The 57,459-nt window shown below is 73.8% G+C and carries 50 protein-coding genes, 1 tRNA gene and 1 riboswitch (2 of these 52 only partly in view); of the genes, 38 read left to right on the top strand and 13 right to left on the bottom strand.

Annotation, left to right across the window (positions count from 1 at the left end):
- On the top strand, positions 1-1,918 hold the 3' portion of the coding sequence (gene recJ, locus AC1UE4_RS06245) for a single-stranded-DNA-specific exonuclease RecJ (protein WP_482916356.1). 521 nt of this gene lie to the left of the window's left edge; only the last 1,918 of its 2,439 coding nucleotides appear in the window; its start codon lies beyond the left edge, outside the window; its stop codon occupies positions 1,916-1,918.
- The gene (locus tag AC1UE4_RS06240; RefSeq protein ID WP_482918211.1) at positions 1,852-4,212 is read left to right on the top strand and encodes a RelA/SpoT family protein; all 2,361 of its coding nucleotides are present in this window, start codon (positions 1,852-1,854) and stop codon (positions 4,210-4,212) included. Before recJ ends, AC1UE4_RS06240 begins: the two co-directional genes overlap by 67 nt.
- On the opposite strand, the gene AC1UE4_RS06235 is transcribed toward AC1UE4_RS06240, so the two are convergent.
- Together AC1UE4_RS06235 and AC1UE4_RS06230 are read right to left on the bottom strand one after the other, a co-directional pair.
- Complete coding sequence (locus AC1UE4_RS06235) at positions 4,196-6,796, bottom strand: MFS transporter (RefSeq protein WP_482916355.1); 2,601 nt, start codon at positions 6,794-6,796, stop codon at positions 4,196-4,198. The two genes, AC1UE4_RS06240 and AC1UE4_RS06235, sit on opposite strands and share 17 nt — an antisense overlap.
- On the bottom strand, positions 6,793-7,689 hold the full coding sequence (locus AC1UE4_RS06230; RefSeq protein ID WP_482916354.1) for a diacylglycerol/lipid kinase family protein: 897 nt from the start codon (positions 7,687-7,689) through the stop codon (positions 6,793-6,795). The genes AC1UE4_RS06235 and AC1UE4_RS06230 overlap by 4 nt, the downstream gene beginning before the upstream one ends.
- Positions 7,690-7,854: 165 nt before the next feature.
- Between AC1UE4_RS06230 and AC1UE4_RS06225 the strand changes: the two genes are divergently transcribed.
- The 3 genes from AC1UE4_RS06225 (at position 7,855) to AC1UE4_RS06215 (ending at position 10,715) form a co-directional block, all read left to right on the top strand.
- Positions 7,855-8,427, top strand: a complete 573-nt coding sequence (locus AC1UE4_RS06225; RefSeq protein ID WP_482916353.1) for a phosphatase PAP2 family protein — start codon at positions 7,855-7,857, stop codon at positions 8,425-8,427.
- A gap of 70 nt (positions 8,428-8,497) precedes the next feature.
- Positions 8,498-10,258 (top strand): glycoside hydrolase family 5 protein, encoded by a 1,761-nt coding sequence (locus tag AC1UE4_RS06220; protein ID WP_482916352.1) that lies wholly within the window; start codon positions 8,498-8,500, stop codon positions 10,256-10,258.
- A gap of 85 nt (positions 10,259-10,343) precedes the next feature.
- Positions 10,344-10,715 (top strand): group I truncated hemoglobin, encoded by a 372-nt coding sequence (locus tag AC1UE4_RS06215; RefSeq protein WP_482916351.1) that lies wholly within the window; start codon positions 10,344-10,346, stop codon positions 10,713-10,715.
- Here the strand turns inward: AC1UE4_RS06215 and AC1UE4_RS06210 are convergent.
- A complete protein-coding gene (locus AC1UE4_RS06210; RefSeq protein WP_482916350.1) occupies positions 10,708-11,709 on the bottom strand; it encodes a diacylglycerol/lipid kinase family protein in 1,002 nt (333 codons plus the stop codon). The two genes, AC1UE4_RS06215 and AC1UE4_RS06210, sit on opposite strands and share 8 nt — an antisense overlap.
- A 45-nt stretch (positions 11,710-11,754) precedes the next feature.
- On the opposite strand from AC1UE4_RS06210, the gene AC1UE4_RS06205 reads away from it, so the two are divergent.
- Positions 11,755-12,465 (top strand): class I SAM-dependent methyltransferase, encoded by a 711-nt coding sequence (locus AC1UE4_RS06205; RefSeq protein ID WP_482916349.1) that lies wholly within the window; start codon positions 11,755-11,757, stop codon positions 12,463-12,465.
- Here the strand turns inward: AC1UE4_RS06205 and AC1UE4_RS06200 are convergent.
- Complete coding sequence (locus AC1UE4_RS06200) at positions 12,462-13,454, bottom strand: magnesium transporter CorA family protein (RefSeq protein WP_482916348.1); 993 nt, start codon at positions 13,452-13,454, stop codon at positions 12,462-12,464. The genes AC1UE4_RS06205 and AC1UE4_RS06200 overlap by 4 nt on opposite strands.
- Before the next feature lie 81 nt (positions 13,455-13,535).
- Positions 13,536-13,640: riboswitch (SAM riboswitch) on the top strand.
- A 41-nt stretch (positions 13,641-13,681) separates the two neighbouring features.
- Between AC1UE4_RS06200 and thrC the strand changes: the two genes are divergently transcribed.
- The 5 genes from thrC (at position 13,682) to AC1UE4_RS06175 (ending at position 20,240) form a co-directional block, all read left to right on the top strand.
- Positions 13,682-14,935 (top strand): threonine synthase, encoded by a 1,254-nt coding sequence (thrC, locus tag AC1UE4_RS06195; protein ID WP_482916347.1) that lies wholly within the window; start codon positions 13,682-13,684, stop codon positions 14,933-14,935.
- Between the two features lie 3 nt (positions 14,936-14,938).
- Entirely contained in the window at positions 14,939-15,214 is a 276-nt protein-coding gene (locus AC1UE4_RS06190) for a ubiquitin-like small modifier protein 1 (RefSeq protein WP_482916346.1), read from the top strand.
- Between the two features lie 10 nt (positions 15,215-15,224).
- On the top strand, positions 15,225-15,563 hold the full coding sequence (locus tag AC1UE4_RS06185) for a response regulator (protein ID WP_482916345.1): 339 nt from the start codon (positions 15,225-15,227) through the stop codon (positions 15,561-15,563).
- The gene (gene ligD, locus AC1UE4_RS06180; RefSeq protein ID WP_482916344.1) at positions 15,556-17,883 is read left to right on the top strand and encodes a DNA ligase D; all 2,328 of its coding nucleotides are present in this window, start codon (positions 15,556-15,558) and stop codon (positions 17,881-17,883) included. The genes AC1UE4_RS06185 and ligD overlap by 8 nt, the downstream gene beginning before the upstream one ends.
- 1,310 nt (positions 17,884-19,193) lie before the next feature.
- Positions 19,194-20,240, top strand: a complete 1,047-nt coding sequence (locus AC1UE4_RS06175; RefSeq protein ID WP_482916343.1) for a glycosyl hydrolase — start codon at positions 19,194-19,196, stop codon at positions 20,238-20,240.
- A 37-nt stretch (positions 20,241-20,277) separates the two neighbouring features.
- Here AC1UE4_RS06175 and AC1UE4_RS06170 read toward each other — a convergent pair whose 3' ends face one another.
- Both AC1UE4_RS06170 and AC1UE4_RS06165 read right to left on the bottom strand, forming a co-directional pair.
- Positions 20,278-21,132: a coiled-coil domain-containing protein gene (locus AC1UE4_RS06170; protein ID WP_482916342.1), complete on the bottom strand. Its 855-nt coding sequence runs from the start codon at positions 21,130-21,132 to the stop codon at positions 20,278-20,280.
- Between the two features lie 35 nt (positions 21,133-21,167).
- Complete coding sequence (locus AC1UE4_RS06165; RefSeq protein WP_482916341.1) at positions 21,168-21,515, bottom strand: thioredoxin family protein; 348 nt, start codon at positions 21,513-21,515, stop codon at positions 21,168-21,170.
- A gap of 80 nt (positions 21,516-21,595) precedes the next feature.
- On the opposite strand from AC1UE4_RS06165, the gene AC1UE4_RS06160 reads away from it, so the two are divergent.
- Positions 21,596-22,483, top strand: a complete 888-nt coding sequence (locus tag AC1UE4_RS06160) for a LysR family transcriptional regulator (RefSeq protein ID WP_482916340.1) — start codon at positions 21,596-21,598, stop codon at positions 22,481-22,483.
- Here AC1UE4_RS06160 and AC1UE4_RS06155 read toward each other — a convergent pair.
- Positions 22,467-22,886, bottom strand: coding sequence for a group I intron-associated PD-(D/E)XK endonuclease (locus tag AC1UE4_RS06155; RefSeq protein WP_482916339.1), 420 nt, complete (start codon positions 22,884-22,886; stop codon positions 22,467-22,469). The two genes, AC1UE4_RS06160 and AC1UE4_RS06155, sit on opposite strands and share 17 nt — an antisense overlap.
- A 37-nt stretch (positions 22,887-22,923) precedes the next feature.
- A tRNA-Arg gene (locus AC1UE4_RS06150) sits at positions 22,924-22,996 on the bottom strand.
- A 64-nt stretch (positions 22,997-23,060) separates the two neighbouring features.
- Here AC1UE4_RS06150 and rnz point away from each other — a divergent pair.
- The 17 genes from rnz (at position 23,061) to AC1UE4_RS06065 (ending at position 40,932) form a co-directional block, all read left to right on the top strand.
- Positions 23,061-23,999, top strand: coding sequence for a ribonuclease Z (rnz, locus tag AC1UE4_RS06145; RefSeq protein ID WP_482916338.1), 939 nt, complete (start codon positions 23,061-23,063; stop codon positions 23,997-23,999).
- A gap of 94 nt (positions 24,000-24,093) precedes the next feature.
- Positions 24,094-24,648 carry a bifunctional pyr operon transcriptional regulator/uracil phosphoribosyltransferase PyrR gene (gene pyrR / locus AC1UE4_RS06140; protein ID WP_482916337.1) on the top strand — a complete coding sequence of 185 codons (555 nt, stop codon included), beginning with the start codon at positions 24,094-24,096 and terminating at the stop codon, positions 24,646-24,648.
- Positions 24,645-25,595 carry an aspartate carbamoyltransferase catalytic subunit gene (locus AC1UE4_RS06135; protein WP_482916336.1) on the top strand — a complete coding sequence of 317 codons (951 nt, stop codon included), beginning with the start codon at positions 24,645-24,647 and terminating at the stop codon, positions 25,593-25,595. The genes pyrR and AC1UE4_RS06135 overlap by 4 nt, the downstream gene beginning before the upstream one ends.
- Positions 25,592-26,938, top strand: coding sequence for a dihydroorotase (locus AC1UE4_RS06130; protein WP_482916335.1), 1,347 nt, complete (start codon positions 25,592-25,594; stop codon positions 26,936-26,938). The genes AC1UE4_RS06135 and AC1UE4_RS06130 overlap by 4 nt, the downstream gene beginning before the upstream one ends.
- Positions 26,935-27,522, top strand: coding sequence for an isochorismatase family protein (locus tag AC1UE4_RS06125; RefSeq protein ID WP_482916334.1), 588 nt, complete (start codon positions 26,935-26,937; stop codon positions 27,520-27,522). Before AC1UE4_RS06130 ends, AC1UE4_RS06125 begins: the two co-directional genes overlap by 4 nt.
- Positions 27,519-28,643, top strand: coding sequence for a glutamine-hydrolyzing carbamoyl-phosphate synthase small subunit (carA, locus tag AC1UE4_RS06120; RefSeq protein ID WP_482916333.1), 1,125 nt, complete (start codon positions 27,519-27,521; stop codon positions 28,641-28,643). Before AC1UE4_RS06125 ends, carA begins: the two co-directional genes overlap by 4 nt.
- On the top strand, positions 28,633-31,752 hold the full coding sequence (carB, locus tag AC1UE4_RS06115) for a carbamoyl-phosphate synthase large subunit (RefSeq protein ID WP_482916332.1): 3,120 nt from the start codon (positions 28,633-28,635) through the stop codon (positions 31,750-31,752). The genes carA and carB overlap by 11 nt, the downstream gene beginning before the upstream one ends.
- The gene (locus AC1UE4_RS06110; RefSeq protein ID WP_482916331.1) at positions 31,749-32,834 is read left to right on the top strand and encodes a quinone-dependent dihydroorotate dehydrogenase; all 1,086 of its coding nucleotides are present in this window, start codon (positions 31,749-31,751) and stop codon (positions 32,832-32,834) included. The genes carB and AC1UE4_RS06110 overlap by 4 nt, the downstream gene beginning before the upstream one ends.
- A 370-nt stretch (positions 32,835-33,204) precedes the next feature.
- Positions 33,205-33,480 (top strand): integration host factor, actinobacterial type, encoded by a 276-nt coding sequence (gene mihF / locus AC1UE4_RS06105; RefSeq protein ID WP_482916330.1) that lies wholly within the window; start codon positions 33,205-33,207, stop codon positions 33,478-33,480.
- Between the two features lie 39 nt (positions 33,481-33,519).
- Positions 33,520-34,071, top strand: a complete 552-nt coding sequence (gene gmk / locus AC1UE4_RS06100; protein WP_482916329.1) for a guanylate kinase — start codon at positions 33,520-33,522, stop codon at positions 34,069-34,071.
- A 38-nt stretch (positions 34,072-34,109) separates the two neighbouring features.
- The gene (gene rpoZ, locus AC1UE4_RS06095) at positions 34,110-34,337 is read left to right on the top strand and encodes a DNA-directed RNA polymerase subunit omega (RefSeq protein ID WP_482916328.1); all 228 of its coding nucleotides are present in this window, start codon (positions 34,110-34,112) and stop codon (positions 34,335-34,337) included.
- A gap of 21 nt (positions 34,338-34,358) precedes the next feature.
- The gene (gene coaBC, locus AC1UE4_RS06090; protein ID WP_482916327.1) at positions 34,359-35,618 is read left to right on the top strand and encodes a bifunctional phosphopantothenoylcysteine decarboxylase/phosphopantothenate--cysteine ligase CoaBC; all 1,260 of its coding nucleotides are present in this window, start codon (positions 34,359-34,361) and stop codon (positions 35,616-35,618) included.
- Positions 35,615-36,580 (top strand): AAA family ATPase, encoded by a 966-nt coding sequence (locus AC1UE4_RS06085; RefSeq protein WP_482916326.1) that lies wholly within the window; start codon positions 35,615-35,617, stop codon positions 36,578-36,580. Before coaBC ends, AC1UE4_RS06085 begins: the two co-directional genes overlap by 4 nt.
- Positions 36,581-36,585: 5 nt before the next feature.
- Positions 36,586-37,671, top strand: coding sequence for a DUF58 domain-containing protein (locus tag AC1UE4_RS06080; RefSeq protein WP_482916325.1), 1,086 nt, complete (start codon positions 36,586-36,588; stop codon positions 37,669-37,671).
- Entirely contained in the window at positions 37,672-40,029 is a 2,358-nt protein-coding gene (locus AC1UE4_RS06075; protein ID WP_482916324.1) for a transglutaminase TgpA family protein, read from the top strand.
- A gap of 43 nt (positions 40,030-40,072) precedes the next feature.
- Positions 40,073-40,438 carry a tetratricopeptide repeat protein gene (locus tag AC1UE4_RS06070; protein ID WP_482916323.1) on the top strand — a complete coding sequence of 122 codons (366 nt, stop codon included), beginning with the start codon at positions 40,073-40,075 and terminating at the stop codon, positions 40,436-40,438.
- Between the two features lie 116 nt (positions 40,439-40,554).
- Positions 40,555-40,932, top strand: a complete 378-nt coding sequence (locus tag AC1UE4_RS06065; RefSeq protein WP_482916322.1) for a hypothetical protein — start codon at positions 40,555-40,557, stop codon at positions 40,930-40,932.
- Here the strand turns inward: AC1UE4_RS06065 and AC1UE4_RS06060 are convergent.
- Together AC1UE4_RS06060 and AC1UE4_RS06055 are read right to left on the bottom strand one after the other, a co-directional pair.
- Entirely contained in the window at positions 40,910-42,049 is a 1,140-nt protein-coding gene (locus AC1UE4_RS06060; RefSeq protein ID WP_482916321.1) for a serine protease, read from the bottom strand. The genes AC1UE4_RS06065 and AC1UE4_RS06060 overlap by 23 nt on opposite strands.
- A 4-nt stretch (positions 42,050-42,053) precedes the next feature.
- On the bottom strand, positions 42,054-42,746 hold the full coding sequence (locus AC1UE4_RS06055; protein ID WP_482916320.1) for an FHA domain-containing protein: 693 nt from the start codon (positions 42,744-42,746) through the stop codon (positions 42,054-42,056).
- An 82-nt stretch (positions 42,747-42,828) separates the two neighbouring features.
- Between AC1UE4_RS06055 and AC1UE4_RS06050 the strand changes: the two genes are divergently transcribed.
- The gene (locus AC1UE4_RS06050; RefSeq protein WP_482916319.1) at positions 42,829-43,092 is read left to right on the top strand and encodes a hypothetical protein; all 264 of its coding nucleotides are present in this window, start codon (positions 42,829-42,831) and stop codon (positions 43,090-43,092) included.
- 6 nt (positions 43,093-43,098) lie between these two features.
- Here the strand turns inward: AC1UE4_RS06050 and AC1UE4_RS06045 are convergent, their stop codons facing one another.
- Positions 43,099-47,271, bottom strand: coding sequence for an FtsK/SpoIIIE domain-containing protein (locus AC1UE4_RS06045; protein ID WP_482916318.1), 4,173 nt, complete (start codon positions 47,269-47,271; stop codon positions 43,099-43,101).
- A 2-nt stretch (positions 47,272-47,273) separates the two neighbouring features.
- The gene (locus AC1UE4_RS06040; protein WP_482916317.1) at positions 47,274-49,484 is read right to left on the bottom strand and encodes a serine/threonine-protein kinase; all 2,211 of its coding nucleotides are present in this window, start codon (positions 49,482-49,484) and stop codon (positions 47,274-47,276) included.
- A gap of 128 nt (positions 49,485-49,612) precedes the next feature.
- Between AC1UE4_RS06040 and AC1UE4_RS06035 the strand changes: the two genes are divergently transcribed.
- The 6 genes from AC1UE4_RS06035 (at position 49,613) to AC1UE4_RS06010 (ending at position 56,231) form a co-directional block, all read left to right on the top strand.
- Positions 49,613-51,142: a MopE-related protein gene (locus AC1UE4_RS06035; protein ID WP_482916316.1), complete on the top strand. Its 1,530-nt coding sequence runs from the start codon at positions 49,613-49,615 to the stop codon at positions 51,140-51,142.
- A complete protein-coding gene (locus AC1UE4_RS06030) occupies positions 51,133-51,582 on the top strand; it encodes a hypothetical protein (protein WP_482916315.1) in 450 nt (149 codons plus the stop codon). The genes AC1UE4_RS06035 and AC1UE4_RS06030 overlap by 10 nt, the downstream gene beginning before the upstream one ends.
- Positions 51,583-51,686: 104 nt before the next feature.
- Positions 51,687-52,865: a S1 family serine peptidase gene (locus tag AC1UE4_RS06025; RefSeq protein ID WP_482916314.1), complete on the top strand. Its 1,179-nt coding sequence runs from the start codon at positions 51,687-51,689 to the stop codon at positions 52,863-52,865.
- A 26-nt stretch (positions 52,866-52,891) separates the two neighbouring features.
- Positions 52,892-53,137 carry a hypothetical protein gene (locus tag AC1UE4_RS06020; protein WP_482916313.1) on the top strand — a complete coding sequence of 82 codons (246 nt, stop codon included), beginning with the start codon at positions 52,892-52,894 and terminating at the stop codon, positions 53,135-53,137.
- Between the two features lie 1,384 nt (positions 53,138-54,521).
- Positions 54,522-55,100, top strand: a complete 579-nt coding sequence (locus AC1UE4_RS06015) for a hypothetical protein (protein ID WP_482916312.1) — start codon at positions 54,522-54,524, stop codon at positions 55,098-55,100.
- Between the two features lie 156 nt (positions 55,101-55,256).
- Entirely contained in the window at positions 55,257-56,231 is a 975-nt protein-coding gene (locus tag AC1UE4_RS06010) for a hypothetical protein (protein ID WP_482916311.1), read from the top strand.
- Between the two features lie 65 nt (positions 56,232-56,296).
- Here AC1UE4_RS06010 and AC1UE4_RS06005 read toward each other — a convergent pair whose 3' ends face one another.
- On the bottom strand, positions 56,297-56,680 hold the full coding sequence (locus AC1UE4_RS06005; protein WP_482916310.1) for a hypothetical protein: 384 nt from the start codon (positions 56,678-56,680) through the stop codon (positions 56,297-56,299).
- Between the two features lie 158 nt (positions 56,681-56,838).
- Between AC1UE4_RS06005 and rimP the strand changes: the two genes are divergently transcribed.
- Together rimP and nusA are read left to right on the top strand one after the other, a co-directional pair.
- Positions 56,839-57,255, top strand: coding sequence for a ribosome maturation factor RimP (gene rimP, locus AC1UE4_RS06000; RefSeq protein WP_482916309.1), 417 nt, complete (start codon positions 56,839-56,841; stop codon positions 57,253-57,255).
- Positions 57,256-57,261: 6 nt separating this feature from the next.
- On the top strand, positions 57,262-57,459 hold the 5' portion of the coding sequence (gene nusA / locus AC1UE4_RS05995) for a transcription termination factor NusA (protein ID WP_482916308.1). The gene runs 1,203 nt beyond the window's last position; 198 of the gene's 1,401 nt are visible here — the first part of the coding sequence; its start codon is at positions 57,262-57,264; its stop codon lies beyond the right edge, outside the window.

Raw genomic sequence — 57,459 nt, 5'->3', positions numbered from 1 at the left:
CTACCCGTGCCCGGAGCTGTGCGCCGCGGGCGTCGCGTACAAGCTGGCCGGGGCGCTGCTCGCTGCGGCCGGGCGCGACGCGGCGGAGGCGGACGAGGACGTGGATCTCGTCGCGCTCGCCACGGTCGCCGACGTCGTCGCGCTGCGCGGCGAGAACCGGCGCCTCGTGCGCGCGGGGCTCAAGACGCTGGGCGCGACGAAGAAGGTGGGCCTGCGAGCGCTCATGCGCGTCGGCAAGGTCGACCCGCTGCGGGTCGACTCGAGCGCGCTCGGCTTCCGGCTTGCCCCGCGGATCAACGCGGCCGGGAGGCTGCAGCGCGCCGACGCGGGGCTCGAGCTCATCCTCACCGAGGACGCCGACCGCGCCGCCGCGGTCGCCGACGAGCTCGACCGGGTCAACGCCGAGCGCCGCCTGACCGAGCAGCGGATCCTCTTCGCCGCCGAGGCGCAGGTGGCCGAGCAGGGCGATCAGCCGGCGTACGTGCTCGCGGGCGAGGACTGGCACCCAGGCGTCGTCGGCATCGTCGCCAGCCGGATCGCCGAGCGCTACTGCCGCCCGGCGGTGCTCATCGCGCTCGACCCGGAGACGGGGACGGGCACGGGGTCCGGGCGCAGCGTCGCCGGCTTCGACCTCCTCGGTGCGCTGAACGCCGGCGCCGAGCACCTGCTGCGCCACGGCGGCCACCGCGCCGCGGCCGGCCTCGAGATCGAGCGGGACCGGCTCGACGCCTTCCGCGACGCCTTCCGGGCGCACGCGGACGTCCACCTCACGCCGGAGCTCCGCGAGCCGGTCGAGCGCGTCGACGCGGTCGTCGCCGGCGACGAGCTCGGGATGGCGCTCGCCGAGGAGCTCGAGCTGCTCGCCCCGTTCGGCCAGGGCAATCCCGGCGTCAACCTCCTGCTCCCGGCCGCGACGCTCACCGATCCGCGCCCGATGGGGGAGAGCAAGCACGTCCGCTTCACCGTCGAGGCGGGCGGCACCAGGGCCCGCGCGGTCGCCTTCGGCACCGCCGGCAAGCTTCCATGCGACGCCGACGGCCCCGTCGACGCCACCTTCCGCCTCGAGCGCAACGAGTGGAACGGGGCCGTCGAACCGCGCCTCGTCCTCCGCTGCGCCAAGCCCGCCGCGCCCGCGGAGATCGAGGTCGTCGGCGACGCGCCCTGGCTCGACGCCGCGCTCGGCCATGCCGCGAAGGGAGACCTCTTCGCCCGCACCGCGGGGGAAGGTGCTCCGAAGGGGATCTTCGCCGGCACGGAGGGCTACGACGCGGCGGCGCGGGATCGCCGGGGCGGCGGCGTCGCCGGGACGATCCACGCGCTCGTCGCCAGCGGCGAGCCGGTCCTCGTCGTCTGCGCGCACGCCGCGCACCGGCGGGCGCATCTGGAGGGGCGGCTCGGCGGGTTCGCGCTCACGTCGCACGCCGCTCTCGCGCGCGATCCGCAGCTCGCGCGGGCGTACGCGCACGTCGTCTTCCTCGACCCGCCGCCCGGGCCGCCGGCGGTCGTCGCTGGACCGACGGTCCATCTTGCCTGGGGACCCGCGGAAGTAGAATGGACCGTGTCGATCCATGATCGGGAGCACGACCTTCGTGCCCCGCTCACCGCGATCTACCGGAGCCTCCGGGCGAGGGGGAGCGCGGCGGGCGAGGAGCTCGAGGCGGCGCTTCGCGAAGACGACCCGCGGCGGTCCCCGGCCCAGGCCGGGCGCGCGCTGGCCGTCCTCGAGGAGCTCGGTCTCGTCCACCTCGACCGGGAGCGGCAGGCCTTGACGGTGCCGCCGGCCGAGCGCACGTCGCTCGATCGATCGGCCGCCTTCCGGGCATGTACCGTGCAGGGTGAGGAAGGGCAGCGATTCCTGAGGACGCTCACATCGGCAACGGCTCCAACGGCGACGACGCCGACGGCAACGGCGGCCTGAAGACCCGCCGGTCGCCGGTCGACCGCGTCGAGCATCCGGAGCTCCACGCCACCGAGATCGAGCGGGCGGAGTTCACGCCGCTCGAGCGCCGCCTGCTCGCGGACCTCTTCGCGATCGTCGAGGAGCACGCCGAGGACTCGGTCGTCGAGATCGACAAGGCGCGCGTCGAGCAGGCGTTCCTCTTCTCCTGCGAGCACCACGCCGACCAGCGCCGCAAGTCCGGCGAGGAGTTCATCGTCCACCCGGTCGGCGTGGCGAAGATCTGCGCCGGCATGCGCCTCGACACCGAGACGCTCGTCGCCGCGCTCCTGCACGACACCGTCGAGGACACGAGCGCGACGCTCGACGAGGTCCGCGAGAGCTTCGGCGAGGAGGTCGCGAGCCTCGTCGACGGCGTCACCAAGCTCACCGGCATCACGTTCCAGTCCCGCGACGAGGCGCAGGCCGAGAACTACCGGAAGATGGTCGTCGCGATGGCCTCGGACATCCGGGTCATCCTCATCAAGCTCGCCGACCGGCTGCACAACATGCGGACGATCGGCGCGATGCCGAAGAACAAGCAGATCGACAAGGCGAAGGAGACGCTCGAGATCTTCGCCCCGATCGCGCACCGGCTCGGCATCCACGCGATCAAGTGGGAGCTCGAGGACCTCGCGTTCGCGACGCTGCACCCGCGCAAGTACCAGGAGATCAAGGGCCTGGTCAACCAGCAGCGCGAGGAGCGCGAGCGGTACGTCGCCAAGGCCGGCGAGTACCTGCGGCGCGAGCTCGAGGCGCTCGGCATCGAGGCCGAGATCTCCGGCCGCGCGAAGCACTTCTACTCCATCTACTCGAAGATGACCAAGAAGGGCCGCGAGTTCAACGAGATCTACGACCTCACGGCCATGCGGGTCATCGTCGGCTCGGTGAAGGACACGTACGGCGCGGTGGGCGTCATCCACTCGCTGTGGAAGCCGCTGCCGGGGCGCTTCAAGGACTTCATCGCGATGCCCAAGTTCAACATGTACCAGTCGTTGCACACGACGGTCATCGGGCCCGAGGGACTCCCGTTGGAGATCCAGATCCGCACGCGCGAGATGCACGACATGGCCGAGTTCGGCGTCGCCGCGCACTGGATCTACAAGCAGGGCGCGCCGCGCAAGGGCCAGGCCGGCGCGGAGGGCGAGGAGAAGCTCAAGTGGCTGCGCCACATGCTCGACTGGCAGCAGGACACCGCCGACCCGGCGGAGTTCATGGAGACGCTCAAGGTCGACCTCTTCGACGAGGAGGTCTTCGTCTTCACGCCGAAGGGCGAGGTGAAGTCGCTGGCCGCGGGCGCGACGCCGCTCGACTTCGCGTACGAGGTCCACACCGACGTCGGCCACCGCTGCGTGGGCGCGCGGGTGAACGGCAAGATCGTCCCGCTGCACTACGAGCTGCGATCCGGCGACATCGTCGAGATCCTCACCGCGAACCGCGAGCGCGGCCCGTCGCGCGACTGGCTCGCGCTGGTCAAGACGACGCGGGCGCGCAACAAGATCAAGGCCTGGTTCAAGGCCGAGTCGCGCGAGGACACCGAGCACACCGGCCGCGTCCTGCTGCAGGAGCACCTCAACAAGCGCGGGCTGCCGGCGCAGAAGATCTCCGGATCGCCGCTGCTGGCGGACGTCATCCGCGAGATGGGCTTCCGCAAGGCCGACGACTTCTACATCGCCCTCGGCGGCGCGAAGATCTCGCCGAAGGTCGTCGTCAACAAGGTTCTGCAGCGGCTCAAGCAGGGCGAGGCGGCGGAGGGCGAGCAGACGACGGTCGAGGACCTCGTCGCCACCCGGCGCGAGCGCCGCCAGCCGACCCGCTCCAACGGCGAGTACGGCATCCGCGTCGAGGGCGTCCACGACGTCATGCTGCGCCTGGCGAAGTGCTGCCACCCGGTGCCCGGGGACCAGATCACCGGCTACATCTCGCTCGGCCGCGGCATCACGATCCACCGCGACGACTGCCCGAACGTCGCCGTCCTGCGCAAGGACCCCGAGCGCTTCGTCGACGTCGCGTGGGAGGGCGGCCACGAGACGTCGTTCAAGGTCGAGATCGAGGTCGATGCCTACGACCGCACGCGGCTGCTCGAGGAGCTGTCGCGCACGTTCGCCGAGTCCGGGATCAACATCGTCGAGGCCCGCTGCGTCGTCTCGCCGCCGATGGTGAAGAACCGGTTCGTCGTCGAGGTCGGAGACACGCAGACGCTGAAGGCCACGATCACGCGCCTGCGCAACATCGACTCGGTCTTCGACGCCTACCGCGTCACGCCGACGGCCTAGGCACGCCGAGCGGGCCACCGATCGGGGCGGGCCGGCGCACCGCGTCCGGCAGCAGGCCCGCCGCGCGCACGAGCGCGACGCTGAAGCAGCCGACCTCCGCGCCGATGGCCGCGCCCACCAGCACGTCGAGCGGGAAGTGCGCGCCGAACGTGATGCGCGTCAGCGCGATCAGCGCGAGGTAGGCGAAGAGCGGCCACCGCAGGCGCCGGACGATCGCCGCCGCGGCGACCACCATCGCGGCCGTGACCATGAGGTGCCCGCTGGGGAAGCTCGGGAGCTCCGCCCACTCGCGGCCCACCGGCAGCTGGATCTCCGCGCCGAGCACCTCCTCGGGGCGCTCGCGGTCGAACAGGACCTGGAAGACCTCGAGCACGGCGTCGGCCGCGAAGGCGGCCAGGATCATGGCGAGGCACGTACCGGCCACGAAGCGTGCCCGCCGGAGCAGCACGACCGCGCCCAGGACCGCCAGCAACGCGAGCAGCGCGTAGTTGCGCGAGTGCGGATCGAGCGCGTCGTACAGCCACGGCGGCCCCTGGCCGAGCGCGTTGACCGAGAGGAAGACCCGCTCGTCGGTGGCCTGCAGCTGCGGCAGCGCCAGGCCCACGGCGATGACGGCGAGCATCCCCAGCACGAGCCGCGGGGCCCACTCCCGCACGACGTCCACGAGCGCGCCCGCGCCGGGCATCGGCGGGCCCGGCTCGCCGCGCACGATCTCGCGCAGCACGCGCAGCGCGTCGCCGACGGGCCGGAAGGAGCTCGACTCGCCGGCGTAGATCGTCGGGATCGGCACCCACGCCACGCGCAGGCCCGCTCCGACGAGCCGCTTGAGGTGCCGCGTCTCGGCCTCGAAGCCGCCGCCGCCGATCGGCGCGCGGCGCAGCGCCTCGGTCCGGAGCAGGCGCATGCCGTTCTGGCTGTCCGGCAGACGGCCTCGCAGTGCGCAGCTCAGCGCCGCGCTGGCCGCGGCGTTGGCGACCCGACGGGCGACGGGCATGCCGCCGCGACGGCGGTCGACCCGCTGCCCGACGACGACGTCGGCATGCCCGGCGGCGGCGACGAAGGCGGGGATCCGGTCCGGCGGGTGCTGGCCGTCGGCGTCGAGCGTGAGCACGGCACCGGGCGGATCGTCGCCGTCGACCAGGGTGCGGATGCCCGCCGCGAGCGCGTGGCCCTTGCCGTGGTTGCCGCCGAGCACGAGGTACGACACGCGCGGGTCGCGGGCGGCGAGCGCGCGGGCCGCGTCCGTGACCGCTGCCGGCGCGCCGTCGTCGACGACGAGCACGCGATCGACGTGCTCGAGCGTGCCGCAGACGACCTGCTCGAGCGCGCCGCCGTGGAGCACCGGGACGACGGCCGCGACGGAGCCGACCGGCCGCGCGGCGACGCCGGTGACCCGCGAGGGCTGCCGTTCGGGCGCCGCGGCGCTCCGCGCGCGGGCCAGCGGCACGAGGCCGGCCAGCGCGGCGCCGCCCTGGGCGAGGAGCGCGCGGTAGCCCGCGGTCGCCACCAGGCCGCCGGCCACCGGCAGCGCCGCCGTGGCCGACACGGCGCGCACGGAGAAGAAGACGCCGCTGTAGGTGCCGGCCTCGCCATCCGGGATGAACCGCGCGTAGTAGGGGAAGGCGAGCGCGGTGACGAGGCCCGCGCCGAGCGCGGCTGCGGCGAACGGGAGGGCGGCGGCCGCCAGCGTCGAGGCGGGCAGCGCGCAGACGAGCCCGCCGCCGAGCAGCGCCACGCCGCCGAGGAGCACCGGCCGTACGTGGTCATCGCGCACGCGCGTGGCGACCAGCATGCCGGCGCCGGTGAAGAGGCCGAAGGCGGCGAGCACCGCACCCGCGACCGCGGCGCCGATGCCGAGGACGTGCTCGGCGTAGAGGACCATGAACGGCGTGAGCGCGGCGTAGGCGAACACCCACAGGGCCTGCGCGAGCAGGATCTCGCGCGCGCCCGGAGTGCGCGCGGCGGCCAGGAGCGCGCGTGGCCCTGCGGCCTCCACGCGCCGGCTGGCCCGCGGGGCCGGCTCCCGCACCATGCGCAGCGCGACCGTGGGAACGGTGAGGACGGCGATCGCCGCCGCGGTGGCGCCGAACAGCAGGCTGGGCGCCGCATCGACGAGCGCGCCGCCGGCGACCGTGCCGACGAGGGCGCCGAGGAGCATCGCGAGCTCCTGCGCGCCGACGATGCGCGGCCGGTCGTCGTCGGCGAAGCGCTCCGCCACCAGCGCGCGGTGCGCCGTGGCGGCGGCGTTGAGGCCGACGTAGACGGTGGCGGCGGCGAGCGCGAGGACGAGGTACGAGCTCGCGGTCCCGAGCGCGATCGCCACGAGGCCGCCGGCGCTGACGGCCGCACCCCCCGCGATGAAGGTGCTCCTCCGCCGGACCCGGTCGCTCCACACGCCGGTGGCAAGCGGGATGGCGAAACCGGCGGCCGCGTTGACGAGCATCACGGCGCCGATGAGGCCCGGCCGGTGCGCGATCCGGTCGAGGAGCACCGGCACGTAGGCCGTGGTCAGGGCGCGCGCCATCCCAAGGCCGACCGCGGCGGCGCAGAACGCGACGAGGAAGGCGGGGGCGCGCTTCGTCACGGCGCCACCACGTTCAGGTGGCCCGGCAGCGCTGTCACTGAGGCCGTCGTGACGCCGAGCGGCTGCGCATCGGCCACGAGCGGCTGGCGCGAGCGGACCTCGGCGTGCCCGCCGCGCACCCAGCGCACGCCGGGGGCGTCGAGGTGGCGTCCGGCGTGCGCGGCGCGCGCCGTGCGCACCACCGTCCGCCGGTTGGCGGCGGGCAGGACGATCGCCTCGAGCAGCCCGTCGTCGACCCGGGCCGCGGGGTCGACGTGGAAGCCGAACGCGAACCAGGGCAGGTTGGCCAGGAAGAGCTGCGCGGCCGGGCCGCAGGCGAGCGGCACGCCGTCGACGTGGACGTCGAAGACGAAGGGCCGGTAGGCCGCGAGCTCACGGAGGAACGCCCGCGCGCCGGCGACCAGCGCCGCCGAGTTCTCCGCGGCGTAGCGGTGGCGGGCGGCGGCGTGGAAGCCGGCGCTGACCGCCTCGAGCGCGACGAGGCGCGTCGCCGGCGTCTCGACGGCCAGGGCGTCGACCGGCCGGGCGGCGCCCGTCACCGCCAGTGCCGCCGCGGCGGCACGGCCGGCCGGGATCCCGAGCGCGCGTGCGATGTTGTTCGCTCTCCCCGCCGGCAGCAGCGCCACCTCGGGCAGCGGAGGGGAGAGGTTCGCGAACGCGTGGAGCGTCCCGTCGCCGCCGATCAGCACCACGCGCCCGCGGCCGCCGGTCGCGGCCACGGCGGCGGCGAGCTCGCCGAGGTCCTGCGTCACCGCACCGCGCGCCGGGAAGCCGTGCTCGCCGATCAGCGCGAGGGTTCCCTCGAGCGTCCCGTCGGCGTCACCGATGCCGCTCGCCCGACCGTTGACGATGACGTGGATCGCCGCGGTGGAGCCGGTGGCGCTGGACAGCATGCGAGCTTCTTCTCGTCGGGCCTCGCTCAGCCGACCGTACTCCCGGCCGACTTGCGATCGCAACCCGGCGGGTCGGCTATCACCCGCCTCTGCAGGTTCCTCCGGCGAGACCCCGGGTACCCTCACTCCAGACGTGCCGGCGGCGGCCGCACCGCCGGGGGAGTGATGAACGAGCTGGTGCACAACCTCGTGGCGCTCGACCGCGCCATCATGGAGTCGACGTCCGCCTTGCGGTGGTCGCCGATCACGTGGCTGTTCGTGCTTGCGTCCGCGTGGTGGGTCAAGGGCCCGCTGTTCGTCGCCGTGGGCCTGGTTCGCGACCTGCAGCGCCGGATGGTCCCGCTGACCGCGCTCGCGGTCACCGCTGCGTTCGCGGCCGGCGACAGGCTGTCGGGGCTGATCAAGGACGCGGTTGGGCGGGCGCGTCCGCCGATCGACGATCGCCATCTCCACGCCCTCGTCCCGCTGCCGGCGTCGCCGTCGTTCCCGTCCGGCCACGCCACGACCGCGTTCGCGGCAGCCTGCGTCGTCGCCGTGCTCGTGCCGCGCCTGCGCTGGCCCGCGCTCGGGCTGGCTGCGCTCGTCGCGATCTCGCGCGTCTACCTCGGCGTGCACTTCACGTTCGACGTGATCACCGGCGCGCTTCTCGGCTCGCTCGTCGGCACGGCCATCGGCCTCGTGGCGCTGCGCCTGCGCCGGCTCCTCCCGGAGCCCCCGGACGCGGCCGCCGCGGCGTAGCGCCCGAACGCGGCGCGGACTGCGGGGATCCTGCGCGCGCCTCGTCGCGGCCTGGCACGCTTCGCCGCCGATGCGCCGGTTCTCCGTCCGTCTCGCCGCGCTGCTCGCGGTCGCGCTGCCGCTCGCCGCACCCACGATCGCCGGGGCGGCGTCGCCCGTCCCGCTGCCCCGTCTCGACGTCGCGCACGACGGCGACGGCCCCGCGGTGGTCGACGCGCTGGGGCGGCAGGTCGTCCTGCGCACGATCAACGTCAACCAGCTCGGCGACTACTTCCAGGCGGATCCGAAGCAGCCGACGACGTTCCCGCTGAGCGACGACGACTTCGCGCGGATCGCGGCGCTCGGCTTCAACTCGGTGCGGCTCGTGCTGAGCTGGTCGGCGCTCGAGCCCACGAAGGGCGCGTTCGACGCCGCGTACGTCGCGCGGATCCGCACCGCGGTCGCGCAGGCGAAGGCGCACGGGCTCTACGTCGTGCTCGACATGCACCAGGACGCGTGGGGGAAGTTCATCGCGACGAAGCCGGGGGAGGCGTGCCCGCCCGGCCTCGCGCCCGCCGTCGGGTGGGACGGGGCGCCGGAGTGGGCGACGCTGACCGACGGCATGACGACGTGCCGGGCCGCGGACACGCGCGAGCTGTCGCCTGCGGTCGCGCAGGCGTTCCAGTCGTTCTACCTCGACCGCGACGGGATCCAGTCGGCGCTCATCGCGACCTGGGGCCGGCTGGCGGAGACGTTCGCCCGCGACGACGCGATCGCCGGCTACGACCTGCTGAACGAGCCGCATCCCGGCTTCTTCATCGGCCCGGACCAGAGCGCCGCGCTCGGCCGCTTCTACGCCGCCGCGATCGCGGCGATCCGCGCCGGCGAGCAGCGCGCCGGTGCCCAGCCGCACCTCGCGTTCTTCGAGCCGAGCGTCCTGTGGTCGGGCTTCGCCGCCGACGCCGTCCCGCCGCCGGGCTTCACGAGCGACGAGCGGATCGTCTTCGCGCCGCACCTCTACGCCGAGTCGATCACCGTCGATCGCAAGCTCGGGATCTCGAGCGTCAGCATCGAGCAGGGCTTCGACCTCGCCGAACGGACCGCGGCCGCCTACGACGCGCCGGTGTGGGTCGGCGAGTGGGGCTGGTTCGGCGACCCGGCGAAGGACCGCCCGCAGACCGAGCGCTTCGCCAAGCAGGAGGACGAGCGCCTGCTCGCCGGCAGCGCCTTCTGGGTCTGGCGGCAGGCGTGCGGCGACCCGCACACCGTCGGCTACAACGGCGCCGCCGGCGCGCTCAACCGGCTCCAGTGCCCCGGCGACGCGCCGCTCGGGCTCGCGACGCCGACCGTCGAGGTGCTCTCGCGGGCCTACCCGCGCGCCGCGCCCGGCCGGCTGACCGCGCTGGAGAGCGCCGGCGCCGCGTTCACGGTCAAGGGTGCGGATCTGGCCGGCGCCAAGAGCTGCGAGCTGACCGTGTGGGCCCCCGGCGACCGCGAGCCCGACCTCGCCGGGACGAACGTCGCGTCGCTCGAGACCCTCCGCGTGCCCGGCGGCTGGATCGTCCGCGGCTGCGCGACGAAGGAGTACGAGCTGCGCGGCGGGCCCGGAACGGCGAAGCCGGCGACGGCGAAAGCATGCCGGTCCAAGCGCGTGATCCGCATGACCGCCCGCGGCGCCACGAAGGTCCGCGCCCGGACGACGGCCGGAAGGCTGAGGATCCGCGGCCGCAAGGTCATCCTCGACCTCCGCGGCGTGAACAAGCGGCGCGTCGTCGTGACGATCACCTCCCGCCGCGGGGCGAAGCGGCTCACGGAGCGCCGCGTCTTCCGCACCTGCACCCCCCGGCGGTGAACCGGGGGCGGGCCGGCGGACAACCGCAGTCGGGTGTGTGGGGCGCCGGAGCGACGTTGCGGCTCGCGGTCCGGAGACTGCGCGCATGACGACGACCGCCCCCTCCAAGACCATCTACGACCGCATCGGCGGCAAGGACGCCGTGGCCGCCGCGGTCGATGGCCTGTACGACCGGATCCTCGCCGACCCGGCGCTGAACCAGTGGTTCATCAAGACCGACATGCGCAAGCAGAAGGCGCACATGCGCGCGTTCGTCGCCGTCGCGCTCGGCGGGCCGGAGATCTACAAGGGCCGCGACATGGGCGCCGCGCACGCCGGGCTCGGCATCACGAACGACGCGTTCGACCGCGTCGTCGGCCACCTCGTGGACACGCTGACGAGCCTCGGGCTCGACACCGAGACGATCGCCACGATCGGCGGCGCGCTCGCGCCGCTGCGCGGCGTGGTCGTCAGCTGACGACCGTCAGGGCGCCCGGGACCACCGAGAACTCGACCTCGGTGTAGTCGCCGACCCAGTCGCCGTCGACCTCGAGCGGCACCGGGCGCCCGTCCGACGACCGCGCGCGAACCACCGTCGAGCCGTTGAACCCGGTCACCTGGCGGTGGTCCACGACGCGCCGGCGCGACGAGAACAGCCGCCACGCGATCGTCGGCACGTCGACCGGCGTCGCGCGGTGCAGCATCACGCCGCCGAGGTCGCCGCTCGACAGCGACACGCCCTCGGCCACGTGCAGCGGCCGGGTGTTGAAGTAAGTGAACGGATCGCCGTTCTGGACGATCGCGCAGATCCCGCTCAGCGTCCGGCCGTCGGCCGCCTCCAGCTCGACCTTCGGCGGGTTGACGAGGTAGTGGCGCAAGAACGTACGCACCGCCGACCACGTGAAGTACCACTCGCCGTACTTGTGCTTGCGTGCGGGGTTGAGGTCGACGGACTTGACGACCGACGCGTCCAGCCCGTAGCCCGAGGAGAACGTGAAGAACCGGTCGTTCACGCGCGCGAGGTCGACCCGCCGCGGCTGGAAGTCGTCGGCGATGCGCAGCAGGTGCTCGGTCGCGTCGACGATCTCGCCGGGGATCCCGAGCATCTTGCAGAAGACGTTCGTCGCCCCGCCGGGGAGGTGGGTGAGCGGGACGCCGCTGCCGGCGAGCCCGTTCGCCGCCTCGTTCAGCGTGCCGTCGCCGCCGAAGGCGACGACCAGGTCGTAGCCCTCGCGCGCGGCCTCGCGCGTGAGCTCGGTCGCATGCCCCTGGCGCTGCGTGTCGAACGCTGTGACCTCGTACCGCGACCCGAGCGCGTGGACGACCAGGTGGCGCAGCCGGTCCGACACCGTGGTGGCGTACGGGTTGACGATGACGAGCATGCGCCGCTTCTCGACGCCGTCGGCCAGCCCGAAGGTGTCCCCGAGACGTTCGAGGAGGTCGGCGGCGGGCGGAGAGGAGGACGCGGACACGAGAGAGGGCTACACCGCGGGACGCGGCGCGTTTCAATGATGATCATGCAACCGGACCGCATGCGGCGCTTCTGGGACGAGCGCGCCCGCGAGGACGCCCTCCACTTCGTCGACAGCCGCGAGCCGTACCGGGCCGCCGACGCCGACCGCTTCTGGCGTCGCGGCGAGGAGGACCTGGACACGCTGCTCGAGGTCGTCGGCGCGCCGCCGATCGGCGAGGACGACCACGTGCTGGACATCGGCTGCGGCGTCGGACGGCTCACGAGGGCGCTCGCCGCCCGCGCCGGCCACGTCACGGGCCTCGACGTCTCGCCCGAGATGCTGCGCCGCGCCGCCGAGCTCAACCCGAACCTGACGAACGTCACGTGGGTCGCCGGCGACGGCAGCACGCTCGCTCCCGTCCCCGACGAGTCCGTCGACGTCGTCGTCAGCCACGTCGTGTTCCAGCACATCCCCAGCGCCCGCGTGCAGCTGGGCTACGTCGAGGAGATCGGCCGCGTCCTCAAGCCGGGCGGCTGGGCCGCGTTCGGCCTCAGCACCGACCCGCACGTCCACCAGCCGCGTCACAGCCGCCGCGACGCGCTGCGCTCGCTCGTCGGGGCGACCCCGCGCGGCCGCGACCAGCCGGAGTGGCTCGGGGCGTTCGTGCCGCTCGACGCGCTGGGCGCCACGGCGCTGCAGGCGGGCCTCGAGCTGCCGCGGATCGAGGGCGCGAACACGCAGTTCACGCTCGTCCACGCGGTGAAGCCGGCCTAGATGAAGCCGCGCTTGCGGAAGTAGGCGACCATCCCGACGAGGGCGGCCACCATCGCGCCGATGATGATCCAGAACGCGGTGGTCCCGTCCTTGCCGGGCACGTGGACGTTCATGCCCCAGATCGACGCGATCAGCGTCAGCGGCAGCAGCATCACGCTGAACACCGTCAGGACGCGCAGCACGTCGTTCGTGCGGTGCGAGAGCTCCGACTCGTTCGTCGACTCGAGGCCCTCGACGACCTCCTTGAAGTTCTCGAGCATGTCCCAGATCCGCTCGGACGCGTCGTTGACGTCGTCGAAGTAGATCTCGAGGTTCTCGGGGATGTAGCGCTTCGTCCGCTCGAGGTCCTTCAGCGCCGAGCGCTGCGGCCGGACGATCTTGCGGAAGTTGATGATCTCCTGCTTGGCGTCGGAGATCGTGCGCACGACCTCGCGCGACCGGCCCTCGAAGATCTCGTCCTCTATGCGATCGAGCTTGTTGCCCATCTTCGCGAGCATCGGGAACGAGGCGTCGACGCAGTCGTCGACGATCTTGTAGAGCAGGTAGCCGGCGCCCTTGCCGAACAGGTTCTCGCGCAGGTCGACGTCGTTCTCCGCGCGGGTGAAGAGGTACTCGAGCGGCTGGATCGGCTCGTTCGGCAGCGTGACGACGAAGTCCGGCCCGACGAAGACATCCAGCTCGGCCGCGTTGAGCCGCCCGATCTTCTTGTCGTAGCGCGGGAAGTGCAGGACGACGAAGAGGTAGTCGTCGTACTCGTCGACCTTCGGCCGCTGGTTGCGGCTGAAGACGTCCTCGTAGTCGAGGGGATGGAAGTCGAAGTGCTCCTCGAGCCAGCCGCGGTCGACGGCGCGCGGGCGCTCGATGTTCACCCAGCGCAGGCCGGAGGCCTCGAGGACCTCGACGTCGGGGGTCTCAGGCTCGGCCGGGCGAGCGACGCCGTTGGCGCGCGTCCGAGCCGACCGGCGCAGTGGGCGGGGCAGGCTGGGCATTCGGACTTCGCGGCTCGTCGGACGGCATCGTTGGTCTCCGGTGGTGATTCTACCCCTGCCGTCTTGTACCCTTCCCGGCTGAACACATCCAGAGGGGTGGAGGGACTGGCCCATTGAAGCCCCCGCAACCAACTGCCGTCCGGAGACAAGGACGGCGGGAACGGTGCGAATTCCTGTAGATGTGGCGGTGACTGCCAGAGGTCTCGCCACGGAAAGCGAGAGCGGAGATGGCAGCAGAGGCCTTGCGGTGCAAGGAGTGTCGGACCGAGTACCCCCTGGACGCGCGGTACGTCTGCGAGCGGTGCTTCGGCCCCCTCGAGGTCGCCTACGACCACAGCCGGCTCGCCGGCGACCCCGGCGGACTGCGCCGGCGGATCCAGGGCGGCCCGCAGAACATCTGGCGCTACGCCGACTTCCTCCCGCTCGAGGCGCCGCCCGGCCCCTCGGTGCGGTCGTCGTCGCGGCTCGGCCTGCCGGCCGGCTGCACGCCGCTGATCAAGGCCGACCGCCTGGCCGAGCGCCTCGGCCTCGGCGAGGTCTGGATCAAGAACGACGCCCACAACCCCACGCACTCGTTCAAGGACCGCGTGGTGTCGGTGGCCGTCGCCCGCGCCCGCGAGCTCGGCTACGAGGTCATCGCGTGCGCCTCGACCGGCAACCTGGCGAACTCGGTCGCCGCCCACGGCGCGGCGCTCGGCCTGGAGTCCTACGTCTTCATCCCGTCCGACCTCGAGGAGCAGAAGGTCCTCGCGACGGGCGTGTACGGGACGAACCTCGTCAAGGTCCGCGGCAACTACGACGACGTGAACCGCCTCTGCACCGAGCTGTCGGGCGAGCGCGACTGGGCCTTCGTCAACGTGAACATGCGGCCGTACTACGCCGAGGGCTCGAAGACCCTCGCGTTCGAGGTCGCCGAGCAGCTCGGCTGGACGATCCCCGACCGCGTGGTCGCGCCGATCGCGTCGGGCTCGCTCTTCACGAAGATCTCCCGCGGCTTCGAGGAGTGGCGCGAGCTCGGCCTGCTCGAGGGCGAGCTGCCGACGATGAACGGCGCGCAGGCCGAGGGCTGCTCGCCCGTCGCGCAGGCCTTCGCGGCCGGCACCGACGTCTGCCGCCCGGTCAAGCCGGACACGATCGCCAAGTCGCTCGCGATCGGGAACCCGGCCGACGGGCCGTACGCCGTCGAGCTCGCCCGCAAGACGGGCGGCGGCGTCGACTCGGTCACCGACGACGAGATCCGCGCCGGCATCCGGCTGCTCGCCGAGACGACGGGCATCTTCACCGAGACCGCGGGCGGCGTCACGACTGCGACGCTGGCCAAGCTCGCCGAGCGCGGCGACATCGGCCGCGACGAGCGCGTCGTCGTGTTCATCACCGGCGAGGGCCTCAAGACGCTCGACGCAGTGCGCGGCACGTTCGAGGCGCACACGATCGACGCCAGCTACGACGCGTTCGAGCGCGAGTTCGCGGGGGTGGCCTGAGCCATGGCGGTGACGGTCAAGATCCCGCCGCAGCTGCGGTCGGCGACCAACGGCGACGGAACGCTGTCGGCCGACGGGTCGACGATCGGCGAGGTGCTCGACGCGCTGTACGAGCGGCACGGCGAGCTGCGCGACCGCGTCGCGGGCGACGACGGCGCCTTGCGCCGCTTCGTGAACGTCTACGTGGACGGCGAGGACATCCGGTTCCTCGACGGCCTCGAGACGGCGGTCCCCGAGGGGGCCGAAGTGCAGATCTTGCCGGCCGTCGCCGGCGGGTAGCCTCGTCGGCGTGGCCCTCCGGGTCTTCCACGCCGACGACAGCTCGCAGTACCGGTTCCTCGTCCGCGAGACGCTCGCGGACGAGGACGTCGAGGTCGTCGGCGAGGCCGGCTACGTCGACGAGCTGCTCGACGGCGTGCGCGCGACGCAGCCCGACGTCGTGTTGCTCGACCGGCTCGGCGGGCCGGAGGTCATCGACGCGGTGCGCGCTGCGGCGCCGGCCGCCCGGATCATCGTGCTGACCGGGCGCAAGCCCGAGGACGGCGGCGCCGACTTCATCGGCCGCGCCGATGCGTACGTCCTGAAGGGCGCCGAGCTGGACGAGCTGCGGCGCGTCGTGCGTGGCTGAGCTCGAGACCTACCGCAAGAAGCGCCGGAAGGGCGCGACGCCGGAGCCGATCCCGGACGAGATCGCCGGCGGTGAGGACCGGCGCCGGTTCGTGATCCAGGAGCACAGCGCCACGCGGCTGCACTGGGACCTGCGCCTGGAGCGCGAGGGCGTGCTCGTCTCGTTCGCGATCCCCAACGCGCTGCCGACCACGCCGGGCGTCAACCGCATCGCGGTGAACACCGAGGACCACCCGCTCGAGTACCTCGACTTCCACGGTGAGATCCCGAAGGGCGAGTACGGCGCCGGGACGATGACGATCTGGGACCACGGCACCTACGAGGAGCTCAAGTGGGAGCCGGGCAAGAAGATCGAGATCGCACTGCACGGCGAGGAGGGGCTCGCCGTCGGGCGCTACGCGCTCTTCCCAATTGGGCCCGATCCGAAGGACTGGATGATCCACCGGATGGACCCGCCCGCGGACCCGGACCGCGAGCCGATCCCCGACCGCATCGTCCCGATGCTCGCCACGCTCGGCCCGCTGCCGAAGGAGGACGGCCGGTGGGCGTACGAGATCAAGTGGGACGGCGTGCGCGCGATCGCGTACTCCGAGCCGGGCCGGCTGCGCTTCGAGTCGCGCAACCTCAACGACATCACGGTCTCCTATCCCGAGCTGACGCGGCTGAACCGGGCGCTGCACCACCACGAGGCGGTGCTCGACGGGGAGATCGTCGCGTTCGACCCGCAGGGCAAGCCGAGCTTCGGCCTGCTCCAGCGGCGCATGCACGTCACGGGCGACAGCGCGGCGCGGCGGCTGGCGAAGACGATCCCGGTCGTCTACGTGATCTTCGACCTGCTGTGGCTCGACGGGCACTCGCTCATGGGGCTGCCGTACGAGGAGCGGCGGGCGCGCCTGCGTGAGCTCGACCTGCACGGCGCGCACTGGCAGGTGCCCGAGCACGTCGTGGGCGAGGGCACGGCGATGCTGGCCGCCTCGGAGGCGCAGGGGCTCGAGGGCGTGATGGCCAAGCGGCTCGACTGCCCGTACGAGCCGGGGCGCCGGTCGCGCGGCTGGATCAAGGTCAAGAACAAGCAGCGGGGCGAGTTCACGATCGTCGGATGGCTGCCGGGCGAGGGTCGGCGCCTGTCGCGCCTCGGCGCCCTGCTGGTCGCCGAGGACGGGCGGTACGTCGGGCGGGTCGGCAGCGGGTTCGACGAGGCCGAGCTCGACCGGGTGCTCTCGCTGCTCAAGGCGTGCCCGGCGGGCGAAGCGCCGGTGTCGAACCCGAAGGCGGCGCCGAAGGAGGCGCAGTGGGTCGTCCCGCGGTACCGCGTGTCCGTCGAGTACGGCGAGTGGACGAACGAGAAGATGCTGCGCCACCCGGTGTACAAGGGGCTCGTGGACTCGTCGCCCCCGCACGAGCACCCGGAGCTCGAGCCGCTCATGACCGTCGAGGGCCACGAGCTCAAGCTCTCCAACCTCGACAAGGCCCTCTACCCGGCGGTCGGGTTCACGAAGGGCGACGTGATCGACTACTACCGGCGGATCGCGCCGGTGCTGCTGCCGCACCTGCAGGGGCGGATGCTGACGCTGAAGCGGTACCCGAACGGCGTCGACGGCCAGTTCTTCTACGAGAAGAACTGCCCCTCGCACCGTCCGCCGTGGGTGCAGACGATCCCGGTGCAGATGTCGTCGAAGAAGATCGAGTTCTGCCTGTGCGAGGACGTGCCGACCCTGATGTGGCTGGCGAACCTCGCCGACCTCGAGCTCCACACGTCGCTGGCCTATGGACAGACGCCGCTCGAGCCGACGCTGCTGGCGTTCGACCTCGACCCGGGCGCGCCGGCGACGATCGTCGAGTGCTGCCGCGTCGGGCTCTGGCTGCAGGGGATGTTCTCCCGGCTCGGGATCGAGTGCTTCGCGAAGACTTCGGGGTCGAAGGGGCTGCAGGTGTACGTGCCGCTCAACGAGCCGGGCGCGGTGTACGAGGGGCCGGGCGGGACGAAGACGTTCGCGAAGGCAATCGCGGAGCTGCTCGAGCAGGCCGAGCCGGAGCTGGTCGTCTCGCGGATGACGAAGTCGCTGCGGCCGGGCAAGGTGCTCGTCGACTGGTCGCAGAACGACGACGCCAAGACGACGGTGAACGTCTACTCGCTGCGGGCGAAGGACCGGCCGACGGTGTCGACGCCGGTCACGTGGGACGAAGTCCGCGCCTGCCATGAGGCCGAGGACCCGGACCTGCTGGTCTTCGATGCCGAGCAGGTGCTGGCGCGGGTCGAGGCCGATGGCGACCTGTTCGCGCCGGTGCTGTCGCTGCGCCAGACGCTGCCGTCGCTCTGAGTGATCGTCCAGGTGCGGTTCCGCGCGAGCGTCGTCCGCGCCGCGCGCGGCGACCGCGGCCCGTCCTCGGTGAGCGCCGAGGTGAAGGTGACCGCGTCCGGCTCGCCGTCCGCGCGGACGGTGCGCTTCTCGACGTCGAGCCGGTAGGCGAGCAGCGTCCCGCGGTAGCGCCCGACGGCGGGGCGCCCGCAGGCGAGGATCGCGTCGCGTCCGCCCGCCGCCGCGATCGCGTGCTCGAGGTCTTGTGCAAGACGGGCCTGGTAGGAGAGCCGTGGGCCGAGATCGGCGATGTCCGCGAGGCGGGGGAGAGCGGCGACCAACGCGATGGCCGCGGCGATCGCGACGGCGCGCGGCTCGAGACGGGTGATCGCCCCTGCGCCCGCGACGGCGACCAGCGCAGCGCCCGGCATCAGGTAGCGCTCCTCTCCGCTGAAGCCCGCCTGGCTCATCGCGGCGACGAGCAGGATCCAGGCGACGCCGCCCAGCGCGAGTCTCGCCGCTCGTCCACGGGCGGCGAGGGCGGCGAGCGCGGCCGGGACGAAGACGACGGTCAGCGCGGTCGCGAGCGTCGCCAGCGCGGGGACGTCAGCGGTTGCCGGCTGGCCGGGGTTCGGGATCCGCGCGCGGGCGCCCGACCGCAGGAGCTCCCCGCTCCCGAGCCACTCGGGGAGGAACCACGCCAGCGGGACCGCGACGGAGAGCGCGACGATCGCCGGGCGGAGGTTCCGTTCGTGACGCAGGAGCCAGAGCGAGTAGAGGGCGAGGAACGGCCAGGTCTCCGGCCGCAGAAGCGCCGCGAGCGCGGCGAGGGCGAGCGCCTGGCCGTGCCGCTCGTCGAGCGCGCGGAGGAAGGCGGCGAGGACGAGCGCGACCAGGAGCGGCTCGCTGTCGCCGACTGCCGCGTGCCGGACGAAGCCGGCGGTGAGAAGGACCGCAGCGGCCGCGAAGACGCCCGCGGCCGTCGAGCCGGCGAGCTTCCTCGCCGTCACGAACGCGAGGACGACGGCCGCGATCGCTCCCGCTCTCGCGACCGCGAGCCACAGGTCCGGCGCAAGGTCCCCCATCGGCGCCAGGAGGGCGGTGATGGCGACGGGAAGCGGCTTCCAGGCCGGTCCGTCGACGGTGCTGAGCGTCCCGTCCCAGACCTCGCGGCCCCAGATCAGCCACGCCCAGGCGTCGTAGCCGGGGGCCGCGGGAACGAGGAGGGCGGCGAGCAGCGTGGTGGCCGCGACGAGGAGGGCGGTCCGCACGGCTCGTCAATGTACGGTGCACTCAACCTTGGCTGGGCACGTGCCGATGCCAGTGGTCGTATGCGTCCGTTCCGCCCCGCCGCCATCGCGCTCTCCCTCGTCGCGCTCCTCGCGCTCTCCCTCACCCCTGCGCTGGCGAAGCCGAAGAAGAAGCCTGCGAAGGCCAAGACCCCGACCACGACACAGCTCCTCTCGAAGGTGAAGATCGGCATCGCCGATCAGAAGCCCGAGGTGTTCTCCGATCCGCTCTTCCAGACGATGGGCATGAAGTACGCCCGCCGCTCGGTCGGCTGGGACACCATGCAGTACGACTGGCAGATCAAGGACGTCGACGACTGGCTCAACGCCGCGCGCGCCGCGGGCGTCACGCCGCTCATCACCTTCGCCAAGTCGCGCATCGCCGAGCGCCGGCGCTACCTCCCGACGGTCGCCGAGTACCGCGCCGCCTTCGTCGCGTTCCGCCAGCGCTGGCCCTGGGTCCGCGAGTACGCCGCGACGAACGAGTCGAACCACCCGGCCGAGATGGGCGGCAGGGACCCCAAGCGCGCGGTGCAGTACTGGCGCGCGATGCAGTCCGCCTGCCCGCAGTGCAAGGTCGCGGCGGCGACGCTCCTCGACTACGAGCCGACGCTGATCAAGTGGACGAAGGCCTTCGTCAAGGCCGCCGGCAAGAAGCAGCCGAAGTACTGGGCGCTGCACAACTACGTGTCGGCGAACAGGTTCAACGACAAGCTGACCAAGCAGCTGCTGAAGGTCGTCAAGAAGGGCGAGATCTGGATCACGGAGGTCGGCGGGGTCGTCTACCGCAAGCCGGCTCCGGGCCGCGTGAAGCTCGCCGAGGGCGTCACGCACCAGACCAAGGTCACGCAGTACGTGCTCTCGAAGATGCTGCGCACGTCGCCGCGCATCAAGCGGATCTACCTGTACCACTGGAACAGCGAGGTCGGCGACACGACCTGGGACTCCGGGCTGATCGACAAGAACGGCAAGCCGCGCCCGTCGCTGAAGGTCGTCGAGAAGGCGCTCGGCAAGGGCGTCCTGCCGAAGGCGGCGCCGGGCAAGCCGACGAAGGTCGGCCCGGCGACCGGCACGCTGCCGGGCCGCTAGCGGTCGGGGTTCCGAGGGGCGCGGCTCTCCGCGCCTCTCAGCCGTCCAGGTCGGCGCGCGCGGCGGACACGTCGTCCTCCGCGCGCTCGAGCGCGTCGTGCGCCGCTCGGCGCTCCTCCTCGGCCTTCGTGAGGTCGAGCTGCGCCGCCTCGAGCTGCGCGCGCATCGCCTCCTCGTGGCGCGCCGCGGCCTCGCGGGCGGCGGCCGCATCGGCGACGCGCTTGCGGGCGGCGTCGCGGGTGCGCTCGGCGCGGGCGAGCGCGCGCTGCTGCTCGGTCCGGCGCTTGCGCTCCTCGCTGCTCGCGGCCCGCTGCTCGCGCTCTCGCTCCGTGTCCTCGCGGTCGCGCTCGGCCAGCTCGGCCCGCTTCGTCGCCGCTTCGCGTTCCTTCGGCGCGACCGGCCCGCCGGCCAGCGCCTCGAGGCCCGACAGGCGCAGCTGCCGGACGGCGCGGCCGGCGGCGACCTCCTCGCGGACGGCGGGGTCGACCGCCGCGGCGTGGAGCGTCTCGATGACCGCCTGGACGTTCGCCTCGCCGAGGAACTTGCCGTTGCCGGTGATGAGCCCGCGGGCGGCGTCGGCGAGCGGATCGAGCGCCTTGCGCTCCCGCTGCAGCGCCTCGCGCAGCTCGGCTCCCGTTCCCTCGCCGGAGACCGCCCGGCGCTGGGCGGCGAGCACCTCGTCGCCGGCGCTCCAGAGTTCGCTGGCGAGCCCCGGCTGCGTCCGGACGACCTGGTTGACCGCCCAGGCGGCGAGCGATGGCTTCGCCAGCTTGGCGACGGTCGCCGCGCCGTCCCGGTCGCCCTCGGCGCGCAGCGCCTTGGCCAGCAGGGTGCGCTCGGGCACGAACTGCTCGAGCGGCAGCGCGTAGAGGGCGTCGGCCTCCTCGTTCACGCCGCGCATCATGGCGAGCGCGGCGGCTGGTTCGGTCAGATCGCGGCGAGGTCCTGCGCCAGGCGGCGGGGCGGGCGGGCGCCGATCAGCTGGAGCACGGGCCGGCCGTGGCGGAACGCGATCAGCGTCGGCATCGACATCACGCCGTACTGCGCCACGGTGCGCTGCTCGTCGTCGGCGTTGAGCTTGACGAAGCGCAGGTCGGGGCGGTCGGCGGCGACGGCCTTGATCGACTGGTCCATGAGGCGGCACGGGGCGCACCAGGGGGCCCAGAAGTCGACGACGACGGTGCCCTCGGCCTCGAGGACCTCGGCGGTGAAGGTGTCGTCGGTGATCGCGGGGAAGGCGGCGTCGCCGGCGACGGGGGTGGGGGCGGTTTCCATGGGATCGACTGTGGCCGGTCGGGGGCCCGCTCCCAAGTCGGATCCGTGATCGCTCCGATCAGCCCGGCACGATGCGAGGCGTGGAGCTCCGCCAGCTCGAGTACTTCGCCGCCGTGGCCCGCCACCGCCACTTCACGCGCGCGGCGGCCGAGATCTACGTGACGCAGTCCGCGATCTCGCAGCAGGTCGCGCGGCTCGAGCGCGAGCTCGGCGTCGCCCTGCTCGTCCGCGGTTCGCGTGGGGTCGAGCTGACGCCGGCGGGGGAGGAGCTGCTGCGCAGCGCCGACGCGATCCTCGGCGAGGTCGCGCGGGCGCGGGCGGCGATGGACGCCCACGCCGGCGTCGTCCGCGGTGTGGTGCGCGTGGCGACGACGGCCGGGGAGGCCCTGCGCCTGGCCGCGACGCTCGCCGCGTTCCACGCCGCGCATCCCGGCGTCCAGGTCGCCGTCCGCGTCGCACCCGCCGCCGACGTCGCCCGTTCGGTCGCGACCGGCACCGCCGACCTCGGCGTCGCCGCGCTCACGACCGCGGAGCGAGCGGCGCTCACCGGCGTCGCGGTCGACGACGTCGCCGCCGAGCGCCTCGTCCTCGTGAGCGCCCCCGGCGAACCGTTCGCCGCGGGAGAGCCGGGCGCGGGCGCGGCGATCGACGACCTCCGCGGCCGCCCGCTCATCCTCGCCGAGCGCGGCAGCGCGCTGCGCGAGACGGTCATGGCCGCCTGCGCCCACCACGGCTTCAGCCCGGTTCCGCTCCTCGAGGTCGGCGACCCGGCGACGGTCCGCACCCTCGTCCACGCCGGCCTCGGCCTCAGCGTCATCCCGGCCTCCTGGCTCGACCACCCCGGCGCCGACGTCACCGCGACACCCCTCACCGAACCCCTCGACCTCCCGATCTCCCTCCTCATCCCGGAGACCGGCCCACCACCCGCGGCGTCCCTCCTCGCCGAGGCGCTCAGGCCGGCACGCTGACCTGGTCGCGCGGCGACCAGCGCTCGACGCGGAACTCGTCGGCGAGCCGCACCCCGACTCGCTGGCGGTTGCGCGATGGCTCCAACCGCAGGGTGGTGACGTAGCCGGCGGCGATGTCGACGGGCACGACGTAGACGGCGTCGTGACCGGCGCACGCAACGCCGAAGACATCGGCGCGGCCGCGGTAGTCGTTGCGTCCCCGTCCGTGGTCCGTGCCGCAGCTGTTGAAGAGCAGGCAGCCGTCGCGCAGCCGGGCGGTCTTGCACTGCACGCGGATGAAGTGCCCGTCGGCATCGACGGCGAGGTCGTAAGCGCTGGAAGCGCTGAACGGCAGGAGGACCCGGTGACCGCACCGGACGAGCGCTGCGAGCACTGCCGCCTCGGTCGCGTCTCCCTTGGTCACGAACGCATGTTCGCATTCGGGACGGACGGAAGAGGAGCGCGCGAGGAGGGATTCGAACCCCCGACTTTCGCCTCCGGAGGGCGACGCTCTATCCACTGAGCTACTCGCGCGGGAATCGACATCGTAGTCGGTCGCTGCCCCGTCGAGGGGGTGCGGGCCTATGCTCGGCGGGCGATGGACCTCTCGGTCGTCTTCGCCGGCACGGCCGGCTCCGTTCCCACGGCGCGGCGGGGGTTGCCCGCGACGTTGCTGCGCCGTGGTGGCGACCGGATCCTCGTGGACTGCGGGGAAGGGACGCAGCGGCAACTGATTCGCTCGGTCGGGCTCGCGGACATCGACGCCGTGTACATCACGCACCTGCACGTCGACCACTGGCTCGGGCTGCCGGGGATGATCAAGTCGTTCGAGCTGCGCGACCGCGAGCGGCCGCTGACCGTCTACGGCCCGCCGGGCATGAAGGCGGCCATCGGGTCGATGCGGCTCGTGCTCGGGCGGCCGCGGTTCGGCCTCGAGGTCGAGGAGCTCGAGCGCTACGACGAGGTGCAGCACGACGGCTACGTCATCGCGTCCGTGCCGGTGCGCCACCGCACCGAGGCGTTCGGCTACGCGCTCATCGAGGACGAGCGGCCGGGCCGCTTCGACGCGGAGCTCGCCGAGAAGCGCGGGGTCACGCCGGGCCCCGACTTCGGCCGGCTGCAGCGCGGCGAGGTCGTCGACGGCGTCGCGCCCGAGGAGGTCGTCGGGCCCGCGCGGCCGGGACGCAAGATCGTGATCAGCGGCGACACCGCGCCGTGCGACGCGCTCATGCGCATCGCCGAGGGCGCGGACGTGCTCATCCACGAGGCGACCTTCACCGAGGAGGAGCGCGAGCGGGCGCGCGAGACGCAGCACTCGACCGCGCGCCAGGCCGCCGAGATCGCCGAGGAGGCGGGCGTGCAGCTGCTCGCGCTCGTGCACCTCTCGACCCGCTACGGCGGCCGCGAGATCAAGGACGAGGCCCGCGCGATCTTCCCGAACACGGTCGTGCCCAGGGACTTCGACGTCATCGACGTCCCGTTCCCCGAGAAGGGCGAGCCCGAGCTGATCCGCGGGGACGAGCACGTGCCGGCCTGACCGCCGGGACCGCTGTTATCGTCAACTCCCGAACGTTCCTACCAACCGGTCCTGTGAGACCGGGCGACGGTCCAGCGAGGCCAGGGAGGACAGGATGGAAGCAGAGAAGGTCGTCCTCGATCGGGACGACATCAGGCGCACGCTCGTGCGGATCGCGCACGAGATCGTGGAGAAGAACGCGGAGGCGGACCGTCTCGCGATCGTCGGCATCCACCGCCGCGGCGCGCTGCTCGCCCAGCGGCTGCACGGGCTCGTCGAGGACCTGCTCGACGCGCAGGTCCCACTCGGCGACCTCGACATCAACTTCTACCGCGACGACGTCACCACCCGGCACGAGCAGCCGGTGGTCCAGGCGAGCCACATCGGCTTCCCGCTCGAGGGGATGACCGTGGTCATCGTCGACGACGTCCTCTACACCGGCCGCACCGTCCGGGCGGCGATCGAGGCGCTCTTCGCCTACGGCCGCCCCGAGCGCGTGCAGCTCGCCGTGCTGACCGACCGCGGTCACCGCGAGCTGCCCTTCCGCGCGGACTACATCGGCAAGAACATCCCGACCGCGCGCTCCGAGCGCGTCAGCGTCCGCCTCGACGAGCTCGACGGCACGGACGAGGTCGCCATCGTCCAACCGCAGGAGGCACTGACCCGATGAGGCACCTGCTCTCCGTCGAGCACGACCTCGACCGCGAGCGCATCGAGCGCATCGTCGAGCTCGCCACCTCGTTCGAGGAGGTCGCACGGCGGCCGATCAAGAAGGTCCCCGCGCTGCGCGGCCGGACGGTGCTGAACCTCTTCTACGAGGCGAGCACGCGCACGCGAGGCTCGTTCGAGCTCGCCGCCAAGCGCCTCAGCGCCGACGTGGTCAACTTCTCCGCCAGCGGGTCGAGCGTCGAGAAGGGCGAGTCGCTCAAGGACACGGTCCTCACGCTGAGCGCCCACAAGCCGGACGCGATCGTCTGCCGCACGCCCTGGGCCGGCAGCGCCGACCTCGTCGCCCGCTGGAGCGGGGCGAGCGTCGTCAACGCCGGCGACGGCAAGCACGAGCACCCGACGCAGGCGCTGCTCGACGTCTACACGCTCATCCGCAAGCTCGGGACGCTCGAGGGCAAGAGCATCTGGATCGTCGGCGACGTCCTGCACAGCCGCGTCGCGCGGTCGAACATCCTCGCCTTCCGCGAGATGGGCGCGCACGTGACGATCGCCGGCCCGCCGACGCTCATCCCGCGCGACATGGAGACGCTCGGCTGCGACGTGCGCTACGACCTCGACGACCTCCGCGACGCCGACGTCGTCTACGCGCTGCGGATGCAGAACGAGCGCATCGACCAGCCGTACCTGCCCTCGCTGCGCGAGTACGCCTCGCGCTTCCAGATCAACGGCCGCCGGCTCGGCGCGCGCCAGGTGCTCATGCACCCGGGCCCGGTGAACCGCGGCGTCGAGCTGTCGGGCGAGGTGGTCGACTCGCCGCAGGCGGTCATCACCGCGCAGGTCGAGGCCGGCGTCGTCGTCCGCATGGCGGTGCTCTACGACGTCCTCGAGGGCTCCCGCGCGCCGGACGGCCCGGGCGCGCGCAGCCGGGTGGAGGCGCAGCTGGCATGAGCGCGAACGCCAACCTCGTCCACCGCGAAGCTCCCGCCGCCGACGTCCTGATCCGCGGCGCCCACGTGCTCGACCCGCGGACCGGGATCGACGCCGCCCACGACGTGCTCGTCCGCGGGGGCGAGATCGCCGAGCTCGGCGCGCCGGGCTCGATCGACGCCCCGCAGGGCGTCGAGGTCGTCGACGGCGAGGGCAAGCACCTGCTGCCGGCCTTCGTCGACCCGCACGTGCACCTGCGCACGCCGGGCCAGGAGCACAAGGAGGACCTCGACACCGGGACCCGCGCCGCCGCGGCCGGCGGCTTCTGCGCCGTCGTCGCGATGCCGAACACCGACCCGGTCGTCGACTCCGCGCCGATCCTGCGCGCGCTCAAGGACGCCGCCGCCCGCGAGGCCCGCATCCCCGTCGGCTTCATGCCCTGCATCACCGTCGGCATGAAGGGCGAGCAGCTCACCGAGATGGCCGAGCTGCGCGACCTCGGGGCGCTCGGCTTCACCGACGACGGCAAGCCGGTCACGAGCGCGCAGATCCTGCGCCTCGCCTTCCAGTACCAGCGGATGGTCGGCGGCGTCCTGGCGCTGCACGAGGAGGACCCGCTGCTGAGCGGCAAGGGCGCGATGCACGAGGGCTCGGTCTCCGCGCTGCTCGGCGTCAGCGGCATCCCGAGCATCTCCGAGTCCACGATGGTCGCCCGCGACGCGGCGATCGCCGGGTACGAGGACGGGCGCGTGCACATGCAGCACCTCAGCTGCGTCGAGTCGGTCGAGGCGGTCGCCTTCGCGAAGGAGCGCGGCGTGCGGATCAGCGCCGAGGCGAGCCCGCACCACCTGACGCTGACCGACGAGGCGGTCCACGGCCTCGACACGCGTATGAAGATGAACCCGCCGCTGCGCAGCGAGCGCGACCGCCAGGCGCTCATCCACGGGTTGCGCGACGGGACGATCGACTGCATCGCCACGGACCACGCGCCGCACGCGCGCGACGAGAAGGAGGTCCCGTTCGAGCAGGCGCCGATGGGGACCACCGGGCTCGAGACCGCGTTCGCGTCGGTGTACACCGACCTCGTCCTGCCCGGCGTCCTGCCGTTGGGCCTCGTCATCGAGAAGCTCAACGCGGGCGCCGCGCTGCTCGACCTCGACACGCCGGTCATCGAGAAGGGCCGCGTCGCGGACCTCACGCTCGTCGACCTCGAGGCGGAGTGGATCGTCGGCGAGAGCGGCTACGAGAGCCGGTCGGAGAACAACGCGTTCGCCGGACGGCAGCTGCGCGGCCGCGTGTTGCTGACCCTCGCGGCCGGCACGGTCGCCTACCGCCAGCGGGCGTTCGCCCTGAGCGCCGCATGACCGCGGTCAGCGAGACCCCCGGCGTCCCGCGCACCACCGGCGAGGCCGGTCCCGTCCGCGGGCTGCTGCGCCGCGACGAGGCGGTGCTCGTCGTCGTCGACGTCCAGGAGGCGTTCCGCAAGGCGGTGCCCGACTTCGAGGCGATCGCCGGGAAGACGGCGACCCTGGTCGAGGCGGCACGGATCCTCGGCGTCCCCGCGGTCGTGACCGAGCAGTACCCGCAAGGCCTCGGCGCCACGGTCGCCGAGGTCGGGCTGAAGGAGGAGAGGGTCCTGCCGAAGACGGTCTTCGCGGCCAGCCGCGCCGAGGGCTTCGACCTCGGCGGGCGGCGGCAGGCGATCGTCTGCGGCATCGAGGCGCACGTGTGCGTCCACCAGACGGTCGCGGACCTGCTGGCCGGCGGCGTCGAGGTGCACCTCGTCGCCGACGCGATCGCGAGCCGCAATCCGCGCAACAAGGAGATCGCGCTGCAGCGCGCCGAGCGCTCCGGCGCCGTCCCGACCACGGTCGAGATGGCCCTGCTCGAGCTGTGCGAGCGCGCGGGAACAGACGAGTTCAAGGCGGTCCAGAGGTTGATCAAGTGAGCGGCGCCTACGTCCTCCTCGAGGACGGCACCCGGTTCGACGGCGACGCCGCCGGCCACGACGCCCCGGCGGTCGGCGAGGTCGTCTTCACGACCGGCATGGCCGGCTACCAGGAGTCGGTGACCGACCCGAGCTTCGCGGGCCAGCTCATCACGTTCACGTACCCGCACATCGGCAACTACGGCGTCTCGCAGGACGCGATGGAGTCCGACCGCATCCACGCGCGGGCGGCGATCATGCGCTCCGCCGTCAATCACGAGGACGCCCCCGGCGCCGAGGCGGGCTGGCTGGACTGGCTGCGCGACTGCGGCATCCCGGCGATCACCGGGCTCGACACGCGCGCGCTCGTGCGGCACATCCGCAGCGAGGGGGCGATGCGCGGCGGCCTGTTCCCGGAGCGGATCAGCGAGTCCGAGGCCCGCGACCTCATCGCCGCCGAGCCCTCGATGGCCGGCCGTGACCTGGCCCGCGAGGTCACGCCCAAGGAGGTCGTGCGGCTGGGGAGCGGGAACGGCCCGCGGATCGCTGCGATCGACACCGGCATCAAGGCGTCCATCGTCCGGCACCTCGTGCAACGCGGAGCGCGCGTTTCGCTCCATCCCTGCGACGTCTCTGCAACGACCTTGCTGCAGGACGACCCGGATGCCGTGTTCCTGGCCAACGGACCCGGTGATCCGTCCGCTCTGGACCACATCGTGGCGACCGTGCGTGAGGTCGTCGGGAAGAAGCCGGTGTGGGGCATCTGCCTCGGCCACCAGCTGCTCAGCCGGGCGGTGGGGCTCGAGACCTTCAAGCTGCCGTTCGGCCATCGCGGCGCGAACCACCCGGTCAAGGACGTCGAGACCGGGCGCATCGAGATCACGAGCCAGAACCACGGCTTCGCGGTGGTCGGCCCCAACGGCGCGCGGACGATCGACGTCGACGAGCCGGTCCGCTGGGAGACCGACTTCGGCACCGCCCAGCTCAGCCGGGTGAACCTCTACGACCGAACGGTCGAGGGCCTGACGCTGCTCGACGTCCCCGCCGGGACGATCCAGTACCACCCCGAGGCCGGCCCCGGCCCGCACGACGCCCATCACCTGTTCGACGAGTTCGTGAGGAGCCTCGAGCGTGCCGCGTAGGGACGACATCAACCGGATCCTCATCCTCGGCTCGGGCCCGATCGTCATCGGGCAGGCGGCGGAGTTCGACTACTCGGGCGTGCAGGCCTGCAAGGTCCTGCGCGAGGAGGGCTACGAGGTCGTCCTCGTCAACTCCAACCCGGCGACGATCATGACCGACCCGGAGTTCGCGGACGCGACGTACATCGAGCCGCTGCTGCCCGGCCCCGTCGCGCAGGTCATCGAGAAGGAGCGGCCGGACGCGCTGCTGCCGACGCTGGGCGGGCAGACCGCGCTCAACCTCGCCCGCGCGCTGGCCGAGGACGGGACGCTCGAGCGCTTCGGCGTCGAGCTCATCGGCGCGAACTACGAGGCGATCGGCCGCGCCGAGGACCGCGACCTCTTCGCCCAGACGATGGAGCAGGCGGGGCTGAAGATGCCGCGCAGCGGCATCGCGCACTCGCTCGCCGAGGCGGAGGACCTCATCCCCGACGTCGGCCTGCCGGCGATCATCCGCCCGGCGTTCACGCTCGGCGGGCGCGGCGGCGGCGTCGCCCATGACCTGCAGGAGTTCCGCGAGGTCGTCACGCGCGGCCTCGATGCGAGCCCGATCGGCCAGGTCCTCATCGACCAGTCGGTGATCGGCTGGGGCGAGTTCGAGCTCGAGGTCATGCGCGACCGCAACGACAACTGCGTGATCGTCTGCTCGATCGAGAACGTCGACCCGATGGGCGTCCACACCGGCGACTCCGTGACCGTGGCGCCGCAGCAGACGCTGACCGACCGGCTCTACCAGGAGCTGCGCGACCAGGCGTTCACGGTCATCCGCGCGGTCGGCGTCGAGACGGGCGGCTCGAACGTGCAGTTCGCGGTCAACCCGGAGACCGAGGAGGTCCTCGTCATCGAGATGAACCCGCGCGTCTCGCGGTCCAGCGCGCTGGCCTCGAAGGCGACCGGGTTCCCGATCGCGAAGATCGCCGCGCGGCTCGCGGTCGGCTACGCGCTCGAGGAGATCGACAACGACATCACGCAGGCGACGCCCGCGAGCTTCGAGCCGACGATCGACTACGTCGTCGTCAAGTGGCCGCGGTTCGCGTTCGAGAAGTTCGCCGGCGCGAACGACGAGCTGACGACGCACATGAAGTCCGTCGGCGAGGCGATGTCGATGGGGCGGACGTTCCAGCAGGCGTTCGCGAAGGCGATGCGCTCGCGCGAGCTCGACCGCAAGGCCGACGTCTCCGCGCCGCTGGATCAGCTGCTCGAGCGCGTCGGGCGTCCGACGGCCGACCGCTTCGACGTGCTGCTCGAGGCGCTGCGCCGCGGCGCCTCGGTCGAGGAGATCCACGAGCGGACGAAGATCGACCGCTGGTTCCTGGCCGAGTTCGCCGAGCTCGCGGCCGATCCCGAGGCGCCGTTCCGCGGCGAGCGGACGTTCAAGTCGGTCGACACGTGCGCCGCCGAGTTCGAGGCGCGCACGCCGTACTACTACTCGGGCTGGGAGCGCCGCCGGGCCGACGAGGTCGAGCGCGGCGACAAGCCGTCGGTCGTGATCCTCGGCTCCGGGCCCAACCGCATCGGGCAGGGGATCGAGTTCGACTACTGCTGCGTGCACGCCGCGATGACGGTCCGCGACTCGGGCCGCGACGCGGTGATGATCAACTGCAACCCGGAGACGGTCTCGACCGACTACGACACGTCGGACCGCCTGTACTTCGAGCCGCTGACGCTGGAGGACGTGCTCGGCGTCGTGGAGATCGAGCAGCCGGAGGGCGTGATCGTGCAGTTCGGCGGCCAGACGCCGCTGAAGCTGGCGCACGGGCTGAGCGAGGCCGGCGTGCCGATCCTCGGGACGAGCGTCGACGCGATCGACCTCGCCGAGGACCGCGGGCGCTTCGGCGCGCTGCTGGACGAGCTCGGGCTGCGCGCGCCGGCGTACGCGACCGCGCACTCGGTGGCCGAGGCGCTCGACAAGGCCGAGGACGTCGGCTGGCCGCTGCTCGTGCGCCCGTCCTACGTGCTCGGCGGCCGGGCGATGGAGATCGTCTACAGCCGCGAGGGCCTCGAGGACTACCTCCGCCGCGAGGGCGTCGGAACGAACGGCGGGGGGCGCGCGATCTACCTCGACCGCTTCCTCGAGAACGCGATCGAGGTCGACGTCGACGCGCTGTGCGACGGCGAGAGCGTGTGGATCGGCGGGATGCTGCAGCACGTCGAGGAGGCCGGGATCCACTCGGGCGACTCCGCGCAGGTGCTGCCGCCGCACTCGCTCGGGCCCGAGATGCTGGCCGAGCTGCGCCGCCAGACCGAGGCGATCGCCCTCGGCCTCGGCGTCGTCGGCCTCATCAACGTCCAGTACGGCGTCTGCGACGGCAAGGTGCACGTCATCGAGGCCAACCCGCGCGCGTCGCGGACCGTGCCGTTCATCTCCAAGGCCGTCGGCGTGCCGCTCGCGAAGATGGCCTGCCGGCTCATGCTCGGCGAGAGGATCGGCGACCTCGACCTGCCGCCCGAGGCTGTCGGCGGGGCGGCCGAGAGCACGCACGTGAGCGTGAAGGAGGCCGTGCTGCCCTTCGACCGGTTCCGCGACGCCGACGCGCTGCTCGGGCCGGAGATGCGCTCGACGGGCGAAGTGATGGGCATCGGCCGCGACTTCCCGACCGCGTTCGCGAAGGCGCAGGCCGCCGCCGGGTCGGCGCTGCCGCAGGAGGGCACGGTCTTCCTCACGGTGACCGACTCCGACAAGGCCGCCGTCCACGGGATCGCCTCGACGCTGCACGACCTCGGCTTCCGCATCGTCGCCACGCGCGGCACGGCGCGGGCGATCCAGGCCATGGGCGTGCCGTGCACGGCGATCAACAAGATCGCCGAGGGCGACGATCACGTCGTCGACTGGATCGAGCGCGGGGACGTCGACCTCGTCGTCAACACGCCGACCGGCTCGGGCGCGCGCACGGACGGGTGGGAGATCCGCCGCGCCGCGGTGACCGCCGGCGTGCCGTGCATCACGACGATCTCGAGCGGCATGGCCGCGGCGCGCGCCATCGCGGTCGCCCGCCAGCGCGGCGCGGCGGAGGTCGAGTCGCTCCAGGAGATCCACGGCAAGATCGCCGCGCGGGCCCGGGCGCGATGAACCCGCTGTTCCTGCTGCCCGCGGAGACGGCCCACCGGGTCGCCTTCGCGGTGCTGCGGGTGCTGGCGGTCGTCGCGCCGCTGCGGACGGTCGTCCGCCGGCTGCTGGCGCCGCGCGACGCGGTGCTGCGCACCGAGGCCTTCGGGCTGACGTTCCCGTCGCCGGTCGGGCTGGCCGCCGGCTTCGACAAGGACGCGACCGCGTTCGCCGGACTGGCCGCGCTCGGGTTCGGCAGCGTCGAGGTCGGGACCGTCACCCCGCGGCCGCAGCCCGGCAACCCGAAGCCGCGGCTCTTCCGCCTGCGCGGCGACCGGGCGATCGTCAACCGGATGGGCTTCAACAGCGGCGGCGCCGGCCGCGCCCGCCGCCGGCTCGAACGGCGCGGGGGAGAGGGCGACGCGATCCTCGGCGTCAACCTCGGGCGCAACAAGACGAGCACGGACGCGGTCGCGGACTTCGTCGAGGGCGCGCGGACGCTCGCGCCGCTGGCCGACTACGTGACGGTCAACGTCAGCTCGCCGAACACGCCCGGGCTGCGCGACCTGCAGGCCGTGGAGCAGCTGCGCCCGCTGCTCGAGGCGGTCACCGCGGCGACCGACAAGCCCGTGCTCGTGAAGATCGCGCCGGATCTCGCCGACGAGGACGTCGACGCCGTCGCCGACCTGGCGCTCGAGCTCGGGCTCGCCGGGATCATCGCCACCAACACCACGATCGCCCGCGACGGCCTCACCGCATCGCCGCAGGAGATCGACGGCATCGGCGCCGGCGGGCTCTCGGGCCGCCCGCTGCGCGACCGCTCGCTCGCCGTTCTGCGGCGCCTCCGCGCCCGCACCGGCGACCGGCTCGTGCTCGTCGCCGCCGGCGGCATCGACGACGCCCACGAGGCGTGGCGGCGGCTCGCCGCGGGGGCGACGCTCGTCCAGCTCTACACCGGCTTCGTGTACGGAGGGCCGCTCACGGCCGCCCGGATCAACCGCGAGCTGGCCCGTCGCGCGCGCGAGCGGGGGTTGACCCGGATCCAGTTCGTCGTCGGCTCCGAAGCCGCCGCGACTGGCGCGGCAACAGCGCCGGCCGTGCGGTAGCCTCACCAGTGAGACCGCTCAGGCGGTCTCGGGAGGAGTCCCATCCGCGCGGCGGCGCGGCGCCGTGCGACGTTCGTCGAGCGGGTCGCCGCCTTCGTCAGCAGGCAACCGAAGACGTGTCGCGTTCTCACGAGGCCGCTGCCTTGCATTGGGCAGTGGCTTTTTGTGCGTGTAGGCGAAAAGCCTGCAAATCGCCGCGAAGAGGGTCGACCTGGCTGGACTGATCTCAAGCTCGCGTCGAGGTCTAGGGATCTTCGCTCGTGAGACCTTGCAGGACCCGGACGACGGGGTATAGTCGCCGCCCATGCCGCCGGCCACGAACACGCCCCCGAAGCAGGCCGCGGCCCCCGAAAGATCCCTCGTCCAACGCATGGACGCCCTGCAGCGCGCGAACGAGATCCGGACTCGCCGCGCGCAGCTGAAGCGCGATCTGAAGGCAGGCCGCGTGTCGATCCACGATCTCCTGCTGACCCCGCCCGAGTACCTCGAGACGGCCAAGGTCTTCGACATGCTCTTGGCCGTGCCGAAGTACGGCCGGGTGAAGGTCAACAAGATCCTCGTCACGTGCCGGATCTCGCCGAGCAAGACGATCGGCGGCCTGTCCGAGCGGCAGCGCAACGAGCTCGTCTCGCTCCTGCGCCGGTGACGCGCGCACGCGCGCGCGTGGACGTCAGCCCCTGACGGGTTGGCCCGGGTCTTCGTCATCACCGGCCCGTCGGGCGTCGGCAAGGGCACGCTCATCCGCGCGCTGCGCGAGCGCGTGCCGGAGCTCCAGCTCTCCGTCTCGGCGACCACGCGCGGGCCGCGGCCGGGGGAGACGCACGGCGTCGACTACTGGTTCCTCAGCGACGACGAGTTCGCTCGCCGCGTCGAGGCCGGCGACTTCGTCGAGCACGCCGAGTACTCCGGCCGCCGCTACGGCACCCTGCGCGAGGAGCTCGAGCGCCGGGTCGCGGGCGGTCACCCGGTGGTGCTCGAGATCGAGCTGCAGGGCGCCCGGCAGGTCCGCGAGACCATGCCCGAGGCGCTGCAGATCTTCATAGCCCCGCCGTCGGAGGATGCGCTGCGGGCGCGGCTCGTGGGCCGCGGCACCGACGACGCCGACCAGGTGGCGCGGCGGCTGGCCGTTGCCCGCGACGAGCTCGCCGCGCAGGACGAGTTCGGCAAGGTCGTCGTCAACGACCGGCTCGAGGACGCGGTGGGCGAGCTCGAGGCCGTCGTGCGCGAAGCGCTGTAACTCGGTCCACGGACGGGCCGGGCTCTACACTTCCCCGCATGATCTCGCCCCGCCTCGACAAGCTGCTCGAGCACGTGGACTCCAACTACGCGTCCGTCCTGGTCGCCGCCAAGCGTGCCCGGCAGATCAACTCGTACTACCACAACCTCGGGGAGGGGACCTTCGACGAGTTCCCGCCGCCGATGATCGACACGGCGTCGAAGAACTACCTCACGATCGCGCTCGAGGAAGTCGCCGCCGGCAAGCTGAAGTACCACTACCGCTAGGCGGGACCGCGGCGGTCGGCGATGGCCCGGATCCTGCTCGGCGTCACCGGCGGGATCGCCGCGTACAAGGCGCTCGAGCTCGTGCGCCTCGCGACGAAGGCGGGCCACGCCGTACGCGTCATCCAGACGCCCACCTCGCAGCGCTTCGTCGGCGCCGCCTCGTTCGCGGCGCTGACGGGCGCGCCCGTCCTCACCGGCGAGTTCGAGCGCGATCCCGCCCGGGGCGCCTTCCCCGGCGATCCCGGGGTGGGCGGGGACGGCGTCCACGAGCCGATCAGCCACCTCGCGCTGGTCGAGAACGCCGACGTCTTCCTCATCGCGCCCGCGTCGGCGAACACGATCGCCAAGCTCGCGCACGGCCTCGCCGACAACCTCGTCACGAGCGCCGCGCTCGCCGCCACCTGCCCGGTGGTCGTCGCGCCGGCGATGAACGGGCACATGTGGGAGCACCCGGCCACGCGCGCCAACGTCGAGCTCCTGCGCGCCCGCGGCGTGACGATCGTCGATCCCGGCACCGGCGACCTCGCCTCGAAGGGCGAGCACGGCACCGGCCGGCTCGCGGAGCCCGCCGACCTGCTCGCCGCGATCGTCGGGCGCGGGGGGCCGTCGCCGCTCGACGGCCTCAAGCTGCTCGTCACCGCCGGCGGCACGCGCGAGCCGATCGACAGCGTCCGCTACATCGGCAACCGCTCGTCGGGGCGGATGGGCTTCGCGCTCGCCGAGGTCGGCGCGCGGCTCGGTGCGGAGGTGACCGTCATCGCCGCGAACGTCGAGCTGCCCCGCGACCCCGGCGTCACGTACGTCGACGTCCAGACCGCGGAGGAGCTGCGGGAGGCCGCGGTCGACGCGTTCGGGCGCACCGACGTCCTCCTGATGGCCGCTGCCGTCGTCGACTTCAGGCCCGCTTTAGCTGCCGAGAAGAAGATCAAGAAGACGGCCGGTCAGGACACGATGCGCGTCGACCTCGAGCTCACCCCGGACATCCTCAGCGAGCTGGCCGCCCTCCGAGGGCCGGGCCAGACCGTCGTGGGCTTCGCCGCCGAGCACGGCGACGGCGCGCTCGAGTACGGACGCGACAAGCTGCGGCGGAAGGGGTTGGACGCGATCGTGGTCAACGACATCTCGCGCAAGGACATCGGGTTCGACAGCGTGCAGAACGAGGTGACGATCGTGACCGCCGACCGTGAGCTCCCCGTTCCCCGCGCGCCCAAGGCCGAGATCGCCCGCGCGATCCTCGACGAGGTCGTCCGGCTGCGCGCGCAGGCGGTGGCCGGCTCGTGACCATCGACGCGTCGCAACGGGTCGGCGACGACGAGCTGGCCGCGTGCGCGGCGATCGTCAAGCGCATCACCGCCAACGTCCACACCGCCGTCGAGGTGGGCGACGAGCTGCTGCAGCAGGCGCTCATCGCGCTCGTCGCCGAGGGCCACGTGCTCATCGAGGACCTGCCGGGCGTCGGCAAGACGACGCTCGCCCGCTCGCTCGCCCGGTCGATGGACCTGCAGTTCGCGCGCGTGCAGTGCACGGCCGACCTGCTGCCCGCCGACGTCGTCGGCACGAACGTCTTCAACCAGCGCGAGGACCGCTTCGAGTTCCGCCCCGGCCCGATCTTCGCGAACGTGGTCATCGTCGACGAGATCAACCGCGCGTCGCCCAAGACGCAGTCCGGGCTGCTCGAGTGCATGCAGGAGCGGCGGGTGACCGTCGACGTCCACACGCACGAGCTCGCGCGGCCGTTCCTCGTCCTCGCCACGCAGAACCCGGTCGAGTACGAGGGCACGTACCCGCTGCCCGAGGCGCAGGTCGACCGCTTCATGATGCGGCTGTCGCTCGGCTACCCGACGGCGCGCGGCGAGGCGGAGATGCTCGCCCAGCACGAGCGCGGCGACCGCACGGCCGAGCTGCAGCCGGTCGCCAGCGCCGCCGACGTGCTCATGGCCCAGCAGGCGGGCGAGCGGATCCTCGCCACCGACGCACTGCGCCGCTACGTCGTCGGGCTGCTGCAGCACACGCGCGACGACGCGCGGACCGAGCTCGGCGCGTCCCCGCGCGCCGGCCTCATGCTGCTGCGCGCCGCGAAGGCCCGCGCGCTGCTGCAGGGCCGCGACCACGCGCTGCCCGATGACGTGCAGGCACTGGCCCGGCCCGTGCTCGAGCACCGGATCGTGCTCGCGCCCGAGGCGGTCGACGCGACGGCCGAGCAGGTCATCGTCGACGCGCTGGCGGCCACCCCGGCCCTCTAGCCGCGATGCGCCCAGCCGCCGGCATCCTCGCACTCGGGCTGGGGCTGGTGCTGGTCGCGGGGACGTTCGACGCCGAGCCGCTCTACGTCCCCGGGGCGGGGCTCGTCGTGCTCGCGCTGAGCTGCATGGCGTGGGTGGTGCTGGCGGCCCGCGGGGTGACGATCGACCGCTCGCTCGAGGCGCGCCGGGTCGTGGAGGACGACCCGCTCGACGTCTACGTCGGCGTGGGCGTGGGCAGCGTGCCGCTGCCCGGCGGGGAGCTGGTCGACCGGCTGCTCGACCGGCCCGTCCGGCTCGGAGCTGGCCGCCGCGGCCGCCGCCTGCGGATCCGCGCGACGTTCGGGCACCGCGGGCGCCGCGCGCTCGAGCCGCCCGCCGTCGTGGTGCGCGACCCGCTCGGCCTCGCCGCCCGTCGCGTCACCGCGCCCGGCGACGACGAGGTGCTGGTCCTGCCCCGCGTGTTCCCGATCGTCCCGGCGCGCGGCGCCGACGGCGACGGCAGCCGGCGGCGGGGGCGGCCGGCGATCGCCGCGGAGGTCGAGCTCGACGGCGTGCGCGAGGGCCGGCCGGGCACGCCCGCGTCGCGCATCTACTGGCCGGCGCTGGCGCGCGGGCACGGGATGATGGAGCGCCGGCTGCGGTCGGAGTCCGACGCGACGCCGATGATCGTGCTCGACGCGCGGGCGGGCGAGCGCGAGGAGGACCTCGACGCCGCCGTGCGCGCGTGCGCCTCGCTCGCGGTGTCGATCGCGAAGAACGGGGGCGCCGCCGTGCTGCTGCCGGGCGACCGGCGGCCGACGGTGCTCGACCCGACGCTCGGCGGCTGGGCGCATCTGCACGCGCGGCTCGCGCTGGTGCTGCCGGGCGGCCGGCCCGCCCTGTCGGGCGTCGCCGCGCGCGTCGGGCCGGTGCTCTACGTCGCCGCGCGGGTGCCGGCGCGGCCGCCGCGGGCGCTCGAGCACGCCCCGGCCGCCGGGCGGATCCTCGTGGTACCGGGCATCATGCCGGGGCGGCGCGAGCTCTTCACCGTGGCGGGCTGCCACGGCTTCGACATCGAGCCCGCGCGCATGCGCGTGAGGAGCCGTGCGTAGGTGAGCACCGCGCTGCGCGACCCGAGCGCCCCCGGCGCACGCGACCCGTTCCTCGGCCGCCCGCGGCTGACGCCGTCGCGCACGGCGCCGGTCAAGCCGCGGCGGGCGATCGACGCGCTGTGGATCCGGCTCGTCGCGTGCGGGGCGCTGGCCGCGTTCGGCGCGCAGGCATGGGCGGACATGGTGCGGCCTTCCGAGCCGGGCCGGCTGCTGGGCGCGGCCGCTGCGGGCGTGCTGCTCGGCGCGGTCGTGCTCCTGACGCTGCAGCTGCGCGCGTCGCGGCCGGTGCGGCTGGTGGTCCTGGCGCTGGTGGCAGTCGCGGCGTTCGCCGCGGCGGTGCTGTTCGCCGGCGTGCCCGCGCGCCTGCTCGGACCGAAGGTGTGGGACGACCTGTTCGGCGGCCTGGGGCAGGGGCTGCAGGCGCTGCCGGGCCTCAGCGTTCCCTATCGCGGCGTCGACGAGTGGAACCGGATCGCGATGCTGCTCGGCGGGACCGCGCTGGCGGTCGTCGGTCCCCTGGTGGCGTGCTGGCCGGGGCGGTCGGGGCGCCCCGCTCCCGCGCTCGTTCCCGCGATCCTCCTCAGCGTTCTCTACGCGGTCCCCGCCGTGCAGTTCACCGCCCGCCATCCGTGGCTGGACGGCGCGCTGTTCGCCGTGCTGCTCGCGGGCGTGCTCTTCGCCGAGAAGGTCGCGACGCGCGAGGTCCCGGTGGCGGTCGTCGCGGTCGGCGTCGCGGTGCTGGCCGGGATGGCGCTGGCGCCGGCGCTCGACGCGCGCAAGCCGTGGGTGGACTACGAGTCGCTGGCGCAGTCGCTGGGCGAGCGGGGGACGACGGCGTTCGCGTGGAACCACAGCTACGGGCAGCTGGACTGGGCGCGTGACGGGCGCGAGGTGCTGCGCGTCCGAGCGCCCGCGTCGTCGTACTGGAAGGCGACGACGCTCGCGGACTTCGACGGGCTGCGCTGGCGCGAGGTGCGCCCGCGCGGGTTCACCGACGACCCCGTCGCGTCGCTCGGCCCGCGGCGGCGGTGGGTCGAGGACCTGCGCGTGTCGGTGCGGAACCTGCGGACGCAGCAGTTCATCGCGGCGGGGACGACGCTGCGGATCGACCGCGCGCCGCGCGACCCGGTGCCGGGGGCGCCGGGCTCGTTCGTCGCGGCCGGGTCGCCGCTGCGGCGCGGCCACGCCTACCTCGCGCGGGCGTACGTGCCGCGGCCGACGTCCGCGCAGCTGGCGAACGCGTCGACCGACTACCCCGAGCAGCTGTGGCCGTACCTGTCGATGGAGCTGCCCGTCGGCATCGGCGGCCCGCAGGCGATCGATCCCGCCACGCTGCAGCCGACGCGGACGGGGCGGCCCGCGTTCGTGGTGTTCAGCACCTTCGGCGACGACCGCGATGCCCTGCTCTACCAGGGCCGCGGATACGCGGAGCGCGCGGGCAGCGAGGCCGTCTCGTCGTCGCGGTACGCGCGGATGCTGCGGCTGGCGCAGCGGCTGCGGGCGCAGAGCGTCTCGCCCTACGACTACGTCCGCCGGGTGCTCTCGTACTTCCAGCGCGGGTTCTCCTACAACGAGAACCCACCGCAGCGGCCGGTCCCGCTCGACGCGTTCGTCTTCCGCGACAAGGTCGGCTACTGCCAGCAGTTCTCCGGCGCGATGGCGCTGCTGCTGCGGATGGGCGGCGTGCCCGCGCGGATCGCCGCCGGGTTCACGCCCGGCACCCTGGACCGCGAGCGCAACGAGTACGTCGTCCGCGACCTCGACGCGCACTCGTGGGTCGAGGCGTACTTCCCGTCGTACGGGTGGATCACGTTCGACCCGACGCCGGCGGTCGCCCCCGCCCGCTCGCAGGCGCCGGGCATCGAGGATCCGGTCGAGGAGGACTCGTCCGAGGATCCGTCGGGTTCCGGCTCGGCCGTGGCGGCGGACCGCACCAGCGATCCGGCGGGCATCGACACCGGCGCCGCCGATGACGGCAGCGGCGGCGGGCCGGTGTGGCTCATGGTCGTCGGCGGTTGCGTGGTGGTCGGCGGCCTCGTGTTCTCAGTGCTGCTGTGGCGGGGGCGGCGGCGGTTCCTCCGGCTGTCCGCCGACGAGGCGGTGGCCGAGCTGCAGCGCGCGTTGCGCCGGACCGGCCGCGTGCACCAGAGCGGGCTGACGCTGGCGCGGCTGGAGGAGTCGTTCCGGTACACCCCTGTCGCCGCGGCGTACTTCCGGTCGCTGCGGGCGGCGCGGTACGGAGGCGACGGCGCGGCGCATCCGTCGCTGGAGGAGCGCAAGGCGCTGCGGCGCGAGCTCGGTGCCGGTCTCGGGTGGCGCGGCCGCCTGCGCGCCCTGTGGGCGCTGCCGCCCTGGTAGACCGCCTCGGGACGGATCCGAGGTCCGCCTAGACTGGGTCGGGATGTCGGACAGCGTCTACGAGCTCTTCAAGCGCGGGACGCGGTTGCTTGAGGACGGTGACTTCCACGCTGCCACGGTGCCGCTGGCCCGTGCGCGTGACCTCGAGCCGCGGAAGACCTCGATCCGCGAGGCGCTCGGCCGCGCGTTCTTCCGCTCCCAGCGGTACGACGAGGCCGCGCTCGAGTTCGAGGCGGTCGTCGAGCAGGCGCCCACCAACGACTTCGCGCTCTTCTGCCTCGGCCGCTCGTACCAGCTCCTCGGCCGCCACAAGGAAGCCCGCCACCCCCTCGCGCTCGCGTGCAACCTCCGCCCCGAGCGCGGCGACTACCGCAAGTACCGCGACCAGGCCCGCAAGCGCGCGGCCTGACCGGCGCGGTGCGCCCCGCGAGGGGTGGGCCGACACCAGCCCTTGGCTGCCCGGGAACCGACCCGGCGAGCCGGGACAGTGCCTCCTGTCCGAGCACCACCGACCAGGAGGTCACCATGTCCGTCACGTCCATCCGTCCCGCCCGCGTCCTCGCCGCCGCCGCCGTGGCCGCCGCGCTCGCCACCACCGGCACCGCTGGTGCCGCGCACGCCGCGACGTCGCAGGCCGCCACGCCGGTCCTCCACGGCAAGCAGGGCGCGCCGATCAAGCTCAAGGGCAAGCTGCGGACGCTCGTCCGCGAGCGCAGCGCCCGCACGAAGATGCTCAAGTCGGGCACCTGGATCGGCCCGACCTGCTTCGTCTACAACTACAGCAACCACCGCGAGGCCCTCTGCCAGTGGGACTACGTCGGCGGCGGCGACTGGATCACCTACAACCTCTACTACGCCGACTACGGCAGCGGCTGGTACTTCACCGGCTGGGACTGGCGCTGAGCAGCCGGCGCCGCAGCGCGACACGCGCCGGCGCCGACAGCAGGCCCGCGCCGTCCGTCGCGACGGCGCGCAGATCGAAGGTGCGGCGGCTCGATGCGAGCCGCCGCACCCATGCCGGCAGCCGGAGGCCGTTCGCGCCGGCCCGGCCCGCGTGCACGAGCGCGGGCGACAGGCTCCTCCAGCTCCGGCCGGCGCGCCGGCGCACGGTGAGGACGACCTCCGCGGGCTCGGAGAGCTCGTAGCGCACGACGCCTCCGGCCTCGAGCCGCAGGGCGGCGATCCGCGGGGTGACGGCGTCGGGGTCGCCGCGGTCGAGCGCCGACGCGCGCCGGGTGATCCACGCGCGCAGCAGCGGCGACGCGGCCCACGCGAAGTTCGTCGGGTACCGCGGACGGCCGCAGCCCAGGCCGAAGCTCGTCACGCCGACGACGAGGCCGCCGACGAGCAGCGGCCCGCCGCTGTCGCCGCGGCACACGTCGCGGCGGCCGCGCGGCGAGGCGGCGCAGAGCATCAGGTCCGGCTCGTGGTCGCGCGGGTACGCGCGGGCGCAGCGCGCGTTGCTCCACAGCGGGAGCCGCGCGGTGCGCAGGACCGGCGAGTCCGGCCCGAGCTCGCCGGTGAGCCCCCAGCCGGCGACCGTTCCTGCGACGCCCTCGCGCAGCCGCAGGCCGAGCGGTGCGATCGCCGCCGGGCCGGGCGAGGCCGGAGCGGCGAGCCGGATAAGCGCGACGTCGTAGAGCACCGGGTCCACGCGGAACCAGGGGTGCCGCGCGATGGCGGCGACCTCGCGCACCTCGCCGCCCCCCGAGCGCAGGTCGGTCCGCCCGAGGATCACCCGGCGCGTCGCGGGCGCGAGATCGCGGCCCGCCACGACGTCGACGATGCAGTGCGCCGCGGTGAGCACGACCGCCGGGGCGATGAGCGTCCCGCCGCAGACCTGCGCCTCGGCGTCCGGTCGCGGACTGCCGTCGCGCGCGGGGCGGGTGTCGAGGATCGCGGCGACGGCCGGAAGCTCGGATGGGAGCGCGACGCGGCCCCCGACGACGGCATCGGCGCCGGCGGCGGGAACGAGCGCGAGCGCCAGCGTGAGGGCGGCCGTCGCGCGCGCCGCCCGCACCGGGCTACGCCGCGCCGTCGAGGTCGCGCGGGGTGACGACGCCGAGCTCGAACGCGCGCTCGACGAGGCGGGCGCGCTTGACGTTCTGCGGGAGGTCGGCGAGCTCGAACTTCTCGCCGAGCGACCGCAGGTGCGTCTTGACCGCGTCGATGCTCAGGTACAGCTCGTCGGCGATCTGGCGGTTCGTCGCGGGGGTCGCGAACGTCGCGCCGCGACCGTAGGGGCGGCACAGGGCGACGAGCACGCGGCGCTGGGCGTCGGTGAGCTTCGGGGGAGCGAACGAGGCGGCGATCTGCGTCGAGCTGCGGCCGACGTCGTCGGGCCAGCGGAAGGAGACTGCCGTGCCGCCGATCAGCAGCTGATCGCCGTCGCGCAGCCGGTGGCGGCCGCTCAGCCGATCGCCGTTGATGAACGTGCCGTTGCGCGACAGCCCGTCGTCGCTGCACGTCCACGCGCCGCCGATCCACTCGAGCTCCACATGCAGGCGCGAGACCTGCGCGTCCCAGCCCAGGCAGACGGTGTTGTCGATGTCGCGCCCGATCGAGGCGCGACCGCCCTCGGGCAGCGTGACGATGCGCTGGCGCTGCCGGGCGTCGCGCAGCAGCAGGAACGGCCGGCCGTCGCGCTCGGCGGCCAGCCGCTCCGCGATCTCGCGCGGCGCGGGTGCCTCGACGTCGTGGCGGTCACCGGCGGCCACGAGCCGACCTTACACCCGTCGTTGACGTCAGTCAGCAGGGCGGAGTACCGTCGCGCCAACCCGACCCCGAGGGAGAGACGGCATGTCGCATATGGGCGCGGACCTCGAGCAGCTCGCGCAGCTGCGCGGCGCGTTGCTGCAGCAGGCTGAGGTCATCGAAGGCGTCGCCCGGGCCGTCAGCGCCCAGCTGTCGGGCACGACGTGGCACGGGCCGGCGGCCGACCGGTTCCGCGGCGCCTGGACCGGCGACTTCGAGCCGTCGCTGCGGCGGCTGCAGGCGGCGCTGCAGGAGGCAGGGATGGAGGTCGCGCGACGCCGCGACGCGCTCCTGCAGGCGGGCGGCTGACCGGCCTCACGGCATCGCGAGCTGCACGAGGCGCGGCTCGCCGCGGACGACGAGGAACCCGCGCCCGGGCGGCAGCGCCGCGCCGGCGCGCAGCGACAGGCGGGTGCCGAGCAGCTCGCCGTCGGTGTCCGGGTTCGGCTGGAGGAGGAGGCCCGTCCGGTCGGCGCGCATGTCGCGCACCCACCCGCCGTAGGCGCGCAGCGCCGCGTGCACGTCGACGCCGGCGACGAGCCGGACGCGGGCGTCGCGGCTGCGCCGCAGCAGCGCCTCGAGATGCGTCGCGGCGGTCCCCTCGCCGAGCTCCATCGCGTCGTCGACGACGATCACCGCCGGCTCGCCGACGCCGGCCGCCAGGCGCTCGAGCGCGGCCGCGGCGTCCGGGCCCTCCGCGGCCGTCGTCCACACGGGCAGCGCCGCGAGCCCGCTGGCCCGGGGGGCGACGAGATGGAGCTCGGCGGCCGGGTCCGCGGCGCGCAGCTGGGCGGCGATGGTCCCGAGTGCGGTGGTGACGCCGCTGCGGTGCGGTCCGGCCACGAGCAGGTGCGTGTCGGAGAGGTCGAGCACGAGCGGCTGCAGGTGCTCGTCGTCGAGGCCGACCACCGCCTGGAGCGGGCCGCCGGCGCGCGGCAGCGCGTCGCGGTGGATCCGGGTGGGCAGGCGGCCGATCGAGGGCGCGCGCGCGTCGCCGTGGCGGTTGGTCAGCCGTGCGGCCCAGCGCTCGAGCGCCTCGGGGCCGACCCACGCCACCTGCAGCTCCGCGCCCTCGCGGGTGAAGCCGCGGCCGGGCGGCAGATCGGCGCCGGCGGCCCCGCGCGGCGCGCCGAGCGCAGCGAACTCGTCCTCGCTCGCCATCCGCAACACGACGCGCGCGGGGATCACGCCCGACAGCGCCCCGGGGACGTCGGCGCGGCGGTCGGCGGTCAGGACGACGTGCACGCCGAGCGGGCGGCCCTCCGCGGCGAGGCGCCCGAGCGTGCGCACCGGCTCGCCCATCGCGACGCGCTCGAACGCCGCCGAGAACCCGGCGTAGCCGTCGACCAGCACCACGAGCCGGGGCGTCTCCTCCGTCCCGGGCGTCAGCTCGCCCCGACCGGCACGCCGCTTGCGGGCGGTGACGACGCGTCCGAGCCACGCGAGCAGCCGCAGGACGCGTTCGTCGTCGTCGGCGCCGATGACGGCACCGCAATGGGGCAGCGCCTCGAGCGGGGTGAGCCCGCGGCTGGCGAAGTCGAGTGCGTAGAGCTGCAGCTCGAGCGGCGACGCCGACTCGGCGAGCGAGCACGCGAGGGTGCGCAGCAGCGACGTCTTGCCGCTCCCGCTCGTCCCGTACACGACGAGGTTGCCGTCATCGGAGGGCACGAACCGCAGCGGTGTCTGCGCCTGGCGCTCGGGCTCGTCGACCATCCCGATCACCGCGCTGCCGTCCGCGGTGAGCTGCTCGGGCTCGAGCTCCAGGCGCGGCGGCAGGACGGGAAGCCAGGGCTCGGCCGGGGCCGGAAGCCCGAGCTCCTCGTCCGCGTCGAGTGCGGCGGCGACGATCGCCTGCAGGTCGGTCGGCAGCGAGCCGCCGACGGTCGACAGCACGCGCTCGACCGGCGCCTGGTGCGGGCCGCCGAGCGGACGCACCGTGACGGTGCGGCGGGCGCCGAGCCCGCTCGTGCGACCGCCGACGTACGCGATCTGCACCTCGGTCAGCTCCGGCGAGCCGTCGGAGCGCCGCCCGGTGAGGGCGAGGGCGCGTCCGGCCAGCGCGGCCGGGATCGAAGCGGCATCGGGCGCCTCGATGACGTCGCGGCTCTCGGCGGCGTCGCTCACGCGCATGGCGATGCGCAGGTTCGTGTTCGCCCGGAGCGCGTCGGTGACGGCGCCGCGCGGCCGCTGCGTCGCGAGGACGAGGTGCACGCCGAGGCTGCGGCCGCGCTGCGCGACGTCGACGACGGTGTCGACGAAGGCGGGGAGCTCGCGCGCGAGCGTGGCGAACTCGTCGACGACGATGAGCAGCGAGGCGGGGGCGCGATCGGGCGCACGGCGCCGCAGCTCGCGCAGGCTCTTGGCGCCGGCGTCGCGCAGGAGGTGCTCGCGCCGCCGCAGCTCGGCCAGCAGCGATACGCGGGCACGGTCGGCGAGGTGCGCGTCGAGGTCGGTGACCAGCCCGACCGTGTGCGGCAGCTCCGCGCAGTCGCGGAACGCGCTGCCGCCCTTGTAGTCGACGAGGAGGAACGTCAGCAGCGTCGGCGGGTTGTTCGCGGCCAGCGCGGCGATCATCGTCTGCAGCAGCTCGCTCTTGCCGGCGCCCGGCATGCCCGCGACCACCATCCGCAGGCCTTCGGGGCGGCCGACGTCGATCTCGAACGGGCCGTCCGCGGTGACGCCGATCGGCGCGCTGACATCGCGGTCCGCCGCCGCCTGCCACCGCGCCACCAGGGCGGCGCGCGAGGGATCCGGCAGCCGCAGGAGATCGAGCAGCGAGACGCGCTTCGGCACAGCGGAGCGGCCGTCGTCGCCACCCGCGTCGCGGATGCCGGCGAGCTCGCGCGCCGTCTCCTCCGCCCACGCCGCGGTGACGCCGTCCGCGGCGATGTCGCGGACGACGGCGCCGGTCTGCATCTCGGTGAGCGCCAGCGCGGCGCCCTCCTCCGTGAGGACCGTGGCGCACGCACCGGGCAGCTCATGCGGCGCGCCCGCGAGCCAGACGACCGCGGTGCCGGCGTCGAGCGCGGCATCGAGCGACGATGGCGGCACGCCGGCGTCGCCGTCCACGAGGACCAGCCGGCGACGGCCGCCGCGCTCGCGCGCGAGCATCTCGCTGCCCGCGGCGCGTCCGGTCACGACCGCTCCGCCGGGGACGTGCGGCAGCCAGGAGAGCCAGCGCCACGCCTGCGCCCGCCCGTCGGCGAGAACGGCGCCGATCTCGAGCTCGCGGGGCGAGTGGAGGATCGCGGCCTGGACGAGCAACCAACGCGCGAGCGCCTCCGACTTGGCCGCGTCGGCCGCGATGCCCGCCGCGCCGTCCGCCAGCGCGAGCGTCACCGGGACGTTGACGAGCGGCCGGGCGGCGTCGAGGCGCTCGGCCGCGCGGGCGCGTGCGGCGTCGTCGCCGCCGGGCGCGATCTCGACTGGCACCGCCGAAGGGAGGTCCGCGGTGCCGACGCGCAGCTCCAGGAAGTCCTCGTCGCGCGGGCGGCGTTCCCACAACGCGCTGTCGAGCCGTTCGACGCGGCCACGCAGCGCGCCGGCATCGGGCGCCGCGGCGCGCCGCTGCTCGGCCTCGGTGCGCCGCGCTTCCTCGAGCCGGGCGGCCGCCCGCTCGACCTCTGCGTCGAAGTCCCGGACCGAGCGCTTGCGCGCGCTGCGTCCCTGCCGCCGCGTGTCGAGGTACGTGGTCATGGCCATCAGCGGCGCGAGCGCCGCGAACATCAGCAGCAGCGCGTTGCCGGTCACCTGCCACATGACGACGCCCACGACGAGCGGGACGAGCGCGGCGATCGACGGGAGTCGCGTGTCGGCCGCGTCAGCCGGCGGGGCGGGCAGCGCGATCGGCTCCGGCGCCGCGGGCCGCGCCAGCCGCGGCGGCCGGTTGAACACGACGCTGCCGTCGTGGTCCGACGTCTTGCGCTCGCGCCGCGGCTCGAACGCGATCAGCGACCGGCCGGCCTCGACCTGCTCGCCGTTGAGGACGCCGCGCGTGGCCGTGACCGCCGCGCCCTCGACGAACGTCCCGTTGCGCGAGCCGGCGTCGCCGATGGAGACGGCGCCCGCGGCGACGTCGACGACGAGGTGGCGGCGCGACATCGACCGGTCGGCGATCACGACGTCGGCGCCCGGGCCGCGGCCGACGACGTGCCGCCCCGCGGGGAGGCCGACGCGCAGCCCGGACTCCGGGCCGCCGACGACGACGAGGTCGACGAGCAGCGCGTCGCCGTCGCCGACGTGCGCCGGGGCATCGCCCTCGCCGAGCACCAGCTCGTCGCCGTCGCGCAGGCGCGCGTCGTCGAGCGGCAGGTCGCCCGCGAGCACCCGGCCCGTGCGTGCGCACGTGGCGGAGGTCGCCGTCCCCGGCGGCAGCTCGAGGTAGCGCTCGAGCTCGGCCAGCACCTCGGCGATCGGGGTCGGCGGCTCGGCCTCGACCGCCACCTCGCTCGCGCGCCCCGCCGCTCGGACGACCAGTCGCAGCTCCATCGCTAGCCGATCCGGTAGCCGAGTCGTTCGAGGTCGGCGACCGCCCGGCCGAAGCCGGTCTCGGCGCTGCGGGCCGCCTTGCGCTCGCGGTCGTAGATGCGCTCTTCGCCCTGCTTGGCGGCGCGGCCGGCCGCGGCGAAGTCGTCGGCGGTCCGCTTCGCGTAGCGCAGGAGGACCGCGTGGGCGTCCGACTCGACGCGCGTGGGCTCGACCTTCGCGAGCGCGGCGCGAGCGGTCGAGTACGCAGCGGCCATCGCCGCCGCGCCGTCGCCCTGGGCGCGACGGGTCTTCGCCGCGCGCCACTTGCGGGCCGCGGCGGCGCGGTCGAGCTCGAGGCGCGTGAGCGCCGCGCCGACGGGCTCGGCGTACTCGTCGCGGGGGCCGAGCGGCACCGCCTCCGCGGACCCGCTCGGCTCGAGGTCCGCCGCGGCGCGCTGGCACGCGTCGCGCTCGGCGCGCGTGCCGCGGCAGACGATGGTGGCGACGCCGGCGGTGGTCGGCGCGACGAGGACGTCGAACGGCGTCGCGGCGCCGTTCGGTTCGAGGCCGGAGTAGCGGATCGCCTCGAGGCCGCCGCCGAGCGAGACGCGGTCGCCCGTTGCCGGCCGCTCGGGCAGCCGATCGAGGAACGGACGGGGGAGGAGGTAGAGGCCGGTCGCGTCGGTCATCCCGACGCTCATGCGGGGCTCGGCCGTGCCGGCCGGCGCAGCGGCCGCCACCGGCTGGAGGTCGAGCCCGTCGATCGCGACGGCGTCGGTCGGCCGCCATCCCTCGGGCGCGCTCGCCTGCAGGTCGCCGCTGCGCAGCTCCGCGCGTTCCTGCGGCTCGGAGCCGCCGCCCGTCGCGATGCCGGCGGCGAGGGCCGCGGCGACGAGCACCGCGGCCGCGCCGGCCGCGATCAGGCCTCGGCGGGAGCCGGGAGGCCGTGGGGTTCGATCGGGCGCGGGCGCAGTGACGCTTGCGGGTTCCGGCTCCGGTGGCGGCTCAGGCTCGGGTTCGGGCTCCGGCTCGGGCTCGGGCGGTCTCGCAGCCGGCTCGGGCGGTCGCGGCGGCGGTGCGGTCGGCGGCCGGACGTCCGCCGGCACCTCCCGGCGGCGGTCCTCGCGCGTCGGGGCGCCGATGCGGGAAGCCTCGGCGGTCTCGCCGCCGGCTCCGTCCTCCTCCTCGACGGACGGCTCGGCGACCTCCGTCCGGGCGACGGGCGCCGTCGACGGCCCCGACTCGGCCGCCGCATCGACGAGCGGTGCAGTCGGCCCCGTGCCGCTCGCGGCGGCGGGCGCCTCGCGTGAGACGGTCGTCTCGCCGGCGTCGACCGGCGGTGCGCTCGCCGGCTCCGTCGTCCCGGCGACCTCGGGGACGTCGGCGGGCGCGGGCACGGGTGCCGCGGCCGCGCGTGCCGAGATCGCGCGGCCGAGCTCCTCGATGAGCAGCAGCGCCGTGGCCGGCCGCTCGGACGGCCCCTTCGCGAGCCCCCGGACGAGGACGGCGTCGACCTCCGGCCCCAGCTCCGGACTGAGGGCGGACGCCCGCGGAGGAGGCTCGGCGACGTGCGCGTAGAGGATCGACGCATCGCTCGGCTTGGGGAACGGCACCGACCCCGTGAGGCACTCGAACGCGACGGCGGCCAGAGCGTAGATGTCGCTCGCCGCGCCGGGCGCCTCGCCCTGTATCTGCTCCGGCGCGATGTAGTCGAGCGTCCCGACGAAGTGGCCGGTGCGCGTGTAGGCGGTGTCGCTCGGACCGCGCGTCAGGCCGAAGTCGGCCAAGTAGGGGTGGTCGCGGCGCCCGATGAGCACGTTCTGCGGCTTGACGTCGCGGTGGACCAGATCGGACTCGTGCGCGCTGTCGAGCGCGTCGGCGACCGCGGCGAGAACGCCGAGCGCACGGGCCGGCGTGAGGTCGCCCGCTCGGATGAGCTGCTTGAGCGTGGGCCCGCGGACGATCCGCATCGCGATGAAGAGGCCCTGGCCGGGCAGCTCGCCGGCTTCGTAGACCGGAACGATGTGCGGGTGGTCCAGGCCGGCCTGGATCCGGCCCTCGCGGCGGAAGCGGTCGCGGAACGTCTCGTCGTGGGTCAGGTCCGCGCCGAGCAGCTTCAGCGCGACGATCCGCCCGAGCGAGAGCTGCGTGGCCTCGTAGACCACGCCCATCCCGCCGCGCCCGAGGACGCCCTCGATGCGGTAGCCACCGACTTCCGTACCGGGTGCCAGCACCGTGGTCAGTCTGCCTTCCGGGAGAGTGGGCGCGCAAGGCCAATTTTTTTCCCCACCGGGATGAAGTGCGTCCGTAGAGTCGCTCTTCCGTGGTTGTACGTTCTGCCACGTTCCCCCGGTTCCTCGCCATGACGGCGGTCCTCCTGGTCTGCCTCGTCTGGCTGCCGGCTGCGGCGCGCGCCAACCACGCGGGCGGCAACCCGGTGATCCCGCTGGGCGGCACGATCTCCGAGGAGTTCGTCAACGGCCACGCCGACGTGAAGTACTTCTGCAGCGGTCCCAACCGCTGGGCGAGCCAGGTCGTCTTCGCGTACGTGACCGGCACGGGCAAGCGCATGACGGTCGCGTCGCATTACGCGACCACCGACGTGGTGATGTTCGTGTGGAAGAACACGGCGGGCTTCCCGCTCGTCGGCTGCTCCGACGACGTCGAGGGCGGCAACGGCCGCAACGGCCGCGTGATCTTCGCGAGCGAGAGCGGGCAGAGCTACCTCGTCGGGATCGGCAAGCTGTGCAGCGGCGACTGCACGGCGACGCCGCCGGACACCACCGGCAAGACGTACTTCGACGCGTTCGACAACGACACCCGCGGCACCGCCCGGTCGTCGGCGTTCGGCGTCGCGTTCAACTGGACGAACGCGGGCGCCGAGGACGGCAACGAGGACGCGACCGACTGCAGGGGGACGGTGATCGACGACGGCGTCTGGTTCCGCTACGGCGCGACGAGCCACGGGACGGCGACGTTCCACCTCACCTCGCAGCTCGGCCGGCTCGCGCTGCACGCGTACAAGCCGGACGGCTCGCTCATCGGCTGCGACATGTGGACCAGCGGCACGACGAGCCTCAAGATCGGCGCGTCCGCCGGGCCGGGCGACTGGCTCGTGCAGGTGGGCGCCGTGCGCGGCGCGACGTTCGACTACGGCGGCACCGACTTCACCCTGCACGCGGAGTTCACGCCGGACTACGACCTCGACGACGACGGCGTCAACGGGACGCCGGGCGAGGACTGCAACGACGGCAACGCGGCGATCCGGCCGGGCCTGCCCGAGATCGTCAACAACGAGGTCGACGAGAACTGCGACGGCATCCGCGAGTTCGACGGGGACGGCGACCAGGCCCGCGTCTTCAAGGACGCGACCGGGCAGCTCGTCGGGCGCGCGGGCGCGGACTGCGACGACGGGGATCCCGCCCGTGCCCCGGGCAGGGCGGAGCTCGTCGGCAACGGCAAGGACGAGGACTGCGACGGCCGCGACACGCCGTTCCCCCGGATCGGCTCGACCGTCCTGCACACGTTCGCCGTCTACGCGCGGAGCGGGTACATGGTCGCCACGCGGCTGAAGGTGACGGGCGTCGTCGCGGGGGCGACGGTCGAGATCCGGTGCGCGCGCCGAGCGGGCGGGAAGCGCCCGAAGCGGGGGATGGGCTGCCCGTTCCGCCGCAAGGTGGTCACGCGGTCGGCCCGGACCCGGACCCTGAACCTCGTGCGGTACCTCGCGCGGCGCAAGCTGGCGCGCGAGCTGAACATCGACGTGAGCGTCAAGAAGGCCGGGATGGTCGGGCGGACGAAGCGGATGTGGCTGCCGCGGCGCGGCACGTCCGTCCGCTCTCAGTACGCGTGCCTCGACGCCGTGACGGGACGGAGGCTGAGATGCAGCTGACATCGGACAGACGGCTGGTGCTCATCGCCATCGGCGCGCTGCTCGCGGCGCTGGTCGCGTTCGTGATCGGGCAGGCGATCGCGGGAGGCGGCGACTCGCCATCTGCGCCCGCGACCTCGCTCGAGAAGCTGAAGGGGGAGACGCCGCCGAGCGTTCCCGCCGTCGCGGCAGCCTCCGCCGGGCCGGCGCTGCGGGCGGCGCCCGCGAAGAAGAAGCAGAAGGCCGGCGATGACTCGTCGTCCTCGACCGGGTCGGCCGCCTCGTCGACGACGTCCGGGACCACGTCGGACACCACCGCGTCGACGACCGGCTCGGCTCCCGTGACGTCGACGTCGACGCCGACGTCGAGCAGCACCTCGTCGACCGGGTCGACGAAGGAGTCGACGGGCAGCAGCTCGCAGCCCGCGGACGAAGAACCAGTGGTCTCCGACGGCGAGTAGCCGGCACCCCGATGCCCGAGGCCGGCCTTCATCGCGCAGGGGGTGGTCGGAACCACCCGCAGGGGCCATGGCGGGCGGCACGGCCCGCGCGCAAGATCGGCGTCATGCCCGCCGCGTCCCGACTGCACCGCTTCCGCGCGATCCCTGTCGCGCTCCTGGCGACGACGCTCCTCGCCCTCGTCGCCGTGCCGGCGCCCGCCGCCGACGGCGGGCCGCGCGCGATCGCGTCCATCGTCGGCGGCAAGCCGACGACGATCACGAAGTTCCCCTGGCTCGTCGCGGTGCTCGACAACGGCCCGGAGGTGCGCGGCGACAACGCATGGCTGCGGCAGATCTGCGGCGGGACCCTCATCGCTCCGCAGGTCGTGCTCACCGCGGCGCATTGCGTCAGCAACAAGGACGACAGCATCGTGCCGGCGACTTCGCTTCAGATCGTGACCGGCCGTTCCGTGCTCGATCGCAGGGGCGGCCGAATCATCGACGTCGACGCGATCGCGCGTCATCCGCTGTTCAAGGGCAAGACGCTGTTCTACGACGTGGCGCTGCTCCACCTCGCTGCGCCCGTGTCCGGGCGGGTCGCGTCGCTGGCTCCTGCCAACTTCACGCTGCGCGAGACCGAACGCGCGACGATCGTCGGCTGGGGGCTGCTGCACGAGGGCGACATCTTCGGGCCGACGCGCCTGCGCGCCACGCGCGTGCCGCTCTGGAGCAACGAGCGCTGCAAGTTCGCGTACGAGGACGATCACGAGCCCGGGCTCATGCTGTGCGCGGCGCCGCGGAGCGGCAAGCGCGACGTGTGCAACGGCGACAGCGGCGGTCCGCTCATCGTCCGCGATGCGACCGGTGTGCGTCGCGTCGTCGGCGTCGTCAGCTTCGGGTACGGCTGCGCGCTGCGCGGCTACCCGACGAACTTCGCATGGGCGGCGTCGCCGTTCCTGCGGGGCTGGATCCAGCGGCGCATGGCCGGACTGCAGAGCGCGAGCACCGATGTCGTTGCGCCCGTCATCTCGAACTTGCGTCGCGATGGCGACGCGATCCGCTACGCGCTCGCCGAGCCGGCCGAGGTCGTCTTCACCTTCCAGCAGCCGGGCAGCGACGGCGAGTACACGAGCTTGTCGACCGCGCTCGTCCATCAGGGACGCGCGGGCGAGAACGGCTTCCGCCTCCCGACGAGCCTCCGCGGGCGGCCGATCGCCCCGGGCGCGTACCGCCTGCGGGCCGTCTCCACCGATGACGCGGGGAACCTCTCGGAGCCCGCGTACCTCGACGTCACGTACCCCTGACCAACCCGAAGCAGAGAGGAACCGACATGGACCTAGCCGGGGACAGCCCCCTTCTTCGCAGCCACGGAGCCCAGCTTCGGACCATCGCGGACGACGTCCGCGCGGTGGCCGAGCGGCTCGACCAGCGCTCGGAGGACCCGTCGTTCCGCGGGCCCGCCGCCGAGCGGTTCCGCGACCGGATGTCGGAGCGCGTCGTGAGCCTCCGCCAGCTGGCGCACGACTTCGAGGACCTGGCCGGAGTCGTCATGCAGGACACGGGCGCCGCGACGTAGCGCGTCCGCCGAGATCAAGAGGAGAGAGACCATGAGCGAGAGCACCAGCGACCCGACCGCCGCGCCCCCGGAACCCGACACGCTGCCGCCCGACCCGCCGCCGGCCGCGAGCGTCCCGACCGAGCCGCCCCCGGCGCCGCCGGAACCCCCGCCCGCCGCGAGCGCGCCGAGCGATCCTGCTCCGGCCGACCCGCCGCCGCCGAGCTCGCCGCCGCCCTCCGCGGGAGCCGACGACGGCCCACCCGGCCCGCCGCCCGACCCGCCGTCGCCGCCCCCGGCACCACACGGCGCCGCGCACGCCGAGCACGGCCGGTCCCAAGAGCCCCACGGCCGAGCCCACCACGACGGTCCGACCGACGGCCCGCCGAACCCGCCGTCGACGCCGCCTGAGCACTCCGACGAGCCACCTCCGCCGGGCACCTCCGACAGCGGCCCATCCGGTCCGCCGGAGCCGCCTCCGGGCGATGCGGGGACACCGGGTTCCGTGATCGGCGCCGGCCAGCCGGGGTCCGAGAGCGAGCCGCCGCCTCCGGGCACGACCGACGGAGGTCTGTCAGGTCCGCCGGAGCCGCCTCCGGGCGATGCAGGGACACCGGGTTCCGTGATCGGCGCCGGCCAGCCGGGGTCGGAGACGCCTTCGGGCGAAAGCGATCTCGAACCGCCGCCTCCGGGCACGACCGACGGAGATCTGTCAGGTCCGCCGGAGCCGCCTCCGGGCGACGCGGGGACACCGGGTTCCGTGATCGGTTCCGGCCAGCCGGGCTCGGAGTCCGAGCCGCCGCCTCCGGGCACGACCGACGGAGATCTGTCGGGTCCGCCGGAGCCGCCTCCGGGTGATGCGGGGACACCGGGGTCGGTGATCGGCGCGGGCCAGCCCGACGGCGCGGGCGATCAGCTCTTCGGTCAGGCCGGTGACATCGGTGTGATCCCGCCGGGTCAGCCGGGTGGCGGTGACGCTCCCGGTGGTGGCGGTCCGGAGGGTGGCGTGATCCCGCCCGGTCAGCCCGGTGGCGGTGACGCTCCCGGCGGTGGCGGCCCCGAGGGTGGCGTGATCCCGCCGGGTCAGCCGGGTGGCGGTGAGGCTCCCGGCGGTGGCGGTCCGGAGGGTGGCGTGATCCCGCCGGGTCAGCCGGGCGGCGGCGAGGCTCCCGGTGGTGGCGGCCCGGAGGGTGGCGTGATCCCGCCGGGTCAGCCGGGTGGCGGCGTGCCGGGCGTTCCCGGGCCCGAGGGGGGAGTGGTTCCGGGCGGAGACGCGCCGGGCGTTCCCGCGCCCGGGGGGACCGTGGTTCCCGGCGGGGACGCGCCGGGCGTTCCGGGGCCCGAGGGGGCCGTGGTTCCGGGCGGAGATGCGCCGGGCATTCCGGTGGCGGGGCCGGATGACGGGTTGACGCCCGTCGAGGAGGTCTCGACCGTGCCCGTCGAGGGCGTCGATCCGGAGTGGGGCCCGATCGGGGCTCCGATGCCCGGCGACGAGGGGGAGCCGGTCGGGAGCGGGACGACCCGCGAGCAGCCGGTTCCCGGCGGCAGCACCGAGCGGGACAGTCCGGTGCACGAGCCGCAGGGCGCGGACGGGCCGGGTTCGGTGTCGCCGGGCGTGACGAGCTCGGCGGGTTCGCACGACGCGCCGTCCGTCGGCGTGAGCACCGGCGGCGCGCCGACCCACCATCACCACCACGCGCACCCGCACGACGATGACGCCACCGGAGTGGTCGCCGTCGATGGCGAGACGCTGATGATGATGGCCGACACGCTGCGCGCCGCCGCTGCGGAGCTGCAGTCGATCGCGTCGCGGCTCGGCCCGATCCGGTCCGGGATGGGGCTCTCGCCGGCGATGCAGACCACGGTCGACCAGGTCGCCGGGCGCCACGGGGCGAGCCTCGAATCGATGGCGCACGAGCTGAACGACGAGGCCGCCGACCTCCTGCAGCGCGCGGCAGTCGCCAAGGACAGCCAGAGCACCTGAGCACTGCGACGTCGCCCGGCCGCCGAAGCAGCGCGGCCGGGCGACCGCACAAGACCGATCCGGGGGGTGGTGCGGTTCCACCCTGGGGTCCCCGGGCGCGAAGCCGCGCACGGGCGATCGTCCTCCCATCGACCACGCAGCACGGAGGAGATCGTCGTGATCAGCTTCATCACCCGCACCCGCACCGCCGCCGCCGTCCTGACGGCCGCCGTCGCCATCACCGCGCCGTCCGCCGCGCAGGCCGCCGGCACGAGCCCGCTGCACGACCTGCACTCGACCGACGAGCCGGTCCCCGCCGTCGCGATGAACGCCGGCCGCAAGATGCTGTCGGTCGAGAAGGCCGCGAAGGTTCGCGCTCATGCGAAGCGCACCGGCCACTTCCCGCCGGCGCCGCGCCTTCTGTCCCGGCCGGCCGGGAAGCCCGCCGCTCGGCCGACCGATCGCTCGATCCGGCCGCTGCAGCGCGGCGACGCGACTGGCGCCAGCGAGATCCCCACCGTCACGCGCCGCCCCGACCGGGTCGTCAAGCCCAAGCTCTTCGGCTTCCAGGGCGCCTACGCGACGAAGAAGTGGGCGCTCGTGAACTGGGTGAACTACACCTACTCGCAGGTGCTCGGCAGCGCCTTCCGTCAGCCGCGCGTCTACGAGGTCGCCCAGGGCGCCGCGCTGGCGAACGGCTGCGGCGCCGTGAACAACGCGGCGCACTGCTGGCCGGCCAACACGGTCGCCTTCGCCAGCACCTGGTCGAACACCACCTTCGACACGTACGGCGACGCGGCGTTCGCGGCGGTCATGGCGCACGAGTACGGCCACGGCGCGATGTGGTGGCTCGGCTTCGGTGGCCGCGGCTGGTTCGCCGTCCAGAACGACATCATCCTCTACTCCGAGGGCTTCGCGGACTGCATGGCCGGGGCGTGGCTGTACTGGATGAAGTACTACGGCTACACCGACAACGTGGGCCGCGGCGACCGCCAGGAGCTCTACGACCTCATGTACGGCCTGGGCAGCGGCAACGCGCAGACCACGGTGTACAACCACGGCGACCGCACCTGGCGGACCGCGCTCTCGACGTACGGCTGGAACACCGGCTTCGACGGCTGCATCGCCTGGGGCCGCCAGCTCGCCGGCTGACCTCGTCACAGCGGCAGGACTCGCGCGCCGGCGCGGCCCTCGGGTCGCGCCGGCGTCGCCGCGTGTCAGGACGGCGCGCCGGAGGTGCGGTGCCGCACCACGACGACCGCGTCGACGAGCAGCCCGAGCACCCGGTCGAGCCACGTCTCCGACACGAGCTCCGGCGGCAGCTCTCCGTGGACCCACACGGCGCCCGCTCCGCTCTGCGCATACCGAACGAACAGCAGCCCGCGATTGCGGAAGAGCAGCTCGTGCTCGGACAGCGTTGAACCGACAGACGAGAGCGCCTCGCACTGCATCCGCAGGACGCCGTCGCGGAACGACATGCCGATGTGCAGGGGCCAGCCGGCGGCCTCCAACGACAGGCCCCATTCGCCGTCGGCGACGCGTCGCCACTCGACTTCGAGGCCGTTCAGGAAGGCATCCACGGTTGCGACGGGGGGCTGCACCGGTGCTATGGTGGCAGGCACAGTTCCGACCCGACCAGACGGCTCCAAGCCGCCTGCGAGGGATGCAGTCAGGAGCGGGCGCGAGCCCGCTTCTTTCGTGTCAGGGCACCGTCGCAAACCCGGCGGTCCGAGCACGAAGAGAGGGGAGGGATGGAGACATGAGCACGATCCAGCAGGACATCGAGACCCGGCTCGCCCAGGCGGAGCCGGACGTCGAGGTGCTGTCCGCGGAGGTCCTCAACGGCCAGACGGTCCGTGTCTTCATCGACCACCCGGACGGCGTCTCGCTCGACCTGTGCGAGCGGGTGACGCACGCCCTCGGCGAAGTCCGCGAGCAGTACGCGCTCGAGGTCTCCTCGCCGGGGCCGAAGCGACCCTTGACCAAGCCGCAGCACTTCCGCCGCTTCCTCGGCCGGCGGGCGCGCGTGCGGACGCGCGAGGACCACGACGGGAACCGGTCGTTCACCGGCGAGCTCGTCGGCGCGTCCGACGACGCGGTGACGATCGCCGCCGAGAGCGGCGTCATCGCCATCCCGTACGGCGACATCACGCGATCGAACCTCGTGGAGGAGTAGCCCACCATGTCACGCGAGATCCTCGAGGCCATGACGGCGCTCGCCCGCGAGAAGGGCATCGCGCCCGACAAGCTCCGGCACGCCCTGGAGGACGCCCTCCTCAGTGCCTACAAGAAGCAGCCCGGCTCGGCGAAGTACGCCCGCGTCGAGCTCGATCCCGAGACCGCGGACTACCGCGTCATCGAGCTGATCGTGCCCGAGCGC

The sequence above is a fragment of the Parviterribacter kavangonensis genome, from assembly GCF_056863335.1.
Note: the sequence above shows the minus strand (reverse complement) of the source record. Positions and strands in the feature narration are given on the sequence as shown.

Coding starts and splice junctions, on each gene's coding strand:
- AC1UE4_RS06190 (WP_482916346.1), top strand. CDS start 14,939: ATGGCGGTGACGGTCAAGATCCCGCCGCAGCTGCGGTCGGCGACCAAC.
- AC1UE4_RS06070 (WP_482916323.1), top strand. CDS start 40,073: ATGTCGGACAGCGTCTACGAGCTCTTCAAGCGCGGGACGCGGTTGCTT.
- AC1UE4_RS06030 (WP_482916315.1), top strand. CDS start 51,133: ATGCAGCTGACATCGGACAGACGGCTGGTGCTCATCGCCATCGGCGCG.
- AC1UE4_RS06025 (WP_482916314.1), top strand. CDS start 51,687: ATGCCCGCCGCGTCCCGACTGCACCGCTTCCGCGCGATCCCTGTCGCG.
- thrC (WP_482916347.1), top strand. CDS start 13,682: ATGGCAGCAGAGGCCTTGCGGTGCAAGGAGTGTCGGACCGAGTACCCC.
- rnz (WP_482916338.1), top strand. CDS start 23,061: ATGGACCTCTCGGTCGTCTTCGCCGGCACGGCCGGCTCCGTTCCCACG.
- AC1UE4_RS06135 (WP_482916336.1), top strand. CDS start 24,645: ATGAGGCACCTGCTCTCCGTCGAGCACGACCTCGACCGCGAGCGCATC.
- AC1UE4_RS06050 (WP_482916319.1), top strand. CDS start 42,829: ATGTCGCATATGGGCGCGGACCTCGAGCAGCTCGCGCAGCTGCGCGGC.
- AC1UE4_RS06220 (WP_482916352.1), top strand. CDS start 8,498: ATGCGCCGGTTCTCCGTCCGTCTCGCCGCGCTGCTCGCGGTCGCGCTG.
- AC1UE4_RS06200 (WP_482916348.1), bottom strand. CDS start 13,454: ATGCCCAGCCTGCCCCGCCCACTGCGCCGGTCGGCTCGGACGCGCGCC.
- AC1UE4_RS06215 (WP_482916351.1), top strand. CDS start 10,344: ATGACGACGACCGCCCCCTCCAAGACCATCTACGACCGCATCGGCGGC.
- AC1UE4_RS06035 (WP_482916316.1), top strand. CDS start 49,613: ATGACGGCGGTCCTCCTGGTCTGCCTCGTCTGGCTGCCGGCTGCGGCG.
- AC1UE4_RS06205 (WP_482916349.1), top strand. CDS start 11,755: ATGCAACCGGACCGCATGCGGCGCTTCTGGGACGAGCGCGCCCGCGAG.
- AC1UE4_RS06110 (WP_482916331.1), top strand. CDS start 31,749: ATGAACCCGCTGTTCCTGCTGCCCGCGGAGACGGCCCACCGGGTCGCC.
- coaBC (WP_482916327.1), top strand. CDS start 34,359: ATGGCCCGGATCCTGCTCGGCGTCACCGGCGGGATCGCCGCGTACAAG.
- AC1UE4_RS06080 (WP_482916325.1), top strand. CDS start 36,586: ATGCGCCCAGCCGCCGGCATCCTCGCACTCGGGCTGGGGCTGGTGCTG.
- AC1UE4_RS06175 (WP_482916343.1), top strand. CDS start 19,194: ATGCGTCCGTTCCGCCCCGCCGCCATCGCGCTCTCCCTCGTCGCGCTC.
- AC1UE4_RS06125 (WP_482916334.1), top strand. CDS start 26,935: ATGACCGCGGTCAGCGAGACCCCCGGCGTCCCGCGCACCACCGGCGAG.
- mihF (WP_482916330.1), top strand. CDS start 33,205: ATGGACGCCCTGCAGCGCGCGAACGAGATCCGGACTCGCCGCGCGCAG.
- AC1UE4_RS06225 (WP_482916353.1), top strand. CDS start 7,855: ATGAACGAGCTGGTGCACAACCTCGTGGCGCTCGACCGCGCCATCATG.
- AC1UE4_RS06165 (WP_482916341.1), bottom strand. CDS start 21,515: ATGGAAACCGCCCCCACCCCCGTCGCCGGCGACGCCGCCTTCCCCGCG.
- rpoZ (WP_482916328.1), top strand. CDS start 34,110: ATGATCTCGCCCCGCCTCGACAAGCTGCTCGAGCACGTGGACTCCAAC.
- AC1UE4_RS06130 (WP_482916335.1), top strand. CDS start 25,592: ATGAGCGCGAACGCCAACCTCGTCCACCGCGAAGCTCCCGCCGCCGAC.
- AC1UE4_RS06045 (WP_482916318.1), bottom strand. CDS start 47,271: ATGGAGCTGCGACTGGTCGTCCGAGCGGCGGGGCGCGCGAGCGAGGTG.
- AC1UE4_RS06065 (WP_482916322.1), top strand. CDS start 40,555: ATGTCCGTCACGTCCATCCGTCCCGCCCGCGTCCTCGCCGCCGCCGCC.
- AC1UE4_RS06020 (WP_482916313.1), top strand. CDS start 52,892: ATGGACCTAGCCGGGGACAGCCCCCTTCTTCGCAGCCACGGAGCCCAG.
- rimP (WP_482916309.1), top strand. CDS start 56,839: ATGAGCACGATCCAGCAGGACATCGAGACCCGGCTCGCCCAGGCGGAG.
- AC1UE4_RS06230 (WP_482916354.1), bottom strand. CDS start 7,689: ATGCTGTCCAGCGCCACCGGCTCCACCGCGGCGATCCACGTCATCGTC.
- pyrR (WP_482916337.1), top strand. CDS start 24,094: ATGGAAGCAGAGAAGGTCGTCCTCGATCGGGACGACATCAGGCGCACG.